Annotated in this window: 53 protein-coding genes (2 of these 53 cut by a window edge); 25 read left to right on the plus strand and 28 right to left on the minus strand. The window is 66.2% G+C overall.

What is annotated here, in order from left to right; translation table 11 throughout:
- The 4 genes from pstS to PDM29_RS14155 form a co-directional block, all read right to left on the minus strand.
- Positions 1-820: the 5' portion of a phosphate ABC transporter substrate-binding protein PstS gene (pstS, locus tag PDM29_RS14140; RefSeq protein WP_311190734.1), read on the minus strand. The gene continues 200 nt to the left of window position 1, outside the view; 820 of the gene's 1,020 nt are visible here — the first part of the coding sequence; its start codon is at positions 818-820; the stop codon falls past the left edge of the window.
- Between the two features lie 337 nt (positions 821-1,157).
- Positions 1,158-2,369, minus strand: coding sequence for an OprO/OprP family phosphate-selective porin (locus tag PDM29_RS14145; RefSeq protein ID WP_311190735.1), 1,212 nt, complete (start codon positions 2,367-2,369; stop codon positions 1,158-1,160).
- A gap of 182 nt (positions 2,370-2,551) precedes the next feature.
- Complete coding sequence (gene nth, locus PDM29_RS14150) at positions 2,552-3,226, minus strand: endonuclease III (RefSeq protein WP_311190736.1); 675 nt, start codon at positions 3,224-3,226, stop codon at positions 2,552-2,554.
- Positions 3,226-3,582, minus strand: coding sequence for a hypothetical protein (locus PDM29_RS14155; RefSeq protein WP_311190737.1), 357 nt, complete (start codon positions 3,580-3,582; stop codon positions 3,226-3,228). Before PDM29_RS14155 ends, nth begins: the two co-directional genes overlap by 1 nt.
- A 167-nt stretch (positions 3,583-3,749) precedes the next feature.
- On the opposite strand from PDM29_RS14155, the gene PDM29_RS14160 reads away from it, so the two are divergent.
- The 3 genes from PDM29_RS14160 (at position 3,750) to PDM29_RS14170 (ending at position 6,643) form a co-directional block, all read left to right on the plus strand.
- Entirely contained in the window at positions 3,750-4,451 is a 702-nt protein-coding gene (locus tag PDM29_RS14160; RefSeq protein ID WP_311190738.1) for an FKBP-type peptidyl-prolyl cis-trans isomerase N-terminal domain-containing protein, read from the plus strand.
- 492 nt (positions 4,452-4,943) lie between these two features.
- Positions 4,944-5,747, plus strand: coding sequence for a CoA pyrophosphatase (locus PDM29_RS14165; RefSeq protein WP_311190739.1), 804 nt, complete (start codon positions 4,944-4,946; stop codon positions 5,745-5,747).
- On the plus strand, positions 5,744-6,643 hold the full coding sequence (locus PDM29_RS14170; RefSeq protein WP_311190740.1) for a sulfurtransferase: 900 nt from the start codon (positions 5,744-5,746) through the stop codon (positions 6,641-6,643). Before PDM29_RS14165 ends, PDM29_RS14170 begins: the two co-directional genes overlap by 4 nt.
- A 66-nt stretch (positions 6,644-6,709) precedes the next feature.
- On the opposite strand, the gene PDM29_RS14175 is transcribed toward PDM29_RS14170, so the two are convergent.
- The gene (locus PDM29_RS14175; RefSeq protein ID WP_311190741.1) at positions 6,710-7,279 is read right to left on the minus strand and encodes an N-acetylmuramoyl-L-alanine amidase; all 570 of its coding nucleotides are present in this window, start codon (positions 7,277-7,279) and stop codon (positions 6,710-6,712) included.
- Between the two features lie 70 nt (positions 7,280-7,349).
- On the opposite strand from PDM29_RS14175, the gene PDM29_RS14180 reads away from it, so the two are divergent.
- A complete protein-coding gene (locus PDM29_RS14180; RefSeq protein ID WP_311190742.1) occupies positions 7,350-7,877 on the plus strand; it encodes a hypothetical protein in 528 nt (175 codons plus the stop codon).
- A 157-nt stretch (positions 7,878-8,034) separates the two neighbouring features.
- The gene (gene rlmKL / locus PDM29_RS14185) at positions 8,035-10,179 is read left to right on the plus strand and encodes a bifunctional 23S rRNA (guanine(2069)-N(7))-methyltransferase RlmK/23S rRNA (guanine(2445)-N(2))-methyltransferase RlmL (RefSeq protein ID WP_311190743.1); all 2,145 of its coding nucleotides are present in this window, start codon (positions 8,035-8,037) and stop codon (positions 10,177-10,179) included.
- A 133-nt stretch (positions 10,180-10,312) separates the two neighbouring features.
- Here rlmKL and PDM29_RS14190 read toward each other — a convergent pair whose 3' ends face one another.
- From PDM29_RS14190 to PDM29_RS14200, 3 genes are read right to left on the minus strand one after another with little or no spacing between them, the layout of a single operon-like run.
- A complete protein-coding gene (locus PDM29_RS14190; protein ID WP_311190744.1) occupies positions 10,313-10,642 on the minus strand; it encodes a DUF3325 domain-containing protein in 330 nt (109 codons plus the stop codon).
- On the minus strand, positions 10,639-12,285 hold the full coding sequence (locus tag PDM29_RS14195; RefSeq protein WP_311190745.1) for a PepSY-associated TM helix domain-containing protein: 1,647 nt from the start codon (positions 12,283-12,285) through the stop codon (positions 10,639-10,641). The genes PDM29_RS14190 and PDM29_RS14195 overlap by 4 nt, the downstream gene beginning before the upstream one ends.
- Positions 12,282-12,617: a DUF3649 domain-containing protein gene (locus PDM29_RS14200; protein ID WP_311190746.1), complete on the minus strand. Its 336-nt coding sequence runs from the start codon at positions 12,615-12,617 to the stop codon at positions 12,282-12,284. The genes PDM29_RS14195 and PDM29_RS14200 overlap by 4 nt, the downstream gene beginning before the upstream one ends.
- Positions 12,618-12,972: 355 nt before the next feature.
- Between PDM29_RS14200 and PDM29_RS14205 the strand changes: the two genes are divergently transcribed.
- Positions 12,973-15,309: a TonB-dependent receptor plug domain-containing protein gene (locus PDM29_RS14205; RefSeq protein ID WP_311193793.1), complete on the plus strand. Its 2,337-nt coding sequence runs from the start codon at positions 12,973-12,975 to the stop codon at positions 15,307-15,309.
- Complete coding sequence (locus PDM29_RS14210) at positions 15,309-16,601, plus strand: aminotransferase class V-fold PLP-dependent enzyme (RefSeq protein WP_311190747.1); 1,293 nt, start codon at positions 15,309-15,311, stop codon at positions 16,599-16,601. Before PDM29_RS14205 ends, PDM29_RS14210 begins: the two co-directional genes overlap by 1 nt.
- A 5-nt stretch (positions 16,602-16,606) precedes the next feature.
- Here PDM29_RS14210 and PDM29_RS14215 read toward each other — a convergent pair whose 3' ends face one another.
- The 4 genes from PDM29_RS14215 to aptA all read right to left on the minus strand — a co-directional run bounded on the left by PDM29_RS14215 (position 16,607) and on the right by aptA (position 20,816).
- On the minus strand, positions 16,607-17,005 hold the full coding sequence (locus tag PDM29_RS14215) for a DUF4124 domain-containing protein (RefSeq protein ID WP_311190748.1): 399 nt from the start codon (positions 17,003-17,005) through the stop codon (positions 16,607-16,609).
- A 175-nt stretch (positions 17,006-17,180) separates the two neighbouring features.
- Entirely contained in the window at positions 17,181-18,473 is a 1,293-nt protein-coding gene (locus PDM29_RS14220; RefSeq protein WP_311190749.1) for a DUF445 domain-containing protein, read from the minus strand.
- Positions 18,474-18,550: 77 nt separating this feature from the next.
- A complete protein-coding gene (locus PDM29_RS14225) occupies positions 18,551-19,420 on the minus strand; it encodes a ParB N-terminal domain-containing protein (RefSeq protein WP_311190750.1) in 870 nt (289 codons plus the stop codon).
- A gap of 43 nt (positions 19,421-19,463) precedes the next feature.
- Complete coding sequence (gene aptA / locus PDM29_RS14230; protein ID WP_311190751.1) at positions 19,464-20,816, minus strand: omega-aminotransferase AptA; 1,353 nt, start codon at positions 20,814-20,816, stop codon at positions 19,464-19,466.
- Between the two features lie 108 nt (positions 20,817-20,924).
- Here aptA and PDM29_RS14235 point away from each other — a divergent pair, with 108 nt between their 5' ends.
- Positions 20,925-22,442 (plus strand): aldehyde dehydrogenase, encoded by a 1,518-nt coding sequence (locus PDM29_RS14235; RefSeq protein ID WP_311190752.1) that lies wholly within the window; start codon positions 20,925-20,927, stop codon positions 22,440-22,442.
- 88 nt (positions 22,443-22,530) lie between these two features.
- Positions 22,531-23,826 carry an MFS transporter gene (locus PDM29_RS14240; RefSeq protein WP_311190753.1) on the plus strand — a complete coding sequence of 432 codons (1,296 nt, stop codon included), beginning with the start codon at positions 22,531-22,533 and terminating at the stop codon, positions 23,824-23,826.
- Here PDM29_RS14240 and PDM29_RS14245 read toward each other — a convergent pair.
- From PDM29_RS14245 to PDM29_RS14265, 5 genes are all read right to left on the minus strand, one after another.
- The gene (locus PDM29_RS14245; protein ID WP_125359441.1) at positions 23,807-24,268 is read right to left on the minus strand and encodes a bacteriohemerythrin; all 462 of its coding nucleotides are present in this window, start codon (positions 24,266-24,268) and stop codon (positions 23,807-23,809) included. The two genes, PDM29_RS14240 and PDM29_RS14245, sit on opposite strands and share 20 nt — an antisense overlap.
- A 71-nt stretch (positions 24,269-24,339) precedes the next feature.
- Positions 24,340-25,680, minus strand: coding sequence for a diguanylate cyclase (locus PDM29_RS14250; protein ID WP_311190754.1), 1,341 nt, complete (start codon positions 25,678-25,680; stop codon positions 24,340-24,342).
- A gap of 109 nt (positions 25,681-25,789) precedes the next feature.
- Positions 25,790-26,092: a hypothetical protein gene (locus PDM29_RS14255; protein WP_311190755.1), complete on the minus strand. Its 303-nt coding sequence runs from the start codon at positions 26,090-26,092 to the stop codon at positions 25,790-25,792.
- Positions 26,093-26,169: 77 nt separating this feature from the next.
- Positions 26,170-27,729, minus strand: coding sequence for an MASE1 domain-containing protein (locus PDM29_RS14260; protein WP_311190756.1), 1,560 nt, complete (start codon positions 27,727-27,729; stop codon positions 26,170-26,172).
- A 27-nt stretch (positions 27,730-27,756) separates the two neighbouring features.
- Positions 27,757-29,052, minus strand: coding sequence for an NAD(P)/FAD-dependent oxidoreductase (locus tag PDM29_RS14265; RefSeq protein WP_311190757.1), 1,296 nt, complete (start codon positions 29,050-29,052; stop codon positions 27,757-27,759).
- Between the two features lie 114 nt (positions 29,053-29,166).
- On the opposite strand from PDM29_RS14265, the gene PDM29_RS14270 reads away from it, so the two are divergent.
- From PDM29_RS14270 to PDM29_RS14295, 6 genes are all read left to right on the plus strand, one after another.
- Positions 29,167-30,585: a glutamine synthetase family protein gene (locus PDM29_RS14270; protein WP_311190758.1), complete on the plus strand. Its 1,419-nt coding sequence runs from the start codon at positions 29,167-29,169 to the stop codon at positions 30,583-30,585.
- Between the two features lie 106 nt (positions 30,586-30,691).
- On the plus strand, positions 30,692-31,798 hold the full coding sequence (locus tag PDM29_RS14275; RefSeq protein ID WP_311190759.1) for a polyamine ABC transporter substrate-binding protein: 1,107 nt from the start codon (positions 30,692-30,694) through the stop codon (positions 31,796-31,798).
- 463 nt (positions 31,799-32,261) lie between these two features.
- Entirely contained in the window at positions 32,262-33,395 is a 1,134-nt protein-coding gene (locus PDM29_RS14280) for an ABC transporter ATP-binding protein (RefSeq protein ID WP_311190760.1), read from the plus strand.
- Complete coding sequence (locus PDM29_RS14285) at positions 33,392-34,303, plus strand: ABC transporter permease subunit (protein ID WP_311190761.1); 912 nt, start codon at positions 33,392-33,394, stop codon at positions 34,301-34,303. Before PDM29_RS14280 ends, PDM29_RS14285 begins: the two co-directional genes overlap by 4 nt.
- Entirely contained in the window at positions 34,300-35,139 is an 840-nt protein-coding gene (locus tag PDM29_RS14290) for an ABC transporter permease subunit (RefSeq protein WP_311190762.1), read from the plus strand. Before PDM29_RS14285 ends, PDM29_RS14290 begins: the two co-directional genes overlap by 4 nt.
- Positions 35,140-35,408: 269 nt before the next feature.
- Positions 35,409-36,773 carry an NAD-dependent succinate-semialdehyde dehydrogenase gene (locus PDM29_RS14295; protein ID WP_311190763.1) on the plus strand — a complete coding sequence of 455 codons (1,365 nt, stop codon included), beginning with the start codon at positions 35,409-35,411 and terminating at the stop codon, positions 36,771-36,773.
- 94 nt (positions 36,774-36,867) lie between these two features.
- Here the strand turns inward: PDM29_RS14295 and PDM29_RS14300 are convergent, their stop codons facing one another.
- The 6 genes from PDM29_RS14300 to PDM29_RS14325 form a co-directional block, all read right to left on the minus strand.
- Positions 36,868-37,863, minus strand: a complete 996-nt coding sequence (locus PDM29_RS14300; protein WP_311190764.1) for a magnesium and cobalt transport protein CorA — start codon at positions 37,861-37,863, stop codon at positions 36,868-36,870.
- Between the two features lie 15 nt (positions 37,864-37,878).
- Entirely contained in the window at positions 37,879-39,123 is a 1,245-nt protein-coding gene (locus tag PDM29_RS14305) for a lipoprotein N-acyltransferase Lnb domain-containing protein (RefSeq protein ID WP_311193794.1), read from the minus strand.
- Between the two features lie 23 nt (positions 39,124-39,146).
- Positions 39,147-40,028 carry a CorC family transporter gene (locus PDM29_RS14310; RefSeq protein ID WP_311190765.1) on the minus strand — a complete coding sequence of 294 codons (882 nt, stop codon included), beginning with the start codon at positions 40,026-40,028 and terminating at the stop codon, positions 39,147-39,149.
- A gap of 64 nt (positions 40,029-40,092) precedes the next feature.
- Positions 40,093-40,698 (minus strand): hypothetical protein, encoded by a 606-nt coding sequence (locus PDM29_RS14315; protein WP_311190766.1) that lies wholly within the window; start codon positions 40,696-40,698, stop codon positions 40,093-40,095.
- Between the two features lie 19 nt (positions 40,699-40,717).
- Positions 40,718-41,203: an rRNA maturation RNase YbeY gene (gene ybeY, locus PDM29_RS14320; protein WP_311190767.1), complete on the minus strand. Its 486-nt coding sequence runs from the start codon at positions 41,201-41,203 to the stop codon at positions 40,718-40,720.
- A 240-nt stretch (positions 41,204-41,443) separates the two neighbouring features.
- Positions 41,444-42,424, minus strand: a complete 981-nt coding sequence (locus tag PDM29_RS14325) for a PhoH family protein (RefSeq protein ID WP_311190768.1) — start codon at positions 42,422-42,424, stop codon at positions 41,444-41,446.
- Positions 42,425-42,830: 406 nt separating this feature from the next.
- On the opposite strand from PDM29_RS14325, the gene PDM29_RS14330 reads away from it, so the two are divergent.
- Genes PDM29_RS14330 through PDM29_RS14340 form a run of 3 tightly spaced genes read left to right on the plus strand, consistent with a single transcriptional unit; the run spans position 42,831 to position 45,801 of the window.
- Complete coding sequence (locus PDM29_RS14330; protein WP_311190769.1) at positions 42,831-43,748, plus strand: HlyD family secretion protein; 918 nt, start codon at positions 42,831-42,833, stop codon at positions 43,746-43,748.
- Between the two features lie 11 nt (positions 43,749-43,759).
- Positions 43,760-44,689 (plus strand): ABC transporter ATP-binding protein, encoded by a 930-nt coding sequence (locus PDM29_RS14335; protein ID WP_311193795.1) that lies wholly within the window; start codon positions 43,760-43,762, stop codon positions 44,687-44,689.
- Entirely contained in the window at positions 44,686-45,801 is a 1,116-nt protein-coding gene (locus PDM29_RS14340; protein ID WP_311190770.1) for an ABC transporter permease, read from the plus strand. The genes PDM29_RS14335 and PDM29_RS14340 overlap by 4 nt, the downstream gene beginning before the upstream one ends.
- Before the next feature lie 46 nt (positions 45,802-45,847).
- Here the strand turns inward: PDM29_RS14340 and miaB are convergent, their stop codons facing one another.
- Positions 45,848-47,266: a tRNA (N6-isopentenyl adenosine(37)-C2)-methylthiotransferase MiaB gene (gene miaB / locus PDM29_RS14345; RefSeq protein ID WP_311190771.1), complete on the minus strand. Its 1,419-nt coding sequence runs from the start codon at positions 47,264-47,266 to the stop codon at positions 45,848-45,850.
- A gap of 89 nt (positions 47,267-47,355) precedes the next feature.
- Between miaB and PDM29_RS14350 the strand changes: the two genes are divergently transcribed.
- The 6 genes from PDM29_RS14350 to PDM29_RS14375 all read left to right on the plus strand — a co-directional run bounded on the left by PDM29_RS14350 (position 47,356) and on the right by PDM29_RS14375 (position 52,369).
- Entirely contained in the window at positions 47,356-48,312 is a 957-nt protein-coding gene (locus PDM29_RS14350) for a lytic transglycosylase domain-containing protein (protein ID WP_311190772.1), read from the plus strand.
- Positions 48,313-48,448: 136 nt separating this feature from the next.
- Positions 48,449-49,069: a ubiquinol-cytochrome c reductase iron-sulfur subunit gene (gene petA / locus PDM29_RS14355; RefSeq protein ID WP_311190773.1), complete on the plus strand. Its 621-nt coding sequence runs from the start codon at positions 48,449-48,451 to the stop codon at positions 49,067-49,069.
- Between the two features lie 2 nt (positions 49,070-49,071).
- A complete protein-coding gene (locus tag PDM29_RS14360) occupies positions 49,072-50,334 on the plus strand; it encodes a cytochrome b (protein WP_311190774.1) in 1,263 nt (420 codons plus the stop codon).
- On the plus strand, positions 50,327-51,073 hold the full coding sequence (locus PDM29_RS14365) for a cytochrome c1 (RefSeq protein WP_311190775.1): 747 nt from the start codon (positions 50,327-50,329) through the stop codon (positions 51,071-51,073). The genes PDM29_RS14360 and PDM29_RS14365 overlap by 8 nt, the downstream gene beginning before the upstream one ends.
- A 136-nt stretch (positions 51,074-51,209) precedes the next feature.
- On the plus strand, positions 51,210-51,845 hold the full coding sequence (locus PDM29_RS14370; protein WP_282297768.1) for a glutathione S-transferase N-terminal domain-containing protein: 636 nt from the start codon (positions 51,210-51,212) through the stop codon (positions 51,843-51,845).
- Positions 51,846-51,922: 77 nt separating this feature from the next.
- On the plus strand, positions 51,923-52,369 hold the full coding sequence (locus PDM29_RS14375) for a ClpXP protease specificity-enhancing factor (RefSeq protein ID WP_311190776.1): 447 nt from the start codon (positions 51,923-51,925) through the stop codon (positions 52,367-52,369).
- A 66-nt stretch (positions 52,370-52,435) separates the two neighbouring features.
- On the opposite strand, the gene PDM29_RS14380 is transcribed toward PDM29_RS14375, so the two are convergent.
- The 4 genes from PDM29_RS14380 to PDM29_RS14395 form a co-directional block, all read right to left on the minus strand.
- On the minus strand, positions 52,436-52,792 hold the full coding sequence (locus PDM29_RS14380; RefSeq protein WP_311190777.1) for a DUF3301 domain-containing protein: 357 nt from the start codon (positions 52,790-52,792) through the stop codon (positions 52,436-52,438).
- 65 nt (positions 52,793-52,857) lie between these two features.
- Complete coding sequence (locus tag PDM29_RS14385; RefSeq protein WP_311190778.1) at positions 52,858-53,925, minus strand: DUF2272 domain-containing protein; 1,068 nt, start codon at positions 53,923-53,925, stop codon at positions 52,858-52,860.
- A gap of 142 nt (positions 53,926-54,067) precedes the next feature.
- The gene (gene nadC / locus PDM29_RS14390; RefSeq protein ID WP_311190779.1) at positions 54,068-54,925 is read right to left on the minus strand and encodes a carboxylating nicotinate-nucleotide diphosphorylase; all 858 of its coding nucleotides are present in this window, start codon (positions 54,923-54,925) and stop codon (positions 54,068-54,070) included.
- Positions 54,922-55,191, minus strand: a complete 270-nt coding sequence (locus tag PDM29_RS14395; protein ID WP_311190780.1) for a Trm112 family protein — start codon at positions 55,189-55,191, stop codon at positions 54,922-54,924. The genes nadC and PDM29_RS14395 overlap by 4 nt, the downstream gene beginning before the upstream one ends.
- 59 nt (positions 55,192-55,250) lie before the next feature.
- Between PDM29_RS14395 and purE the strand changes: the two genes are divergently transcribed.
- On the plus strand, positions 55,251-55,513 hold the 5' portion of the coding sequence (gene purE, locus PDM29_RS14400; protein WP_311190781.1) for a 5-(carboxyamino)imidazole ribonucleotide mutase. Its footprint extends 241 nt past the window's final position; the window shows 263 of its 504 coding nt (coding positions 1-263); it begins with the start codon at positions 55,251-55,253; its stop codon lies off the right edge, out of view.

The raw sequence follows: 55,513 nt of genomic DNA on the forward strand, positions 1-55,513 counted from the left end.
CTTCAGCACCCGGGGCGTTGGTCATCACCAGGTAGAAGTCCTTGGCGTTGGCCCAGTCGGCGCTGGCAGCGGCGGCCGAGAACGAGGCGTCGCTCGGCTGCACGATCTTGCCGGCGGCGTTCTTCATGGCGGTGTAGGACAGCTTGTTCTGCAGGGCGTAGGACAGTTCGACGTAGCCGATGCCGCCCTTGATCTGCTTCACGTAAGCGGCGACGCCTTCGTTGCCCTTGCCGCCGATGCCGGCCGGCCACTGCACCGAGGTGCCTTCACCGACCTTGCTCTTCCACTCCGGGCTGACCTTGGACAGGTAGTTGACGAAGTTGAAGGTGGTGCCCGAACCGTCGGAGCGGTGCACGACGGTGATCTTCTGGTTCGGCAGGGTGACGCCCGGGTTCAGCGCGGCAATGGCCGGGTCGTTCCAGGTCTTGACCTTGCCCTGGAAGATGTTGGCCAGGGTGGGGCCGTCCAGCTTCAGCGCGCCCGGGGCGACGCCTGCCACGTTGACCACCGGCACCACGCCGCCGATCACCGACGGGAACTGGGCCAGGCCGGCAGCGGCGAGTTCTTCCGGCTTCAGCGGGGCATCGGACGAACCGAAGTCCACGGTCTTGGCCTTGATCTGGGCAATACCACCGCCGGAACCGATGGACTGGTAGTTGACCTTCTTGCCGGTGGCGGCGTTGTAGTCGGCCGACCACTTCGACATGACCGGATAGATGAACGATGCGCCTGCGCCGGTGACATCGGCGGCATTGGCGGCAAACACGGACGACGCGGCGATGACGGCAACGGCAAGGCGCGACTTGAAGGCGTGGATCACGGGGTGGCTCCTGGGATGGATGACGGTGCGGGGTGTCCCGCCCGGCGCTCATTCCATAACGGTTCCGTGACAGCGCAGCGACTGTCATATGAAAGACCTATGACAGCGCGCTGCGCTGTCCACGCATGTCACCTTATCCCCCCGCCTTCGGCGCGCCCCCTTCAACAAGAAGGGGGCTCTTCCCCAGATGGCACAAGGGCTTGTGGAGGGGTAGCGTCGGTCGCAAGACGACGGCCGTGAACGGCTCAACGCCCGGTGACGCATGACCCCAAATCGGAAACGCAAAAAGGGCGCAGCCCAAGCTGCGCCCTTTTCTATTACAACCAACTACCCGTTCTTACCAGAAGAACTGCAGACGCGCTTCCAGAATGTTCGGATCGTCATTGACGAACGTACGCGCGGTCGAGCTGTACTTCTTGCTGTCCACCATCACGTAGTTCAGCATGAACTTGGTGTTGGAGCGCCAGTAGTAGTTCACGCCCACGGTCCAGATGTCCATCTTGCCACCCAGCACGCCGTCCACGATCGGCGGGCGACCGGCGACCGGGTTGGCGGTCAGGTTGCCATCGTCCAGGTTCATCGAGTCGTAACGCGCGCCCAGCTGCCACATGCCGCGGCCCGGTTCGTCCGGCAGGCCGGTGCTCGGCACGCCGCTCTTGTAGCCCCAGGTTTCGCCGGTGATGTTCCACACGCCGCTGACGTAGAAGCCGTCGCTGGTGTAGTTGTCGCGCGTCATGCGCTTGGCCTTGCTGGTGTAGTACTCGGCCTGGGCCTTGAACGGACCGCCGATGTACATCGCTTCAGCACCCAGGGTGCTGACCTTGTCGGTGTCGGTCATGTTGCCGCTGTCGACCAGACGCGCGGTGGCAAGGTCGGCATTCGGACGGGCACGCACGCGCAGGGTGTCGGCGTCGGTGTCGTAGTCGACATAGCTCAGGCCGAAGTGCAGGACCTGGCCCTTTTCATTGATCGGAGCCCAGGTGCCACGCGCACCGTAGCCGCTGCCGTGGGCCAGGTTGCGGGTCAGTTCGCGGCCGAAGGCGGAGGCGGTGATCGACCAGTTGTTGTCACCGTAGCTGTAGGCACCACCCAGACGACGGGCGACCGCATAGGTGTTGGTGACCGCTGCCTTGGAAATGAAGTCGTTGTTCTTGGTGCTGGACAGTTCTTCCAGGCTGTTCGGCTGCTTGAACTGGCCGGCCTGGATGAAGTGGTTGGAGTTGCCGCCCAGCTTGTACTTGACGTTGGTGTCGAGGAACTTGTCCGCCTTGGCGTCGTAACCGACGACCCATTCCACGTTGCCCGGGCCCTTGCCCTTGAGCACCAGTTCGGCGCGGCGCAGTTCGAATTCGCTGTCCTTGCCGTTAGCTGCGTCGCCGCCGTTGAGGTCGGTCACATCGTTGTCGAACCAGTTGCCGTCGGCCTGGACCAGGCCTTCAAACGTGATCTCCGAACCACCGATCACGTCGATGGCCACTTCGGCGTGAGCGGCCGGCACGTACAGCGCGGCGACCACGGCCGCAGTGAGGAGTTGGCGATGCAGTTTCATGGAGAGGAGCCTTGCAGGCAGGTGGGAAGATGCTGCGCAGGCTAGATCGTGAAGATTGCGTAAATGTGACAGTTCCAGACAATACGGCACCGGCACGGAGCCACGCGCCGTCAAGGGCTGCCATTGATGCCAGAGCCAGATGACTGCGCGATTGCGCGCAGATGGCAGTCACGCCGCCGCGTTCAGGCGGCGGTTTTCTGCTTGAAGCGGCACAGGTCGCGGATCACGCACTGCGGGCAGTCCGGCTTGCGCGCCTTGCACACATAGCGGCCGTGCAGGATCAGCCAGTGGTGGGCGTCGAGCAGGAACTCGGCCGGAATCACCTTGACCAGCAGGTCTTCGACCGTGCGCACGTCCTTGCCCGGGGCCAGGCCGGTGCGATTGGCTACGCGGAAGATGTGGGTGTCCACGGCCATCACCGGCTCGCCGAAGGCGGTGTTGAGCACCACGTTGGCGGTCTTGCGACCCACGCCGGGCAGTGCTTCCAGCGCGGCCCGGTCGCGCGGCACTTCACCGCCGTGCTGTTCGATCAGCAGGCGGCAGGTGGCGATCACGTTTTTCGCTTTGGCGTTGAACAGGCCGATGGTGGCGATGTATTTCTTCAGGCCATCTTCGCCCAGTGCCAGGATCGCCTGAGGCGTGTTGGCCACGGGGAACAGCTTGCGGGTGGCCTTGTTCACGCCGACGTCGGTGGCCTGCGCGGACAGCGCAACGGCGACCAGCAGTTCGAACGGCGTGGTGTACTCCAACTCGGTTTTCGGATGCGGATTGAGCTCACGCAGGCGGGTGAACATCTCCACCACGTCGGCTTTGGGCATGCGCGCGCTGCGCGGCGCTGCCTTGGTTGCAGGGGGCATCAGGACGGCTTTCCGGCGGCCTTGGCCTTCGCCCGCGCCAGAATGGCGGCGGCAGCGGCGGGCAGGGCGGGTTTGAGGTCGGGGGTGGGGGCCGGTGGGGCGCGCCGGGCGTCGCGTTCAGCGGCGCGCCGGCCCAGCCGCACCGCACGCTGGCGGTAGCGCTCGCGGGCGTCCCAGGCACGGCGCAGTTGCTGCTGCGCCGCCAACAGCCGGGCGGGCAGGTCGGGGTGATCCGGCATCAGGCGCTCATCGCCGGCAGCAGGCACATAATCCATCAGCCCGGCCTCCAGCGCGGCGTCGAGGTTATCGGCCAACACCTGCTGCAGCAGCTGAACGGGCAGGGGAAGGTGAACCACGAAAACCACCCGGAAAACGTTAAAAAAAAGTGATATTGAACTCTTGAAACCCAGACGGGTCAGAGCCTGCGTCGTTAGTGGCGATTCAACGTTGCGGCGGCTATCCTAACCCGTCGCCTCAGGGCGACCAAATTCGTCCTGAGTTACCACCCCTGGAGAAATGTTTGATGAAGTTGCGTGCTATCGCGGTCGCCGTCGCGGCCCTGGCCCTGACGGGCAATGCCTTCGCCCAGGACACCTCGTCCGAAAAGGGCAAGCTGAGCTATTACTTCGGTTACGACTACGGCAACAACCTGGCCGAGCTGACCGCGCGTGGTGAACAGCTGGATATCAACTCGGTGGTGAAGGGTCTGCAGGACGCCTACGCCAAGAAGCAGCCGGCGATCACCGCCGAGCAGCTGAAGCCGGCGGTTGAAGCCTTCCAGAAGCGCGAGCAGGGTCGTGCGCAGGCCGCCAAGGCCGAGTACGACAAGGCCGCTGCTGACAACAAGACCAAGAGCACCCAGTTCCTGACCGCCAACAAGGCCAAGGCCGGTGTGCAGGCGCTGCCGAGCGGCGTGCAGTACCGCGTGATCGAAGCCGGCAAGGGTGCCAAGCCGACCCAGGCCAGCACCGTGCAGCTGGAAGTGGCCGGTCCGTTCCCGTACGGCAACCGTCCGCAGGAAGCCCGCCCGGCCCAGCAGATTCCGTCGATCAAGGTCAGCGAAGTCGAAATGAAGGCCATGCGCGAAACCCTGCTGCAGATGCCGGCCGGCTCGAAGTGGGAAGTCACCCTGCCGCCGGAACAGGCGTACGGTGCCGACCCGCGCACCCCGTTCCCGCCGAACGTCGCCGTCCAGTTCGAAATCAAGCTGGTCAGCGTCAAGTAATCAGCTACGGAAACACCCAACGCGCCGATGGAAACATCGGCGCGTTTTTGTTTGCTTTGCGTAGAGCCGGGCTTGCCCGGCTGCTGTTGGTTTCAGGCGAAAAGCCGGTGTTCACGGGTTCCCTGGTTTGGCGGGTCGGGGCGGGCGTTCCGGCGGACGCTGCAAGTACGTCCCTGTAAGCTCGATCGCCGCATCCATGCGGCTCACGCCCCCTCCAGCCCACCCCAACCCACCTTCGAGAGAAGGTCGGTGGCCACAGGAAATCAAATGCGACGCGCTTTCCGGTTGCAACATGCCCAAATGGGGAAGAGCCCCCTTCTTGTTGAAGGGGGCGCGCCGAAGGCGGGGGGATAAGGTGTAATGCGCGGGTATCGCGAACCGCAGTTTCGGGATACCCCGGAGCGAGGGCGTCCGGCCCCCTCCCTACACGGAACAACTGAAACGCTGCAGTTCGCGACCAACCAATGCGCTACTGTTACAGACTGCACGACCATGGAAGACCCCTCTCATGCCATACCCACTCCCTGCATCGGCATCTGCGCGCTGGATCGCGCCGGGCTGTGTACGGGCTGCCTGCGCACGATGGACGAGATTGCAGGGTGGCGTGACATGAGTCGCGAACAACAGCACCACGCCATGCAGCACACGCTGCGGCTGCGCGAGCAGTTGCGGCAATCGCTGCACGGTTCGCTGGCCGACCACGAGCGCCTGTTGCGTGCATTGCATCCGCTGGATGCGCCGCCGTCCGGCGATGGCTGGAACCGCAGTGAGCTGATCGACCTGTTGCCGCCCGGGCCACCGGTGGAAGCGGCGGTGCTGGCCGGCATCGTGCCGCGCGCCAGTGGTGCCCAGGTCATTCTGACCCGGCGCACCGAGACCCTGCGCCAGCACGGAGGCCAGGTCGGCTTTCCGGGCGGGCGTACCGAACCCGATGATCGCGATGCGGTGGCCGCCGCCCTGCGCGAAAGCAACGAGGAAATCGCGCTGCCCTTCGATCGCGTGCAGCCACTCGGCTATCTCGACCCCTTCGTCACCATCACCGGGTATCGCGTGATGCCGGTGGTGGCGGTGATTGATCCGGACTTCGTCGCGGTGCCGCAACCGGCCGAAGTGGCCGAGGTCTTTGAAGTACCGTTGGATTATCTGCTCGACCCCGCCAATCTGCATCAGGTGGAAATCGAACACCGCGGACGCATCCGCCACGTGCTGGAGTACGGCTGGCCCGGCCAGCGCATCTGGGGAGCCACCGCCGCCATGCTGTACAACCTGCGACGCCGACTGGAGCAGCTTGCATGACCCTCTCTGCCAACTTCACCCCACTGATCGATGCTGCGACGCTGGCAGCGATGCTCGGCCAGGACAAACCGCGCCTGCTCGATGCGCGTGCCACCGCCAGCGCGCCGCGGGTGCTGGATGCCCGCTTCTCGCTCGCCGACCCGCAGTCCGGGGCGGCCGCGTACGCGCAAGGGCATATCGAAGGCGCCGTCCACGCCGACCTCAATCGTGATCTGGCCGACCTGGATAAAGTCGGCGAGGGCCGCCATCCATTGCCCGACAGTGATGCGTTTGCCGCCCAGCTCGGCCGCTGGGGCATCCGCCCGGACACCCCGGTGGTGGTCTATGACGCCGGTGACGGCAGCATGGCCGCCGCGCGCGCCTGGTGGATGCTGCGCCTGATTGGCCACACCCGTGCCGCCGTGCTGGATGGCGGTCTGGCGGCCTGGCAGGCCGCCGGCTACCCGCTGACCACGGAAGTACCCGCGTTACTCGAAGAGCAACCCTATCCCGGCCGCTTCGACCGCGACCAGATCGCCTCGGTGGAAGAAATTTCCGCCCGCCTCAAGCATGCTCCGGGCTGGCTGCTGGATGCTCGCGCCGGCGAGCGCTTCCGTGGCGAAGTGGAACCGCTGGATCCGGTGGCCGGGCACGTGCCCGGTGCGGTCAACCGCCCGTTCGCCCTGAACGTCCACGAGGGTCGCCTGCGCCCGGCCGCCGACCTGCGCGCGGCGCTGCAACCGCTGATCGGCACGCACGATCCACAACAGGTGGTGCTGATGTGCGGTTCCGGCGTCACCGCCTGCCATCTGCTGCTGGCGATGGAAGTGGCCGGGCTGACCGGCGCGCGTGTCTACCCTGGCTCGTGGAGCGGCTGGGTCAGCGATTCCAGCCGCCCGGTCGCCACCGGCCCGTAATGCCGGGCTTGCCCGGCAACCCGCAATGACGCACCCAATGTAGTGCCGGGCTTGCCCGGCAACGGGTCAGCCGGTCAACGTCTGCAACCGCACCGCCGCCAGCACCCGCGGCCACGGGAACAACGGACCGGGGTCGCGCTTGCGCGGCACCTGGCGCTCGGCATCGTCGCTGGCTTCAACCTGCCGCGTGTCCAATGCTTCATGGCCGGCAATGAACTGCAGCCCGGGCAGGGTGTCGCACAGGTGCTGCAGCAGGTCGATCAACGCGGCGATCTGCTTATCGGGATAAGGCTCATCCATCGCCTGGTGGCGCGAGTCCAGCCAGTGCGGGTAACGCCCGGTGTTGACCAGTTCGATCCCGATCGAGCGCGGATTGAATCCACTCACGTGGTGGGCCATCCGCTCCACCGGGACGTACTCCACGATGCTGCCATCGCGGTCGATGTAATAGTGCCCACTGTTGCCGCTGCCGCTGTCATACAGCACGCGCTCACCGTACTCGCGGGCCATCGCCAGATCCGGCAGCTCCGTGCAGTGGATTACCACCAGGTCGATGTCCTCGCGCGGCCGGTGGGACAGCTTTGCCACATAGGGCAGCGGCTGAAGGTCGATGGAGGGCAGGGCACGGTGGGACATGCGGCGATGCTAGCATTCAGGCCATGAGCGCAACCAACACTGCCCCTGTTTTTCCCCGCGTGGTCCCGGCATGAGCCGCGGTCACTGCATTCTGTCGCACGGCTTTGAGAGCGGCCCCGATGCGACCAAGGTGACCGCCTTGGCCGAGGTCGCCGAACGCCTGGGCTTCACCCATGAGCGGCCGGATTACACCGACCTGGATGCCCGCCGTGAGGTGAGCAACGTCGGCGATGTGCCGGCCCGCCTGCAGCGGCTGGTCGGCCTGGCCGCTGCCGCTGCCGCCCGCGGTCCGGTGGTGCTGGCCGGCTCCAGCCTGGGTGCCTACATTTCAGGCATTGCCTCGCTGCAGGTGCCGACCCAGGCCCTGTTCCTGATGGTGCCGCCGACCCGGATGGGACCCATGCCGGCGTTGGACGCCGCGCCGGTACCGACCAGCGTGGTGCATGCCTGGCAGGACGAGCTGATTCCTGCGGCGGATGTGATTGCCTGGGCCCAGGCCCGCTCGGCGCGGCTGCTGCTGGTGCAGGACGGCCACCGCCTGGAACGCCATGTGGAGGCCTCCGCCCGCGCCTTCGAGGAACTGCTGGCGGGGCTGTAACGCCGGGCCATGGCTGGCCAACGTAGAGCCGGGCTTGCCCGGCTGGGACGTACCGGTAAGGCTTCAGCGGGGCAAGCCCCGCTCTACGGAGCGTTGCCGGGCGCTTGCCGCCGGGTCACGTACAATGCGCGGTCCGCTGACCTGTGTACCCGCCCCCGTGAAATTCTTTGTTTCCTGCGCCAAAGGCCTGGAGTATCTGCTCGCCGACGAACTGCTGGCGCTCGGCCTGCCCAAGGCCACCGCCACCATTTCCGGCGTGAACGCCGAGGGCGAGCTGGCGCAGGCGCAGCGGGTGGTGCTGTGGTCGCGACTGGCCAGCCGCGTGCTGTGGCCCATCGCCGAGTTCGACTGCCCCGACGAAGCCTCCCTGTACCAGGGCGTCAGTGCCATGCCCTGGGAGCAGCACATCGCCCCGGAACTGACCCTGGCCGTGGACGCCCACGTCTCCGGCACCGAGATCACCCACGCGCGCTTCGCCGCCCAGCGGGTCAAGGACGGCGTGGTCGACAGCCTGCGTGCGCAGGGCCTGGAGCGGCCGTCGGTGAACGTGGAGTTCCCGGACGTGCGCCTGAACCTGTCGCTGCGCAAGGGCCGCGCCACGATCTCCATCGACCTCGGCGGCGGCCCCATGCACCGCCGCGGCTGGCGCATGGCGCAGAACGATGCGCCCTTGAAGGAAAACCTGGCCGCTGCCGTGTTGCTGCGTGCCAACTGGCCGAAGATCCACGCGCAGGGCGGCGGTCTGCTGGACCCGATGTGCGGCAGCGGCACGCTGCTGATCGAAGGCGCGCTGATGGCTGCCGACGTGGCCCCGGGGCTGCAGCGCCACGGCAGCATTCCGCCCAGCCGCTGGCTCGGCTTTGACCGTGACAGCTGGAAGGCACTGCTGACCGAAGCGCGCGAACGCGAGCAGGTCGGGCGCGCCGCGCTCAAGCAGGTGATCCACGGCAGCGACATCGATCCGCTGGCGATCCGCGCGGCCAAGGAAAATGCCGAAGTGGCCGGTGTGTCCGACGCCATCTGGTTCGGCGTGCGCGACGTCGCCGATGTGCAGGTGCCGCCGCAGGAAACCGGCTGCGTGGTCTGCAATCCGCCTTACGACGAGCGCTTGGCCGCTGACGCGGTGCTGTACCGCCGCATTGGCGATGCGCTCAAGCGCGCGGTGCCGCAGTGGCGCGCCAGTCTGCTGTGCGGCAGTGCCGACCTCGCCTTCGCCACCGGCCTGCGCGCCAGCAAGAAGTACCAGCTGTTCAACGGTGCCATCGAATGCGCGCTGATCGTGTGCGACCCGATTGCGGTGCCGCAGCGCGAGAACAGCGGTGAGCCGCGCGAGCTCAGCGAAGGCGCGCAGATGGTGGCCAACCGCCTGCGCAAGAACATCCGCAAGTACAAGACCTGGCGCAGCAAGGCCCAGGTCACCTGCTACCGCGTCTACGACGCCGACCTGCCTGAGTATGCCGCCGCCATCGACGTATATGAGGAGGACGGCGGTGCCGGTCGCACGTTCCTGCATGTGCAGGAATACGCCGCACCGGCCACTATTCCCGACGTGGATGTGCGCCGTCGCCGCAACGAGCTGCTGTCGGCTGCGCGCGAGGTGTTCCAGGTGCCGGCTGAGCAGGTCGCATTGAAGTCGCGCGAGCGCGGCAAGGGTGGCAGCAAATACGGACGCTTCGAGCAGCGTGGCGAGTTCATCATGGTCCGCGAGAACGATGCACTGTTGCGCGTGAACCTGTTCGACTACCTCGACACCGGCCTCTTCCTCGACCATCGCCCGCTGCGTTGGCACATGGGCCAGGTGGCCGAGGGCCAGCGTTTCCTCAATCTGTTCTGCTACACCGGCGTGGCCAGCGTGCAGGCCGCCGTGGCCGGTGCCGCGTCAACCACCAGCGTGGATCTGTCCGGCACCTATCTGCAGTGGTGTGCCGACAACCTGGCCTTGAATGGCAAGGGCGGCAGCCAGCACACCTTGGTGCAGGCCGATGCGCTGGCCTGGCTGGAAGCCGAACGTCACCGTTTCGATGTGATCTTCTGCGACCCGCCGACGTTCTCGAACTCGGCCCGTGCCGAAGACTTCGATGTGCAGCGCGAACATGTGCGGCTGCTGCGGGCGGCGGTCAACCGGCTGACTCCGGAAGGCGTGCTCTACTTCTCCAACAACTTCCGTCGTTTCAAGCTGGACGAGGAAGCGGTAAAGGAGTTCGCGCAGTGCAAGGAGATCACCGCCGATACCATCGACGAGGATTTCCAGCGCAATCCGCGCATCCACCGCGCGTGGGAGCTGCGCCGCTACGGCGCGTGATGTCCGTGCGCCACGACCAACGGTCGTGGCCTACCGCTGAACCGCAATATGTCGATTCGCCACGACCAACGGTCGTGGCCTACCGCGGAATCACAATGCCTGGGTAGGGCACGACCGTTGGTCGTGCCGCCGGTTACAGCACCGCGGCCACCAGCCCCAACACCGGCAACCCACACGCCAGCGGCTTCAACCACCGCTGCCGCCACGGATACAACCCGAACGCGATCGGCAGTCCGGCAATGGTCAACGTGCCCAGCCACAACACAGGGCCCGCAGCCCAGCCGTGGTCCACCACAGTCAGCGCGAACGATACACACAGCAGCGCCCAACCCAGCACGCGCCACCGCGTACGCACGCTGGCACTCGCCGCGGCTTTGCCGTGAAGTTCCAGCTGATGCTTTTCCATCGCCAGCGACAGCGCGGTGAACGCGGCGAAACTCAAGGTCACGGCCAGCAGCATCATGCGCTGGCCTCCGCCGGCACCGGCGGTTTCGCCGCCGCCGCCGCAGCAGCAGCGGCCTGACGCTTCTTCTTCTCGGCCGCGCTCAGCGCCGGCTGCCAGCGCTGCATGCGCAGGCCGCAGTAGGCCAGCATCGCGCCGAACGCCAGCATCATCAGATCAAAGCCGGCCAGTACCCAGTCGCCGGCCAGCAGGGTGACGCCCAGATGCGCATGCGTGGTCAGCGCGTTCACCACCGGAATCAGCGCGAACAACGCGGCACCCACGTACAGCTGCGCCGCCCACATCAGCCGCTTGGGCCACAGGAAGGCCGCCAGCAGGGCCGCGCCCCAGGCATAGAAGAACACATTGGCCTCAGCAGCCGGGCGCTCGGCCAGCTCAAGTGGCAACAAACGATTGCCCCAGAAATAGGCCGCAAACGCGATCGGCAGGCCGGCCACCGCACCGATATTGAGCGCGTCGACCAGGCGCAGGCCAAAGCCGGTCCTGCCCGATTTGGCATGCTTGGGCCGTTCCTTCACCGCCCACAGCACCACGCCGCTGGCCACCATCAGGCAGCCGACCAGGCCGGACAGGAAGAACAGCGCACGCAGCCCCCAGTCGGCAAAGTGGGCCAGGTGCAGGCCGTACATCACGCCGCGGGTCTGGGTGGCACCGCCCGGTACCGGGCTGGCCTGCACCAGCTCGCCGGTGACCGCATTGAAGCGCAATGAAGGCGCATCGCTGGACAGGCGACGGACATCACGCTGGTACACATCGACCACCGCATTGGCGGCACCGGGGCGGGATACCACGAAGCTCCCCACATCCGCGCCCTTCCATTCGCGCCGCGCGCTGTCGAGCAGCTGCTGGATCGGCACCGGTGTGGCGCTGCCTTCGCCAGGCCCTTCCACGTCGGCCATGCGTGCAAAGGCTTCGCTGTAGAACGCCGCTTCGTCGTTCGGGTACGCCTTGTTCATGCCCCACGGCAGGTACATGAACATCAGGGTGACGATGCCGGTGTAGGTGATCATCGCGTGGTAGGGCAGGGCCATCACCGCGCTGACGTTGTGGAAGTCCAGCCACGAACGCAGACCCTTGTCCGGGCGGAAGGTGAAGAAGTCCTTGAAGATCTTCTTGTGGGTGATCACCCCGGTGATGATCGCCACCAGCATGAACATGGCGCAGAAGCCGACCAGGTAGCGCGCCCACAGCACCGGAATGTAGTGCAGGTCGAAATGCAGGCGGTAGAAGAAATCGCCGCCACGGGTCTCACGTGCGCTCACTTCGTTGCCGGTGTTCGGATCCACCGTGGCGTCGCCGAAGCGACCGCCACCGCGACGGCGCTTCTCGCCTTCGGCCGGCGGTTTCACCATCGACTCGGGGTTGCGCCAGAACATGCGCATGGCCGGGTTGCGCGGGCTGGGCAGGGTGATGTTCCAGCTTTCAGCCTGCGGAGCCTTGTGCTGCAGGAAGGTGAGCGCGCGCTGCGCGGCCACGTCGCTGCTGACCGTGCTGCGCGGCAGCTCCGGACGCATCCAGCGGCTGATCTCGTCGCGGTAGTAGCTGGCGGTGCCCGCCATAAAGATCAGCAGCAACAGCCAGCCGACCAGCAGGCCGGTCCAGGTGTGCAGCCAGGCCATCGACTGGCGGAAGCCGTTCTTCATGCGCGGCTCTCCAGCAACAGCGTGCCCAGCCAGAACAGCGCGGTCGGCAGCGCGATGCCGATCCAGGCGCGCAGCGCGGTGCGGGTGGCAAACGCCCACAGCGCAGCACAGGCGCACAGCACGATGCCGACCAGCATGCCGGTCAGCACGGCCTGCGAGCGCGCGCCGGGCTGGGCCACGGCGAAGAACATCGAGCAGGTCGCGGCCAGCGCATAGCCGCCGAAGATTGCCGCCAGACTGCGTGAGAGCACGCCCAGCCAGGGGCGGGCGAAGAAGCGGCCCACAGGGGCGAGCCAATGTGCGTCAGGCGTGCTGTCCACAAGGTCCTGCAAAGTCGAAGTTCCAACGGCAATCGCCCACTGCGGGGCGCAGCAGGCAGCAAGAGAGGCCATCCTTGGCCCAGCCACTGTTTGGCGCAGCGGTATCCCTGGAGCTCGTCCCGTCATGTCGTATTCGACACGTCGGATCGCGGCGAATGATAGTCATTATCATTTCGTTCTTCAAGTCATCAGGGTGCCTGTCATCTGATGCGGTGCACAGCGTCATCTTCACGACATCCCAGCTGAACAGACTGCGCCCCGCGCGCTGGAGCGGAGGGTCCACGCGTCCCCCTTTCGAGTTGACCTGGAGTTGCTGGTGAAGCGTTGTGCGTTGGCGGTTGCCGTTGTGTCCGTTGTTTCTCTCGTCATGGCTGCCGAAGGGCATGCCCAGACCGCTCCGGCAGGGACTGCCGCGGCCCCCACCACTCTGGACACGATGGTCGTCACCGGTACACGCGGCAGCAACCGCACCCAGTTCGACACCCTGGCTCCGGTCGACGTGTTCTCGCAGGAAGAGATCCAGGCCATCGAGTCGAGTGATCTCAACGACGTGCTGGCGCAGCTGGTGCCGTCGTTCGTGGTGCAGCGCATGCCGATGAACGACGGCCTGGTGTTCGTGCGTCCGGCCACGTTGCGCGGCCTGTCGCCCGACCAGACCCTGGTGCTGGTCAACGGCCGCCGTTTCCACCGTTCGGCACTGCTCGGCGCGCGCGGCGCGCAGGGCCCGGACCTGGCACAGATTCCGGTGCACGCCATCCAGCGCATCGAAGTCCTCCGTGACGGTGCCTCGGCGCAGTACGGCTCCGACGCCATTGCCGGCGTGATCAACATCATCCTGGACGATCGCGTCGGGGGTGAAGTGTCGCTCGGGCTGTCCGAGTACAGCGAAGGCGACGGTCGCGGCCGCAAGGTCGGTGCCCGCCACGGTTTCGCGCTGGGGGATTCCGGCAGCCTGTCGCTGTTCGCCGACTGGGACAAGTCCGATGCCACCTCGCGCAGCCGTCAGCGTGCCGATGCGATCGCCTTCCAGAACGCACATCCGGAACTGGATGTGCCCGATCCCGTGCAGCGCTGGGGCCAGCCGGACCTCGAAAACCGTCATGCGGGTTTCAATCTCAACCTGGCGCTTCATGACAGCCTCGACCTGTATGGCTTCGGTCTGTTTGGTCACAGCGAGGGCATGAGCGACTTCAACTGGCGTAATCCGGACGGCACCGCCTCGGTCTACAACCCGAGCAGCGTGTTCCCGGGCTGGGATGCACGTTCGCTGTATCCCACGGGCTTCAGTCCGCAGTACGGCAACGAGCAGGACGACCTGCAGACCGTGCTCGGCCTGCGCGGCTACATCGGCGAGCGCTGGCGCTGGGACGTGAGTGCTTCATACGGGCGCAACGAAATCGACTACACCATCGACAACGCGATCAATGCCTCGCTGGGTCCGGACAGCCCGACCTCGTTCTACTTGGGGCGCTTGTCGCAGACCGAGAAGAACGTCAATGCCGATGTGGTCTATTCGCTGCCCGTGTCCGCGCTGGAAGGTCCGATCAACATCGCCTTCGGTGCCGAGGCGCGCGAGGAAACCTATGCAGTGAAGGCTGGCGACCCAGCCTCCTACGCGATCGGCCCGGGTGCAGCGACCGGTCTGGCCGGCGGTGCCAACGGCGCGCCGGGTTTCAGCGACACCAACGCCGGCAGCTGGAGCCAGCGCAGCCGCGCCGCCTACATCGACGTGGAAGCGCCGATCACCGCGCGCTGGACGGTGGGTGCGGCGACCCGCTACGAGCACTTCTCGGCGTTCGGCGAGAGCATCGACGGCAAGCTGTCCACGCGCTTCGCGTTCACTCCGGATATCGCGATCCGCGGTTCGGTGTCGACCGGCTTCCGCGCACCGACGCCGGGCCAGCTGTACACCCAGAGCACCCAGCAGGGTTTGGATACGGTGACCCTGCAGGTGTTCACCACCGGCCGCCTGTCGCCCAGCGATCCCCTGGCCGTGCAGCTGGGTGCACAACCGCTCAAGCCCGAACAATCGCGTACCGCTTCGCTCGGCCTGACCTGGAAGACCGATGCCGGTTTCTCCGGCTCGGTGGACGTGTATGACATCAAGGTTACCGACCGCTTCAGCCAGTCGGCCGCCTACGCCGTGCCGGCCGGCACGCCGAACCCGCTGCGCTTCACTTCGGTGAGCTTCTATACCAATGACTTCGACACCACCACGCGGGGTGTGGATGTGGTGGGCAGCTATGTCACCGGCCTCGGCGCAGGGCGGTTGAACACCACGCTGGGCTACAACTACAACCAGACCACCGTCGACAGTGGCCGCACCGGCGTGGCGACCAACGACAGCCAGCGCCGCATCTTTGAAGAGCGCCTGCCCGAGCACAAGGCCACGCTGAGCAGCCAGTATGAGATCGGGCGCTGGAGTGTGCTCGGCAAGCTGCGATACTACGGGGCATGGACCGACTCTTCCGGCAATGCCACCGGCGACATCTTCCAGCGCTTCGGTGCGATGAGCTTCTTCGACCTGGCGCTCAGCTACAAGGTCACCGATCAGCAGACCCTGCGCATCGGCGCGGACAACCTGTTCGACCGCTATCCCGACGAAGCCACGTTCCAGGCCAGCCGCGGCCTGATCTACTCGCGGAACGCGCCGTATGACACCGATGGCCGCAACGTTTACGCCGAATACCGGATCCGTTACTGATGGACCGGCAACGACGTCACCTGCTGCGCGGGGCGCTGGCCCTGCCGCTGGCGGCCGGCCTGGCGGGCAACGCCATGTCGGCTGAGCCGGCGGTGCTGCCCACGCTTGACGGTCGAACCCCGGCGCAGCTGGCCGGGGACGAGGGCTGGTGGGGCCAGGTGCGCGCGCTGTACGACCTCACCGACGAGGTCGTCATGCTCGACAACGGCTACTGGGGGGCGATGGCGCGCCCCGTGCTGCAGTCCTATCAGCAGGCCACCGCCACGGTGAACGCCGGCAATGCCTGGTTCGGACGGCGGGCGTTCCCGTCGCTGTTCGAGCAGGCGCGCCTGCGGCTGGTCGAGGTGCTGGCGGTGGATGCAGACGAACTGGTGCTGACCCGCGGTGCCACCGAGGCCATGCAGGTGCTGATCGGGGGCTACCGCCGGCTGCAGCCCGGCGACACCGTGCTGTACGCCGATACCGACTACGACAGCATGATCGACGCCATGCAATGGCTGCAGGCGCGGCGTGGCGTGATCCCGGTACGCATCGCTTTGCCTGAGCCGTTCGACCACGACGGCATCGTGGAAACCTACCGGCAGGCACTGGCGCAGCATCCGCGTACGCGTCTGCTGCTGCTCACCCAGGTCAACCACCGCAATGGCATGCTGCTGCCGGTGGCGCAGATCAGTGCCATGGCCCGCGCCGCTGGCGTGGATGTGGTGCTGGATGCGGCGCATGGGATCGGCCAGGTCGATACGCCGCTGCGCGATCTCGGCGCGGACTTTGTCGGCATCAACCTGCACAAGTGGATCGGTGCACCGGTAGGGCTGGGGGCCGTGTACGTAAAGCGGGGCAGGGTGCGTGATCTGGACCCGTACATGGGCGAAGCGGACGGCGACGACCTGCGCACCCGCGTACACACCGGTACGGTCAATTTCGCTGCGGTGATGGCATTGCCGGTGGCATTGGACCTGCACCAGCGCATTGGCGTGGCCAACAAGCGCGCGCGCTTGTTGCACCTGCGAAACCGCTGGGTGGATGCCGTGCGTGACGACGAACGGATCCAGCTGCTGGCCTCGCCGGACGAGCGCCTTGCCAGCGCCATCGCCGGCTTCCGTCTGCGCGGCCAGACCGGCATGGCGGCGAACGCCGCCACCGCCGAGCGCATGGTCAAGCAGTCCGGCGTGTTCGTCGTCCCGCGCGACGGCCTGGCCTCCGGTGCCTGCCTGCGCGCTACCCCGGGCATCTTCAGCACGCCTGCGCAGATGGACGCGCTGGTGGCCGCGATCCGCGCGGTTGCGGGGTAGCGGCGTCAGCGCTTTGCACAAGCCTTGGCCATGTCTGCCTGGACGCTGTCCGGCGTCTTGCGGCCGAAGATCTCGGCGATTTCCGAGCGGGTCTTGAGGTCTTCGCACTTTTCCGGATCCATCGAACCGTCAATGACGGTACCGCGTACCGGTTCCTGGTAGCGGCCGGCGGCGACCTGCTGCTGACGGCGGGCATCGTAGAGGTTGCGTTCGGCGCGGGTGCGGTCTTCCCAGGTCAGATTCGGATCGCGGGTGATCGGCCGGGTGACGCCGGTGTCCTGCTCGGGCGGGCAGGGCACGGTCTGGTAGATGGTCTGGCCCTTGTCCGCGCATTTGTACACGCGCTGGGCGTGGGCGCTGCCGGCCAGCGCGCATAGCGCCAGCATCATGATGATCCGTTTCATGGCGGCCCCCTGTGAGCCTGTGTGTTCCTGAATGGGCGGCAGAATACGCGAACCCCATCACAAAAACACCCGGGCAAAGTGTCAACCGAGGGTCAACGCGGCACGACCAACGGTCGTGCCCTACCGATCGAACATTTCACGGCCCGGTAGCTCACGACCGTTGGTCGTGAGCCGTTTACCAGTGCAGCCACACGGTCAACGCATGCAGGGCCAGTCCGATCAGACCGCCCACCAGGGTGCCGTTGAAGCGGATGAACTGCAGGTCGCGGCCCACGCTGAGTTCCAGCTGCTCCACGAGATGGCGCTCGTCCCACCCCTTCACGGTCTGCGCGATGTGCGTGGTGACCCCCTCGCGCAGCCGGCTGGTCAGGCGTTCGGCCCCGTCCATCAGGTGCTGGTTCAGTGCTTCCCGCAGTGCAGGGTCGTTCTGCAGCGCTTCGCCTACCCCACTCAGGCTGCGCCGCAGGTGGCCAGCCAGCGCGGAGTCCTCGCTGGACAGGTCTGCCCGCAGCGCGGCGTGGATGCGCGCCCACAGGCCCTGCACATAGTCCTGCACGGCCGGGTGCTCGATCACGCGCCGCTTGATCTGCTCGATCTGCGCGGCCAGTGCGGGATCCTCGCGCAGACGGCGGATGTAGTCGGCCAGCCAGGTTTCGTAGTCGCGCCGCAGCGGGTGTTCGGGTTCGGCCAGGATCTGCTGCAGCTCGCCCAGGATCGCGTGGGCGAGGCGTTCGGCCAGGCTGTCGCCGATCTCGTCGATGGGTTTCACCCAGTTCACCGTACTGGCCAGCTTTGGCCATTCGCGCTGGATGTAGCGCACGATCAACTCGGACGCACGTTCTTTCACCGCAGGCTTGTCCAGCCATTCGCTGACCCGGGTCAGCCCTTCGTCCAGCACGCGCTGGTGGCGGTTGTCGGCGGTAAGCAGGCCCAGCAGTTCGCCTGCAGTGGCCGCCGCATTCCATTGCCGCAACTGCTGGATCACGAAGCTCTGGATGCTGCGGCGGACAGCGGCTTCATCCAGGAAATCCAGCGCCTGCAGCGCCCAGCCGCGTGCCATGTCGGCCAGCATCCGCGAACGCACCGGGTCGGCCAGCCAGCAGCCCAGCCGGCTGGCCGGATCGAACACCTGCAGCCGGGCCAGCAATGCCTGCGGTTCCAGGAACTGGTCGCGCACGAACACCGCCAGGCTGTCGGCGATGCGGTCCTTGCTGTGCGGAATGATCGCGGTATGCGGAATCGGCAGGCCCAGTGGCCGGCGGAACAGCGCCACCACCGCGAACCAGTCGGCCAGCGCGCCGACCGCGGCGGCTTCGCAGAAGGCCGAGACCCAGGCCCAGATGCCGCGCTCGCCGTTGAGGTGGCTGATGACGAAACCGGCCAGCATGGCCAGCAGCATCAGCAGCGCGATGGCTTTGAGGCGGCGCAGCTGGGCGCGGCGCGGGTCGGGTTGGGAGCTTGAGGTCATGTCCGCAGTCTATCGGGCGTTCGATGATTGCGGCCTGCACGCAATCCGGTAGTGCCGGCCGCTGGCCGGCACCCCGATCAGCCGTTCGCCGCGCGCAATTCGGCCAACTGCTTGCGCAACGCGTCGTTCTCCAGCGTCAGCGCAATCACCCGCTGGCGCAGTTCGGCCGGACCTTCGCCCAGCGCCTCCAACGCTTCGGCAATTTCCGCTTCACGGCTGGGGTCGGCTTCGAAATCGGCTTCGGCCGTGGCCAGCACCTCCTGCACTGGCTTGCGCGGCTTGCGCTTGGCCTCGCGCACGCGCTTGGCCGCCTGCTTCAGCTCGTCCTTGCCACCCACGGCGGCGGCGCGCTGTTCCTCTTCCGGCAGGTCGGCCACCGCAGCGGCGGCGCTGATCGAGATCACGCCGGTCTTCACCGCTTCCACCAGCTCCGGCGCGGCCTGCTTGTGGATGCGCTCGATCATGCCGACCTGGCTGCTGCTCAGGCGGGCCTCGCGGGCCATGTCAGCGCGGCTGACCTTGGGCGCGGGTGCCCACGGCGGGCTGTCTTCGTCGCCCGCACTGGGGGCTTCGGCGATCTCACCGTCGCTTTCCTGCTGCAACAGCGCCTGTTCGGCGCGATGGCGCTCGGCCAGGATGTCGCGCTTGCGCAGCGCCAGCACGCCGCGCTGGAAGTCGGACACGCTGCGCCGGCCCAGGTGCTGCTCGATCATCCACAGGTGCACGTCGTCCATCGACTGGAAACGGGTGTTCTGCACGGTCTGGAACGGCAGGCCGTGCTTCTGGCAGATGCCGAAGCGGTTGTGGCCGTCCACCAGCACGTCGTTCCACAGCACCAGCGCATCGCGGCAGCCTTCGGCGAGGATGCTGCGTTCGAGCGCCTCGTGCTCGTCCGCGGTCAGCGGGTCGATATAGGCCTTGAGTTCTTCTTTGACGACGATTTCCATGCAATCCGGTACGCGGGCGGGACGTGACCGACCATTGTACCGGTCACCCGGTGGCCCGGATCATCTCGCCCAGCACGTCCACGATCCGGTCGATCTGGTCGGTATCGATGATCAGCGGCGGCGACAGCGCGATTACATCGCCGGTACAGCGCACCAGCAACTGGCCGTCGCGGAAGCAGCGCTCGAACACCTCATAGCCGCGGCTGCCGGGGGCGTCCTTGCGCGCGGCCAGCTCGATCGCGCCGATCAGCCCGAAGTTGCGGATGTCGATTACGTTGGGCAGCCCGCGCAGGCTGTGCAGCCGGGTCTGCCAGTACTCGCCCAGCTCGATGGCACGATCGAACAAGCCCTCCGCGGCGTAGGTGTCCAGCGCCGCCAGCGCCGCCGCACAGGCCAGTGGATGCGCCGAATAGGTATAGCCATGGAACAGTTCGATGGCTCCGGGCGGCCCCTGCATGTAGGCACTGTGGATGGCGTCGGAGACCAGGACCGCCCCCATCGGCACCGCCCCGTTGGTCAGGCCCTTGGCCATCGTCAGCAGGTCCGGGGTGACCCCGAAACGCTGCGCGGCGAAGGCGTTGCCGACCCGGCCGAAACCCGTGATCACCTCGTCGAACACCAGCAGGATGCCGTGCTGGTCGCATATCTCGCGCAGCCGTTGCAGGTAGCCCGGGGCGGGCAGGATCACGCCGGCCGAGCCGGCGATGGGTTCGACGAAAACCGCGGCAATGGTCGAGGCGTCGTGCAGCGCGATCAGTCGTTCCAGGTCCTCGGCCAGCTCGGCACCGTGGCGGGGCAGGCCGGGGCTGAACGCATTGCGTGACAGATCCAGGGTGTGGCGGAGGAAGTCGCTGCCCGCCAGCAGGGGGCCAAACGCCTTGCGGTTGTTGGGCAGGCCGCCGATCGACAGGCCGCCGAAACCGACCCCGTGATACGCCTTCTCGCGGCCGATGAAGCGGGTGCGCTGGCCTTCGCCGCGCAGGCGGTGGTAGCCCAGCGCGATCTTCATCGCGCTATCCACCGCTTCGGAGCCGGAATTGGTGAAGAACACATGGTTGAGCGAGGCCGGTGCCAGCGCCGCCAGCCGCTGCGCCAGCACGAAGGGCAGCGGCGTGCCCATCTGGAACGGCGGGGCGAAATCCAGCTGCGCGGCCTGCTCCTGGATCGCCTGCACGATGCGCGGGCGGGCATGGCCGGCGTTGCAGCACCACAGCCCGGCCGCGCCATCCAGGATTGGGCGGTCGTCGACGTCGTGGTAGTACATCCCCTCGGCACGGACCAGCAGACGCGGCGCGGCCTTGAACTGGCGGTTGGCGGTGAACGGCATCCAGAACGCCTCCAGTGAATCGGGGCGCTGCCGGGACAGCGTGGACAGCGGGGTCTGCACGGACGCCATCGGTCACTCCGGTCTTGAACGGGGTGCTCACGACTCTATCGCAGCTGCATCACGGCGTACCGTGACGGAACCGGTATAACGGGGCCAGATTGTCCAGGTGGAGGGCCGATGAGCATTCTGCATGAACGGGCCGTGCGCAGCCGCGCCGAATGGCAGCAGCAGGCCGACGCGCTGCGCCCGCAGGGTCAGGCGTTTATCGACGGGCGCTATGTGGACGCCGCCGACGGCGCGCGTTTCGACTGCATCAGCCCGGTCGACGGGCGGCTGCTGGCCCAGGTGGCCGATTGCAGTGTGGCCGATGTGGATCGCGCCGTGGTCGCGGCGCGACGCAGCTTCGAGGCGGGTCACTGGTCGCGGGCATCGCCCGTACAACGCAAGCGGGTGCTGCTGCGGCTGGCCGATCTGGTCGAGCAGCACGCGGACGAACTGGCGCTGCTGGAAACCCTGGACATGGGCAAGCCGGTGCGTGACGCGCGCAATGACGATCTGCCAGGGGCCGTGCGCTGTCTGCGCTGGACCGCCGAAGCGGTCGACAAGGTGTATGGCGAGATCGCACCGACCGGCGTCGACACGCTGGGCCTGATCAGCCGCGAGCCGGTCGGCGTGGTGGCGGCGATCGTGCCGTGGAATTTTCCACTGTTGATGGCGGCCTGGAAGATTGCTCCCGCGCTGGCGGCGGGCAACTCGGTCATTCTGAAGCCGTCGGAGCGGTCGCCGCTGAGCGCGGTGCGCCTGGCCGCATTGGCGGCCGAAGCGGGCATTCCGGATGGGGTGTTCAATGTGCTGCCGGGGCACGGGCAGCGCACGGGCGAGCCGTTGGCCCTGCATATGGACGTGGACGCACTGGCGTTCACCGGCTCCACCGCCGTCGGCCGCACCCTGCTGCAATGCGCAGGGCGTTCCAACCTCAAGCGGGTGTGGCTGGAGTGTGGGGGCAAAAGTCCCAACCTGGTCTTCGCCGATGCGCCCGATCTGGACGCCGCCGCGAAGGCCGCTGCTGCCGGCATTTTCTACAACCAGGGTGAAGTCTGCACGGCCGCGTCCCGACTGCTGGTGCAGCGATCGGTGCAGGCCGAGTTCGTGCACCGGGTGCTGGCTCATGCCGAGCACATACAGCCGGGCCATCCGCTGGACCCGCAGGCATCGATGGGGGCGCTGGTGGACGGCGCGCATGCGGGACGCGTGCTGGATTACATCGCCCGCGGCCAGGCCGAGGGCGGGCGGCTGCTGCTGGGCGGCAAGCGTGTCGAGGTGGTGGCCGGCGGCAACTACGTGCAGCCGACGGTGTTCGATGAAGTGGATGCCCGCCATACCCTGGCGCGCGAGGAGGTGTTCGGGCCGGTGCTGGCGGTGCAGGGTTTCGACCGCGAAGAGGAAGCGCTCCGGCTGGCCAATGATTCGGTGTACGGGCTGGCTGCGGGCGTCTGGACGCGCGACCTGAGCCGTGCGCACCGCGTGGCACGGCAGCTGCGCGCCGGCAGTGTGTGGGTCAATCAGTGGGATGGCGGCGACATGACTGCGCCGTTTGGGGGCTATAAACAGTCCGGCATCGGGCGCGACAAGTCATTACATGCGTTCGACAAGTACACCGAGTTGAAGGCGACCTGGATTCATCTGGGCACCTGAACATCCAATCGATTGCGCGTGCAACTATCCCCCCGCGCACTGCAACCCGCGTGGCAGAATCCGGCAGCTGCCTTTCTTAGTGTGCCCGATGTCGACCACCGCCGCCGCAACGCCCGTCAATTCGCCCCGCCGTGTGCTGGCTGCCAGCCTGATCGGCACCACCATCGAGTTCTTCGACTTCTACATCTACGCCACCGCGGCGGTGCTGGTGTTCCCCCACCTGTTCTTCCCGCAGAGCAGTGAGGGGGCCGCCCTGTTGCAGTCGCTGGCGACGTTCGCGGTGGCTTTCATCGCGCGCCCGGTTGGCTCGGCGGTGTTCGGCCACTACGGCGATCGCATCGGCCGCAAGGCCACCCTGGTCGCCGCACTGCTGACCATGGGTGTATCCACCGTGGCCATTGGTCTGCTGCCCACCCACGCCAGCATAGGCCTGGCCGCTCCCGCGCTGCTGGCGCTGTGCCGGTTCGGTCAAGGCCTGGGGCTGGGCGGAGAGTGGGGCGGGGCGGTGCTGCTGGCCACCGAGAACGCACCACCTGGCAAGCGCGCCTGGTACGGCATGTTCCCGCAGTTGGGGGCACCGCTGGGTTTCCTGCTCTCAGCCGGTATCTTCCTGCTGCTGGGCCGGCTGATGAGCGATGCCGATTTCCTGCAGTGGGGCTGGCGCGTGCCGTTCCTGGCCAGTTCGCTGCTGGTCGCGGTGGGGCTGTGGGTACGCCTGAACATCCACGAGACGCCGCAATTCCAGGCCGCATTGGACCGCAACGAGCGCGTGCGGCTGCCGATGTGGACAGTGCTGCGCCATCACCCGCTGACCCTGCTGCTGGGCACGCTGGGCGCGTTTGCGACGTTTGTGCTGTTCTACCTGATGACCGTGTTCACCCTGGGATACGGCACCACCGTGCTGCACTACAGCCGTGAGCAGTTCCTGCTGATGCAGATGGTTGGCATCCTGTTCTTCGCCGCCGGCATTCCGCTGTCGGCAATGTACGGTGACCGCTGGGGCACGCGCCGCACCATGATCGTGGCCAGTGGGTTGATTCTGGGTTTCGGTGTGGTGTTCGCGCCGCTGTTCCAGGCTGGCAGCCCGTGGATGGTGATCGGCTTCCTGTCGCTGGGGCTGTTCCTGATGGGGCTCACCTATGGCCCCTGCGGCACGTTCCTGGCGGAAATCTACCCGGTGCAGGTGCGCTACACCGGGGCGTCACTGTCGTTCAACATCGCCGGCATTCTGGGTGCCGCGCCGGCCCCGTATGTGGCCACCTGGCTGGCCGAACGCTTCGGCCTGCTGGCGGTGGGCTTCTACCTGTGCCTGACCGCGCTGGTCACCCTGTTGGCGCTGCTGGCCATGAGCCGGCGCGCCGCCCTCAGCCGAACAGGCGCTTGACCGTCCGGCTGAGCCAGCCGCCCTGTTCGTGTTCGCGTGCGAACTTGTTCAGATGCGCTTTCACCGCCGGCGCATAGGCCTGGTCGTCGCCGCGGATGTGGTTGAACAGCCAGCGTGACAGCATGTTGCGCAGTTCATCGGTGACATCTTCGCCGGCCTGGAAGCGCATCCGGTACTCGAGCACGCGCTTGCCGAATATCTCGTGCACGCGCTTGTGCGCCGCGCAGAACGGATAACCGGCTTCCTCCATCAGCTCTTCTTCGAACGCGAAGTGCGACATGGTGTAGTCGATCAGCTCGTCGATGACTTCGGCTACCGCCAGTCGATGCATGCTGGTCTGCGCCGCGTGCAGATGGTTGAGCATCTCCACGATCCGCATATGCTGGTGATCGATGACGTCGATCCCCGTGTTGAGATCGTCCTGCCAGACCAGAACTGCCATGTCGCGCTCCCTGTGCGATTGCCTTTGGGAGCCACTCTAGGCAGGGGGCAGCGCCCCCGCGTTGATCTGGATCAAGGCACTGCTTCGGCAACCCGGGCGGGGGTGGCGCTGTTGCTGCTGCTCACCCGGTTGCGGCCGCCGGCCTTGGCCAGATAGAGCTGGCGGTCGGCTTCGGAGATCAGCAGGTGCAGCGAATCGCGCTGTGGCGTCAGGCAGCACACGCCGATGCTGACCGTCATGCGCAGGATGGTCGGGCCCAGATGCACCTGCAGCGAGGCGATGCGCTGGCGCAGGAGTTCGAAGTAACCCAGCGCTTCGTCTTCCTCCAGCCCCGGCACCAGCAGGCAGAATTCCTCGCCACCGAAGCGGGCGGTCAGGTCCTGGTCGCGCGCATGGTCGGCCACGGTGGCGGCCACCGCGCGCAGCGCGTCGTCGCCCGCTTCGTGGCCGTAGGTGTCGTTGATGTGCTTGAAGTGGTCGATGTCGATCATCGCCACGGCCACCTTCTCGCCGCTGTGCTGCAGTGCCGGCAGCTGGCGCTGGCTCTGCTCCAGGAAGGAGCGGCGGTTGGGCAGGCCGGTCAGGAAGTCGCGCGTGGCCAGGTCCTGCAGGGTGCCGATCAGTTCCAGCTGGTCGACGTTCTGCGATACACGGCAGAAGAACTCCTCGCGCGAGAACGGCTTGCGCAGGAAGTCATTCGCGCCGTTCTTCAGGAAGCGCGGAATCAGGGTCTGGTCGGTGTTGCCGGAAATGCCGATTACCGCCACCTTGTCGCGCGAGCGCAGGGTGCGCAGGCGGCGGGTGAACTCCACGCCCTCCATGCCCGGCATCTCCTGGTCCACCACGGCCAGACGAATGGCCGGATGCGCCTCGATGGCCTTCAGGCCTTCGGCTCCGTCGGCAGCTTCGTAGACGTCGTGGCCGTACATGCGCAGCAGCGAGGCCGCGTACATGCGTGCGGACATCGAGTCGTCCACCACCAGCGCAGCGATGCGACGGTTGCGTTCCAGACGCTGCACCAGCCACACCAGGTAGTCGACGCTGCCGGGGGTGTTCTTCAGCACGTAGTCGATGATCTGCTGCTGCAGCACGCGCTTGCGCAGGTCTTCGTCGTACACGCCGCTGACCACCACGGTGCGCAGTCCGCGCGACAGGAAGTACTCCACGACCTGGTCGCGGTCGCCGTCAGCCAGGACCAGGCCGGTGAGGACCAGGAACCAGCCATCTTCCTCATCCAGCAGGCGTCCGGCCTCGGCCAGACTGGTGGCCACCGATACTGGCAGCTCCAGCCGCTGCTCGATGGCTTCCTTCAACATGGTGGTGAACGTGCGCGAGTTTTCCACCAGCAGAATGCGCTGGGGAAGTGCATCACCGGGGCTGCTGTCAAAAGCGCCCTGCAACAGTGCCGGCATGTTTGGTTCGCTCGATTCCGGGTGGTTCAGGTTTGGTAGCGGCCAGCCGGCGGGGGACTTTAGGGGCAAATTCTGAATCTGCGCAGGCTTTCACATTTCTCACTGAAGCTCACGGAATGTATCGTGTCGAATCGAAATCCGGCTGCTCGACCGACCAAACGGGCACCTTGCCGTCGTCGTACAGCACCAGCGAGAAGCGCGGATTGCGATAGACAACAATCGGCACCGCGTCCGGCGAAGTCTTCAATCGCCATGACGGCAGCGAGGTGCGCGCAGAAACCGCGCCCGCCGGAATAGCCCAGAACAGATGGCCCGCGTTGGCGAAATACACAATCACCCGGCCGGTTGCGTCCTTGACCTGGTAGTACGCGATTTCATCGCTCTGGAACCCGCACACACGTAAGTCGTCCACCGTCACGCCGGCTGCCTCCACGGGGCCTCTGAATGTCCGCGCGGCACGGATGCCGTGCTCGTCGCGTGAAATAAAGGCTAATCCCGCGTGTGGCTGACGGCTTTGAAACGATTCTGATATTCGTGCGAGGACATCGCGGGGACCCGCACGGGCTCCTGCAGCACCACCCGGATGCAGCGCCCCCTGCACTCGATCCGACCACCACAGGCCCGGATGCGAGCGCTGAGCCGCTCGATCGCCAGCACGGTGGTTGCCGTGCTGATGGTCTGCGCCGGATCAAGCAGGCGCAGCGTCATCACCAGTCCCTGCATCTGCCGCTGTTGCCCGCACCGCACGCGCACCCGCAGCTGGCCCGGCTCGTGCTCCAGCAGCAGCGACACTGCATCGGTCAGGGTGCGGTAGGCGGCCAGCTGCAGGTCCACGCTCAGCCGACACGGGTCACCGCCGAAGCGCGGCGGCAGTACGCGGTAGCTGCGTTCCCATTCCTGGCCGATGCCGCTGGTCTGCAGCGCCAGGTACAGGCCGATCTGCTCCAGCGCGGCGGGGTACACCATGCTGGTCTGCGCACGGAACTGCCTTGAACAGACTTCAGCGGTGTGCAGCAGGCTGTCCGCCAGTCGCGAATGGCCATGTGCCCGCAGCCACTGCACCATCTGCGCGTGCGAGAGATCGATGCCTTCGCCGACCCGTCGCATCTGCTGCGCACGGTGGCGCAACGCCACTTCGCTTGCATGCAGTGCCGCGCGTGACTGCGCCAGCACCTGCTGTTCGCTTCGTGTGCGCGTCCGGTATTGCCGGTGGTAGTAGCTGAGGCTGGCACCCAGGCTGAGCAGGGCCACGCCGTACAGCGACAGGTGCTGCTGCCAGGCGTAGGTACTGGCGTCGAAGGAACCCGGCAGGCCGGTGCTGTGCATGCTGAGGGCGGTGACGATGCTCCAGAACGGCACCGCGATGGCCGCGCCACGCCAACCATGCAGCACGGTCAGGGCAATCGCGGGCAGGGCCATGAGCAGCAGCAGGCCCCCGCGCAACTGGGCAAGATTGGCCGGCAGCAACGCGGCGGCCAGGCCCATCCCCAACAGGATGCAGGCGGCTGCGGCGCTGCGCGGGGCGATCCGTCGCGACCGCGCCGTGCCTGTGCGCCGCATCCACAACAGCGCGAGCGGGGCCAGAGTCAGAATCGCGGTGAAATCGCCGATCAGGTACACGGTGGCCTGATGCAGCACCGGCGTGTCCGGGGGCGTCGGCCATAGCAGGTGAATGGACAACAGCTTCAGCACACAGGTGACCGCCGATGCCAGTGCCGCCACCGAAGGCAACCACAGTTCGTTGCGGGTCGCGATCATGCGGCGGTGCAGGTGCACAACTGCCATCACCGCCGGCATCAGCACCGCTGATCCCGCCACGGCCCAGGCCAGTCCATGGGTGTCCACCATTGGCCCGCGCAGGCGTGCGAAGTAGGCGTACTCACCCAGCAGCAGATAAGGCCACAGGCGCGGTGGCACCACGATCAGCGCCGCCACCCGCAGCCCGGCGGGAAGGAAGAACTGGTCCACCGACAGGTGCCACAGCCCCCAACAGGCCATGGCGTACACCCCGGCCAGTAACAGTCCCTGCTTCACGTTGCCTGACTTCATGTCGCGTCCTGTCATCCCATTCCAAAGTCACCACAACACATCACGCAGTTTGTACCAGGACATTGCCGCAACCAGCAGCGGCGTGCGCAGCAGTGGTCCCCCCGGGAAGCGACGGTGCGGGATACGCGCGAAGGCATCCAGACGCTCATTCTGCCCGGCTATCGCTGCGGCGATCACCTCGCCGGCCAGGCCCGTGGCGGCCACGCCATGTCCGGAGAAACCCTGGGCGAAGTACACGTTCGGGGTCAACCGGCCCCAATGCGGGGCGCGGTTGCGGGTGATGTCGACGAAGCCGCCCCAGACCTGTTCCAAGCCCACGTCTCTCAGCTGCGGGAACACATGATGCATGCGTCGGGTCATCACCCCGCGCAGGCCGGGCGGGGGCAGGGCGGAATAGCTGGCGCGTCCGCCAAACAGCAACCGGTGGTCGGCACTCAACTTGAAATAGTCCAGCGCCCAGCTGACATCGGCCACGGCCATGTCATTGCGGATCAGCCGACGTGCGCGTTCCTCGCCCAGCACCGGCGTCGCGCCGATGTAGGTCCCCACCGGCATGATCCGCGATTCCAGCTCCGGTGCGATGCCAGCCAGCAGTGCATTGCCGGCAATCACCACGTGGTCGGCACGGACGCTGCCGTCGGCGGTGCGCAGTTGCGGGCGGGGTTCGCGCAGCAGTTGCTGTACGGGACTGGCTTCGTGAATGACGACGCCGAGACTCTCCGCCGCCCGCGCCAGGCCTTGGGCGTAGGCGAGCGGATGCAGATGACCGCTGGCCACATCGAACATCGCCCCGCGATAGCGCGGGCTGTCCAGTTGCCCGCGCAGCTGCGTCCGGTCCCACCATTGCAGCGGGTAGTCGTAGTGCTCCACCAACCGCTGCATGCCGCGTCGCAGTTCGCGCTCCTGGCGGCCATTGATCGGTACGCTGGCATGCCCATCGCGCCAGTCGCAGGCGATCTGGTAGTGCTGCAGGCGTCGGCGCAGCAGGGCCATGCCCTCGCGCGAATAGTCGAACAAGGCGCGCGCGTTGAACTTGCCGACCAGCCGTTCCAGCGTGTCCACTTCACAGCCGAACCCCACGATGGCCTGGCCGCCATTGCGCCCGGAGGCTCCCCAGCCCACCCGCTGCGCCTCCAGCACGGTGACCCGGTAGCCGCGCTCGGCCAGCGACAGCGCTGCGGAAAGCCCGGTGTAGCCGGCTCCCAGCACGCACACATCGGCCTGGGTGTCGCCGCGCAGGGCAGGGCGCAAAGACACCTCCGGCACGCTGGCGGCGTACCAGCTGGGCGCATGTGGCTGCCCGGCGGGACGTGCCAGGGTCATGCAGCGGGGGCAGGGGGGCGGCTCATGCCGACAGCATGCCAGCAACAGACGCGAAGAGGAGGTCAGCGCGGCGATGCTTGCCTGGCTCGCCCGGGCGGGGTTACCGTGCCGGACATGACCACCCGACCGCGCCCGCGAAAACCCGCCACTACCGCGCGCAGGACCGCCGCCGCATCGCCGGCACCGGAAGAGAGCGCGCTGCTGCGCTGGCTCAAGGAGCGGCGGATCACCGAGGTGGAGTGCCTGGTACCGGATATCACCGGCAATGCTCGTGGCAAGATCATTCCGGCCGACAAGTTCTCGCACGATTACGGCACGCGGCTGCCGGAGGGTATTTTCGCCACCACCGTCACCGGTGAATTCCCGGACGATTATTACGAGCTGACCTCGCCGTCGGACTCGGACATGATCCTGCGCCCGGACCCGGATACGGTGCGCATGGTGCCGTGGGCTGCAGACCCGACCGCGCAGGTCATCCATGACTGCTACACCAAGCACGGCGAGCCGCACGAGCTGGCCCCGCGCAACGTGCTGCGGCGGGTATTGGATGCCTACGCCGAACTGGGCCTGCGCCCGGTGGTCGCGCCGGAGCTGGAGTTCTTCCTGGTGCAGAAGAACACCGACCCGGATTTCCCGTTGCTGCCGCCGGCCGGGCGCTCGGGCCGCCCGGAAACCGCACGACAGTCGTACTCCATCGATGCGGTCAACGAGTTCGACCCGATCCTCGACCTGATGTACGACTACTGCGACGCAATGAAGCTGGACGTGGACACGCTGATCCACGAATCCGGCGCGGCGCAGCTGGAAGTCAATTTCACTCACGCCAATGCGATGGACCTGGCCGACCAGGTATTCCTGTTCAAGCGCACCATGCGTGAGGCTGCGATGCGCCACGGCGTGTACGCCACCTTCCTGGCCAAGCCGATGGAAACCGAGCCGGGCAGCGCCATGCACATCCACCAGAGCCTGCTGCGGATCAGCGATGGGCACAATGTGTTCAGTGGCGATGCGGGCGGCGAGGAGTTCAGTCCGATCTTCGGCCACTATCTGGCCGGCCTGCAGAAGTATGTACCGATGGCGATGGCGTTCTTCGCGCCGAATGTGAATTCCTACCGTCGCCTGGTGTTCGGTGAAGTGTCCCCCAGCAACGTGCACTGGGGCTTCGACAACCGCACCTGCGGCCTGCGTGTGCCGATGGACACGCAGGAAAACATGCGCGTGGAAAGCCGCTTCGCCGGTTCCGACGCCAACCCGTACCTGGCCATGGCCGCCACGCTGGCCGCAGGCCTGCTCGGCATTCGCGAGCAGGGCGCGCCGACGGCACCGGTCAGCGGTAGCGCCAAGGAGCTGGGCTACGACCTGCCGCGCTCGCTGGGCGAGGCGCTGGACGGGCTGGAAGGCTGTCCTGCCCTGCGGCAGATGCTGGGCGAACGCTTCTGCCGCGCCTACGTGTCGGTCAAGCGCAAGGAATACGAGACCTTCTTCCGGGTGATCAGCTCCTGGGAGCGCGAGTTTCTGCTGCTGAATGTGTAGCCGCCGGCCCTCCGGGCTGGGAAAATGCGTACTTGGCCGTTAGGCTGACCCCGTTCCTGCCGGTCCACCCGGTTCCCCCACTTTGCTTCGACCCGTGGAGACCCCGATGAAGCTGCGAATCCTGACCCTCGGCATTGCCGTTTCCCTGCTCAGCGCCTGCGGTGGCGGTGCCAAACAGGAAGACAGCAAGGTGCTCAATGTCTACAACTACAGCGATTACATCGCCGAAGACACCATTCCGAACTTCGAGAAGGCCACCGGCATCAAGGTGACCTACGACGTGTTCGACAGCGACGAGATGGTGGAAACCAAGCTGCTGGCCGGTGACAGCGGCTACGACGTGGTCGTGCCGACGCTGAACTTCTTCGGTCGCCAGATCCAGGCCGGCGTGTTCCTGCCGCTGGACAAGAGCAAAATCCCGAACCTGGCCAATCTTGATCCGGACATGATGAAGCGCATCGCGCAGCAGGATCCGGACAACAAGTACGGCGTGCCGTACATGATCGGCACCACCGGCATCGGTTACAACGTGGACATGCTGAAGGAGCGTTTCGGTGGCAGCACCGAGATCGCCAACAGCTGGGATCTGATCTTCAAGCCTGAAAACATCGCCAAGATGAAGGACTGCGGGATCACCATCCTCGACACGCCGGCGGACATGATTCCGGTCGCGCTGCATTACCTGGGCGAAGATCCGCACAGCCACGACCCGGCAGTGATCCAGAAGGCGGCTGACCTGCTCAAGAGCATCCGTCCGTACGTACAGCAGTTCCACTCCTCGCAGTACGTGGGCTCGCTGGCCAACGGTGGTACCTGCCTGGTGGTGGGCTGGTCGGGCGACATCATCCAGGCGCGTGACCGTGCCGAGGAGGCCGACAACGGTGTGACCGTGGCCTATTCGATTCCGAAGGAAGGCGCACCGCAGTGGTTCGACATGCTGGCCATTCCGAAGGATGCCAAGCACCCGGAAGCGGCCTACGCGTTCATCAACTACCTGCTCGATCCGAAGGTCGCCGCGGCCAACACCAATTTCATTCACTATGCCAACCCGGTGAGCGCGGCCACGCCGCTGGTGGACGAGGCGATCCGCAACGACCCCACCATCTACCCGCCGGCCGACGTGGCCGCGAAGATGTTCACCTATTCGGTCAATCCGCCGGACGTGGACAAGCTGTACACCCGTCTGTGGAACGACGTGAAGACCGGGCGTTGAGGCTGAGGGGCCCATGGAGCGCTGTTCCATGGGCCTTTGCGTTGAACGCGAATCTGCGATCTTCGGTGATCGTTTGCGGCACTACGTTGGCCGCCAATCCTTCGACAGATGGCGTTGACTGGCATCCGTTCGCGGAACTACTCGCGGGTAGGGTCGGTCGACAGACGACCGCCATGAAACGATCAAGGCCCGGTAACGCATGACCATTGAATGGAACGCCGCCTTCGTTCCGAGTTCATGCCCCAAAGCAGTACCGACCGACATCGGCGGTCGACTGTCGTGCGACCCTACCGGCATCCCGGGCATCCCGCCATTTCGGGCATCCCGGGCATCCGGGGACGTGGCCAGACCGCAGGTCGGCTCAACCGCCCGCCCAACCAGCCGGTTCCGTCATCCCCCCGGCCGCCCGGGGCCGCTAGAATGGGCTGCCCACGTCCCGTAGCCGCGCCTGGAGCTGCTGCCCATGTCCTTTGAAGCCAAGCCGGAAGGCGAGGTCATCCCGGTCCTGGAGCCGGGTTATCTGTCCATTCGCGCGCTGCGCAAGGAATTCGACGGCTTCCTGGCCCTCGACGACGTCAACCTGGACGTCCGCAAGGGCGAGATCTTCGCCCTGCTGGGCGGCTCGGGCAGCGGCAAATCGACCCTGCTGCGCTGCCTGGGCGGTTTTGAAACCCCTACCGCCGGCAGTATCGACCTCGACGGGCAGCGCATCAACGCGTTGCCGCCGTACCAGCGGCCGATCAACATGATGTTCCAGTCGTACGCCTTGTTCCCGCACATGACGGTGGAGCAGAACATCGCCTTCGGTCTGAAGCAGGACGGCCTGGCCCGTGACGCCATCCGCAAGCGGGTTGGCGAGATGCTGGACCTGGTGCAGCTGGGCAAGCTGGCCAAGCGCAAGCCGCACCAGCTGTCCGGCGGCCAGCAGCAACGCGTGGCGCTGGCCCGTTCGCTGGCCAAGGGGCCGAAGCTGCTGTTGCTGGACGAGCCGATGGGTGCGCTGGACAAGAAGCTCCGCTCGCAGATGCAGTTGGAGCTTGTCTCGATCATTGAAAATTCGGGCGTGACCTGCGTGATGGTCACCCACGACCAGGAAGAGGCCATGACCATGGCCACCCGCATCGCGGTGATGGACGCCGGCTGGATCCAGCAGGTCGGCAAGCCCGATGAAATCTACGAGCAGCCGGCGAATCGTTTCGTCGCCGGCTTCATCGGCTCGGTGAATCTGTTCGAGGGCGTGATCGACGAGGATCTTCCCGAGTATGTCACCGTGCGCACGCCGCTGTTCCCGGCTCCGATCTACGTGGCCCACGGCATCACCTGCTACGAAGGCCAGGAAGTGGCGTTCGCGCTGCGCCCGGAGAAGGTGATGATCGGCAAGGACGAACCGGAAGGCGCGACCAACAAGGCCCAGGGCGTGATTGAGGACATCGCCTATTTCGGCAGCCACTCGGTCTACCACGTGCGCCTGCCCAGCGGAGCCAAAGTGCTGTCCAACTTCGCCAACTCGCAGCGCTGGGCCAGCGATGGCCTGACCTGGGGCGACGCGGTGTGGGTGCACTGGCGCGACAACGACGGCGTGGTGCTGACCGCATGAACGCCACCGGGCTCAAGCGCTGGCTGCCAGGCACCCGCAGTGCGGTGATCGCCGCGCCCTACCTGTGGCTGCTGCTGTTCTTCGCGGTGCCGTTCGCGATCATCCTGATGATTTCCTTCGCCCGCACCCAGGTCGGCTCGCCGCCGTACACCTGGCTGCTGGAGTACGTGGACGGGGCATTCTCGCTCAAGCTCAATCTGGGCAGCTATGTTGCGCTGGTGAAGGACAGCCAGTACGTGGTGGCCTATCTGAGCTCGATCAAGATCGCGGTGATCGCCACGCTGCTGACGCTGCTGATCGGCTATCCCATGGCCTATGTGATTTCGCGGATGTCACCGGCCGCGCGCAATGTGGCGATGATGCTGGTGGTGCTGCCGTCGTGGACCTCGTTCCTGATCCGGGTGTATGCCTGGATCGGCATCCTCGACCGCAACGGTCTGCTGGACCAGCTGCTGCAGAAGATCGGCATCACCGATGCGCCGCTGAATCTGCTGTACACCCCCACCGCCGCCTACATCGGCATCGTGTACTGCTATCTGCCGTTCATGGTGCTGCCGCTGTACGCCAATCTGGTCAAGCTGGATCATCGTCTGCTGGAGGCCGCGTATGACCTGGGTGCAAAACCCTGGCAGGCGTTCCTGAAGATCACGCTGCCGCTGTCACGGGGTGGCATCATTGCCGGCTGCATGCTCGTGATGATTCCAGCGGTCGGCGAATTCGTGATTCCGGAAATGCTGGGCGGGCCGGATACGCTGATGATCGGCCGGGTGCTGTGGGGCGAGTTCTTCAACAACCGCGACTGGCCCACCGCTTCAGCGGTTGCGGTGGTGATGTTGTTGCTGCTGATGGTGCCGATCCTGCTGTTCAACCGGGTGCAGCAGCGCGAGCTGGAAGGGAAGCTGTCATGAGCATGGTGCGCAGCAACCGCTGGCTGGGGTGGTCGGTGCTGGTCCTGGGCTTCGGCTTCCTGTACCTGCCGATCCTGCTGTTGATGATCTATTCCTTCAATTCCTCCAAGCTGGCCACGGTGTGGGCGGGCTTTTCCACGCGCTGGTACGGTGAGCTGTTCAACAACCGGCAGATTCTGGATGCGCTGTGGGTCAGCTTGAAGGTGGCGTTCTGGACCGCCACCGCCGCCACCGTGCTGGGGACGATGGCGGCGATGGTGATGACCCGCTTCCAGCGCTTCCCTGGCAAGACCGTGTTCGGTGCCCTGATCACCGCGCCGCTGGTAATGCCGGAAGTGATCCTGGGCTTTTCGTTGATGACCCTGCTGGTGGCGATGGGTGGCATTCCCGGCTTCCCGAGCCGAGGCGTGGCCAGCATCTGGATTGCGCACGTGACCTTCACCCTGTCTTTCGTCACTGTGGTCGTGTCCTCGCGGCTGCGGGAACTGGACCGGTCGCTGGAAGAGGCGGCGATGGACCTGGGCGCGAGCCGGCTGAAGGTGTTCTTCCAGATCACCCTGCCGATCATCGCCCCGGCGCTGGTGGCCGGCTGGCTGCTGGCATTCACCTTGTCGCTGGACGACGTGGTGATAGCCAGCTTTGTCGCCGGACCGAATTCGACCACGCTGCCGATGAAGGTGTTCGCTTCGGTGCGCATGGGCATCAAGCCGGAGATCAATGCCTTGGCCACGCTGATGGTGCTGGCGGTGTCGATTGCGGCGGTGGTGGGCTGGTTCATCACCGCACGCAGCGAGAAGCGCCGCCAGAGGGACATGCAGCTGGCGCAGAAGGGGTAAAGCCTGCGCTCCATCCGCGGCACGTTCTGCCCGGCCGCGTATGACGTGGACCCGTGGGAAGGTGCTACCCGGCCGCCAATCACTTGGACCCGTAGAGCCGGGCTTGCCCGGCTGCTGTTGGCGCGCAGAAGGCAGCCGGGCAAGCCCGGCTCTACGTGTTTCACCGCCAGACCAGACCGGGCGGGCATCGAGCGTTCACCGCCGGCACCGGCCACATCCGACTCACGGAGAGCGGCGCACAATGACCGCCTGCCTTCCGGAGTTCCCCAATGACCGTCGAGATCGTCAACCCCGCCACCGGCCTGGTCGTCTACCGCCACGAGCTGCTTCCCGCCGACGAAGTGGAACAGCGCCTGGCCGCAGCCGCTACCGCCTTCCCACTGTGGGCGGCAAGCTCGCTGCAGGAGCGCGGCAGTGTGCTGCGCGCCATCGCCGCACAGCTGCGCACACGCAAGGATGACCTCCAGCGGGCGATGACCTCCGAAATGGGCAAGCTCAAGGTCGAGGCGCTGGCCGAAGTGGAAAAATGCGCGCAGGCCTGCGATTACTACGCCGACCATGCCGCCGACTACCTGAAGCCGCAGCTGATCGACACCGAAGCCCAGCGCAGCTATGTGCGCTACGAACCGATCGGCTGCGTGTTCGCGGTGATGCCGTGGAATTTTCCGATCTGGCAGGTGTTCCGCTTCCTGGCACCGGCGTTCATGGCCGGCAACGTGGCCGTGCTCAAGCACGCCAGCAACGTGCCGCAGTGCGCCGATCTGATCCTGGCCGTGTGCCGTGATGGTGGGCTTCCGGAGGGCGTGTTCGATGTGCTGCACATCAACAACGAGCAGGCTGCCGAGGTGCTGCGCGACAAACGGGTGAAGGCGGTCACGCTCACCGGCAGCGAGCGGGCAGGGCGCTCGATCGCGGCCAATGCCGGCGACCAGCTGAAGAAGTGCGTGATGGAGCTGGGCGGCAGTGATGCCTTCGTGGTGCTGGATGACGCGGACCTCGAAAAAGCCGTTGCAGCCGCAGTGAAGTCGCGTTTCGACAACAGCGGCCAGACCTGCATCGCGGCCAAGCGTTTCATCGTGGTGGACGCCATTGCTGATGCGTTTGTCGAGAAATTCGTGGCTGCCGCTGCGCAGCGTGTGTATGGCGACCCGCAGGACGAGAAGACCACGCTGGCTCCGATGGCGCGGGCCGACCTGCGCGAGGAGCTGCACAAGCAGGTGCAGTCCAGCATCGCCAAGGGGGCGAAGCTGTTGCTGGGCGGCGAGCCGGTGGCGGGGACGCACGCCGGCTACCCGGCCACGATCCTCGACCTCGTGGTGCCGGGCATGCCGGCGTACGAGGAAGAACTGTTCGGGCCGGTGGCGGCGATCCTGCGTGTGCGCGATGAGGACGAGGCACTGCGGGTGGCCAATGACACCACGTTTGGATTGGGCGGCAGCGTATGGTCAGGCGACCCGGTGCGCGGCGAAGCGATGGCCAAGCGGCTGGAATGCGGCGCGGCGTTCGTCAATGCGATCGTCAAAAGCGATGTGCGGTTGCCGTTCGGGGGCAGCAAGCGCTCCGGGTTCGGGCGCGAGCTGGCCGACCACGGTATTCATGAGTTCATGAACATCAAGACGGTGTACGTGGCCTGACGGATGTCACGACCAACGGTCGTGACCTACCGGGGTAGGTACCGACCGTTGGTCGGTACGCGCGGGTAGGTACCGCCGTTGGTCGGTACGCCGGTCACAACCACCGCGCGCGCTTGAACAACCGGTACAACCCGACACACACCGCGCCCACGCCCACAATCATCGCTGGATATGCCCATGGCTTGTCCAGCTCGGGCATGTGCGCGAAGTTCATCCCGTACCAGCTGGTGATCAGGGTCGGTGCCGCCAGCAGTGCCGCCCAGGCACCCAGCCGCTTCACCGTTTCGCCCTGTGCCAGGGTGACCAGCGACAGGTTCACGCTCAACGCGGTGCCCAGCATCTCGCGCAGGGTATCGATCACATCGCTGATCCGCACCGCATGGTCATGCACATCGCGGATGTACAGCTTGACCTCGTCGGGAATCAGGTCGCCGGGGTAGCGGCGCAGCTGGGCCAGGACATCCTGCAGCGGGGCCACGGCCATGCGCATCTTGTTGAGCTGGCGCTTCAGTTCATACAGGCGCATCACCGTGGTGCGCTTGTAGTTCTCGGCGAAGATGTCTTTTTCCAGTGCATCCAGCGTGTCGCGGTAGCCGATGGTGATGGGCAGGTAGTTGTCGACCACGAAGTCCATCACCGCATACAGGCAGTACGACGGTCCCATTTTCAGCAGCTGCGGCTCGCGCTCCACCCGCGCACGCACGGGCGCGTACGACAGCGAGGCCCCATGCCGCACCGTGACCAGGAAGCGCGGCCCGAGGAAGGCATGGGTTTCGCCATACTCGATGCGGTCCTGCACGCTCTGCGCGGTGGTCACCACCACGAAAAGCGAGTTGCCGTACGCCTCCACCTTGGGGCGCTGGTGGGCATTACGGGCGTCGTCGATGGCCAGGTCATGCAGGCCGAATTCCTCCTGCAGCTTCAGCAGCACCGCGTCGGCCGGGTCGTACAGACCGACCCAGACGAAGCCGTTGCCGCTGGCGATCACATCACTGATCGCGTCCAGCGCGATGTCATGGCGCTTACCCTGGTCGTCGTAATGAACGCAGTTGATGACGCAGGCAGGGTTGCTCGAATCTTTATGTTCCATGGCCGTCATGGTGCGTCAGCCGGCCGTGACGGACGGGTCACGGCGGCCCAGCACCCAGGCCAGCGCAACGTGCACCGGCAGCAGCAGTACGATCCACTGCAGGTTGATCTGCGGCTGCAGGGTCAACCAATGCAGCACCAGGCCCAGGCCGGACAGCACCGCGACGCTCCACAGCAGCACACGGAACCATGCGCGCGGCGTGTGCCCGCGCAGCAGGGTGATCGCACCCGGCAGCAGCAGCAGGCACAGCGGCGACAGCTGCAGCAGGTTGCGGTTGGCCCAGGCGGCGTGGTGCGCGCTGAAGCCCCACAGGAAGGTCAGCAGCCCGCCGGCGATGCCGCACAGCAGCCACAACGGCAGGGCAAGCCCGCCGAGCACGCGCCGGCGATGGCGCAGCGCGATCACGCCGCCCGCCAGCACCAGCCCGCACAGCAGCCACGGCCACCAGCGCCGGGCAAACTCGGCCGGCTCCGGGGCAATCCGGTGCGGCAGCAGTTCCTGTTCGGCCTGCACCAGCGGACGTCCTTCGCTGTTTTTCACCTGGCGCAGGGCGTCGGCCAGGCGCATCGGCACGAAGGCTTCCTGCCAGCGCGAAAGCGGCTGGTCGGCATACGGCCCCAGGCCGACGTCGAAGCCCAGCCACATCCACGGGGCCGGCGAGGCCAGCCGCACCGACTCGCTGCGATAGGTGTTCCCACGCGAGCGCCCGGACAACTGAGCATGCAGTCCGCCGCCCAGTGCCTCGTCGATCGTGTCGCGCACCATGGTGGCGCAGTTGGCGGTGTAGTAGTCGTAGCGGTAGCGCGCATTTTCCGGCTTGGCCCGCTCGGCCAGCGAAGCGGCCAGGGTGCGGGCCTGCTCCGGGCTCAGGTCGAGCCATTGCAGGTTGGCCCCGCGGCCGGTTTCCGCGTAGTACGACAGGTCCTGTTCCAGCGGCAGCGCCACCAGGTAATACATCATGTCGCCGCGGATGAAGCGGCCGATGAAGTCCTGCTCGGACGGATCGAAGTAGCCGAAGTTGTACGAGATCGCCCGTCCGCTGACCGGATCCTCGACCACGATGGCGTCATGCCCGAAGCGCTCGAAGAAAATCGAGCCTGGCTGCATGGTGACAATGCCGATGCGCGGAGCAGGGGGCTCGACGGCGGGCGCTTCGGCGGCAGGTGCAGGAGCCGATTCCTGCGCCAGCGCTGCCATCGGCAGGCTGGACAGGGTGCCCAGCATCAACAGGAACAACAGGCGGCACAGCGGCCACCGCATCAGCAGAGGCCGCATGGCGTGGTTCAACCGTCGTCGGTGCTGTCAGGTGGCAGCACGGTTACATGGAATGCCTGCACGCGGCGGGCATCGGCGCGTGCGACCCGGAACACGAAACGGTCCAGGGTCAATTCGTCGCCTGTTTCGGGCAGGTGGCCGATAGCCTCCGTAACCAGGCCACCGATGGTGTCGTAGTCGTCGTCGGCGAAGCTGGCCCCGAAGCGTTCGTTGAAATCGCCGATCGGCGTCAGCGCGTCCACCACGTACTGGCCGTCGGCCTGGATGGCGATCTGCGCGGTGTGGTCTTCGGCTTCATCGTGCTCGTCGTCGATCTCACCAACGATCTGTTCCAGCACGTCCTCGATGGTGACCAGGCCGGCGACACCGCCGTACTCGTCAACCACGATGGCCATGTGGTTGCGCGACAGGCGGAATTCCTTCAGCAGCACATTGAGCTTCTTGGCCTCGGGGATCAGCACCGCCGGGCGCAGCAGTTCGCGCACATTGGCCGGCCCGTTGTCGGCCACCACGCCACGCAGCAGGTCCTTAGCCAGCAGGATGCCGAGGATCTCGTCCTTGTTGTCGCCGTGCACCGGGAAGCGCGAATGGCCGGATTCGACCACCTGCTTCATCAGTTCCAGGAAGGGGGCCTGCACCGGCAGCGACACCATCTGCGAGCGCGAGATCATCACGTCGCCCACGGTGAGTTCGGCGACCGAAATGGCCCCTTCCATCATGCGCAGGGTGTCGGCGGCGATCAGGCCGTCTTCGTTCGCGGTGTGCAACACCGCCACCAGTTCGTCACGGGTGTGGGGTTCGCCGGAGAAGGCAGAGGTCAGGCGTTCCAGCCAGCTGCGCTTCTTCTCGTTCTGCTCCGTCTGGGAGCCACTACTGTCGTCTTCTGACATCTCTGGAAAAAAGGCACCCGGCGAACCGGGCGTTGGGGCCAGTCTAGCAGGATGTGAGGCGCTGTCAGCGGCCGCCGTCTGGCGTATTCACGGACGGGGGCAGGGGCGCGTCGGCGGCGGGTTCCTCCTCCTCCTCCTCCTCCTCGGCCGGCAGGTCCAGGCTGTAGGTGCAGCCGGCCAGGGTCTTGCCCGGGTGGCTCTGGACCGTGGATACGCTGAGGATGATCGACTCGATCATCGGCTCGCCGGTGCGCGGGTCGGTGACGTCGCGGGCCACCACCTCGCGGCCGGCCATGAACTTGTCGGGGTTGTCCACGCCGTCTTCCAGCTTCAGGCCTTTGGCCAGCGGGCGCGGGTCGGCCACGTCCAGGATGGCCATGATGCTGGCCCCGGACACGGTGATGTACTCGGCGCGCTGGCCGAACACGGTGATCGGGCTGGCCAGGCGGTACTCGGCCATGAACTGGTTGCGCTGTTCCAGCGGCTGAAGGCCGTTGGCCACGGCCTTGAGCGGGTCGGCCACCACCGCGGTAACGGCGTCGTAGTCGGCCACGCGCTGGCGGCATTCGATCAGCGCCGGCAGGTCCAACTTGGCAGGCGCGGGGGCGGCCATGCTGGTCAGGGGCAGCAGGGCAGCAAGGGTGAGGCAGGCAACGCGGAGCAGGGTCATCGGGAAGGTCCGTTCGGGCTCAGCGTTCGCCGGCATAAGGGTCGGAAATGCCCAGGTCGGCCAGGATCTCGCGTTCCAGCTGCTCCATGGCCTCGGCTTCCTTGTCGTCCTCATGGTCCCAGCCCAGCAGGTGCAGCACGCCATGCACGGTCAGGTGCGCGTAGTGGGCATTGAGGGCTTTGGACTGTTCGTCGGCTTCGCGGGCCACCACCGGGGCACAGATCACCAGATCGCCCAGCAGCGGGAATTTCACCCCCTTCGGCAGGCCTTCAGGCACCTCGGCCGGGAAGCTGAGCACGTTGGTGGCGTAGTCCTTGCCCCGGTAGTGCCGGTTCAGTGACTGACCTTCCTTGGCGTCCACCACGCGGATGGCCAGGTCGGCCTCGCGGATGCGGCCTTTCAGCGCCGCCGCCACCCATTTGCGGAAGCTCACCGCCGCCGGCAGGCCGGTGCGGGGCAGGGCATAGCTGACGGCGACATCGAGGCGGACGGGGCCCTTGGTCATGACAATTCCGGTAAATCTGCAATAAGGGAAACAGTATCGCGCTAACCGCGCCGCGCCGCGAGGCCCCGTTGACGCGCATGGCGCGTCACTACAGGTCGCCCGACCAAACAGGTCGCCCGACCAAGGGTCGTAGTGACACGCCATGCGTGTCAACGCAACGATCCTGCGTTCGCGGACACGCCATGCGTGTCAACGCCATCATCCTGCGCACGTAATGTCGCGTGCGCCCCGCCGCCGCCATCACGCGTCGGGTTTGACCTGCTGCAGGTCACGGCGGTCGTACGCACTGACGATCCGTGCCACCAGCGGGTGGCGGACCACGTCGCGGGCCTCGAAGAAGGTGAAGCTCACCCCTTCCACGTCACGCAGTACTTCAATGGCGTCGCGCAGGCCGGACTTGACGTGTTTGGGCAGGTCGGTCTGGGTCAGGTCACCGGTGACCACGGCAGTGGAGCCGAAGCCGAGGCGGGTCAGGAACATCTTCATCTGTTCGATGGTGGTGTTCTGCGCCTCGTCCAGGATCACGTAGGCATCGTTGAGCGTGCGGCCGCGCATGTAGGCCAGTGGCGCGATCTCGATGACGTTTTTTTCCAGCAGCTTGACCACCTTTTCCACGCCCAGCATTTCATACAGGGCGTCGTACAGCGGGCGCAGATAAGGGTCGACCTTCTGGGTAAGGTCGCCGGGCAGGAAGCCCAGTTTCTCGCCGGCTTCCACCGCCGGGCGCACCAGGATCAGGCGCTGCACGCGCGACTCGTTGAGCGCCTCGACCGCGCTGGCCACGGCCAGGAAGGTCTTGCCGGTACCGGCCGGGCCGATGCCGAAATTGATGTCGTGGGTCGTTATCTGGTGCAGGTAGCGGGCCTGGTTGGCACCGCGCCCACGCACCGTGCCGCGCTTGACCTTGATGCTGACCTCCTGCGCCTCGTACGCGCGCTCGGCCACGTGCTCCACATTGGCCTGGTTCAGGCGCAGGTGGATGGCGTGGCTGTCGAACACGGTGTCGCCCGCTTCTTCGTACAGCGCTTCAATCAGCTTCTGTGCTTCGGCGACCACCGCCTTGGGTCCGCTGATGCGGAACACGTGGCCGCGATTGGCGATTTCGACGCCGAGCTTGAGTTCGATCTGGCGCAGGTGTTCATCGAAGGGGCCAGCCAGGTTGGCCAGGCGTTCGTTGTCTTCCGGGGCCAGGGTGAAGTCGCGGTGTGCCAGTGCGGTCATTGCATGCGGCGGCACGCAGTGACGGTGCCGCAGGATCAGGAAAGGAGTGACAGGGTAGCGCGTTTCCCGGCAGCCGCGTGTTCTCCACAGCCGTTGTGCAAGGGCGGTGCAGCAACCTGTGGATAGCTGGCTGCAGCCCTAGTGCCGCAAGGTAGATGAAGGCGTGGTCAAAAAAGCGTCAAGCTGGAGTGGGTTTTCCACATGCACTGTGAGCGGCTGCGGGAGAAACATGTGGATAACCGCGTGCACGCCAGTTGCCGCAATGCCTGCGGGTGGGTGATCATTTCATGACCAGCGCGCAGTGCCGCGCGTTCTGCCTGACGGAGTCGTGCCGATGTCCGCAGTGTGCAGTCGAATTGGGATCATCCTCAGGCCGGGGCAAACCCTCCTGCTTGTGGCGCTCGTGATGTTGGCAGGCTGCAGCCGCGACCCGGAGGCGGCACTGGGTACCCTGGAGTGGGATCGCATTACCGTGCCGGCCCCGGCCGCTGAAGCCATTGCCTCGATCCAGGTCCGAGAAGGCCAGCAGGTCGCGGCGGGGGCGCCGTTGATGCAACTGGAGACAACGCGCACCGCCGCCCAGCTGGCAGCGTTGCAGGCGCAGACGTCCCAGGCCGGGCAGGCGCTGCTGGAGCTCGAGCACGGTCCTCGCCGCGAAGACATCGAGCAGGCGCGGGCCACGCTGGCGGCGGCGCGGGCGCAGGCCGCCGATGCCACCGCCTATCTTGCACGTCTGCAGCCGCTGGGCCGACAGCAACTGGTGGCCGCTGCCGACGTTGACCGTGCCCGTGCGGCGGCTGGCAATGCGCAGGGAACCGTACGCGCGGCCGAACAGGCGCTGCTGGCGCTGGAACATGGCACCCGGATTGAACAGGTCGGCCAAGGGCAGGCTGCGCTGCAGGCCGCCCAGGCACAGGTGGCCGCGCAGGTGGTCACGCTGGACAAACTGGGGCTGGTGGCCCCGCGCGCTGGCCGCATCGACGCGTTGCCGTACCGGCAGGGCGACCAGGCGCCGGTGGGAGCACCGCTGGTGGTCATGCTGGTCGGCGATCATCCCTACGCGCGTGTCTATCTGCCGGAGCCGCTGCGACTGAAGGTCAGGGTCGGTCAATCCGCCCAGGTCACGCTGCAGGGGCGCGAAGGTGCACTCCGCGCGCGGGTGCGCAGCATCCGCAGCGACCCGGGCTTCAATCCTTACTACGCGCTAAGCGGCGACGACGCTTCGCGCTTGAGCTGGCTGGCCGAAATCGAGCTGGAGCCGGCGGGTGACGCGGCCGCGTTGGCGGATCTTCCGGCCGGTGTCCCGGTGCGGGTTACGTTTTGAACGATCTGGCCATCCAGGCGCGCGGGCTGACCAAGCGCTTTGGCGCATTGGCGGCCGTGGACCACGTCGATCTGCAGGTGCCGCGGGCCAATGTGTACGGCTTTCTGGGTCCGAACGGGTCGGGCAAATCCACCACCATCCGCATGCTGTGCGGGCTGCTAACCCCCACCGAAGGGGAGATCGAGGTGCTGGGCCTGCGCATTCCCGAGCAGGCCGAGGCGCTGCGCCAGCGCATCGGTTACATGACCCAGCGGTTCTCGTTGTTCGAGGACCTCAGCGTGCGCGAGAACCTGGAGTTCCTGGCGGCGGTGCAGAACCTGCCGCGGGCCCAGGCGCGTAAGCGCATTGATGAGCTGATCGAGCATTACCACTTCCAGGACCGCCAGAAGCAGTTGGCCGGCACCATGAGCGGCGGGCAGAAACAGCGTCTGGCCCTGGCCGGCGCGGTGATTCACCAGCCGGAACTGCTGTTTCTCGACGAGCCCACCAGTGCGGTCGACCCCGAATCGCGGCGCGATTTCTGGGAGAAGCTGTTCGATCTGGCGGATGCCGGCACCACGTTGCTGGTGTCCACCCACTACATGGATGAAGCCGAGCGTTGCCATCGCCTTGCCATTCTGGACCAGGGCGCGCTGGTCGCCGATGGGACGCCCGCCGAGCTCACCGGCGCACTGCGCGGACGCACACTGGAAGTGCAGGCCGATCAGCCGCGACAGGCACAGCGGGCACTGGCCCATGTGGCGGGCGTGCTGAGCGTGGCGCAGATCGGCAACAGCCTGCGCGTGCTTCTGGACACGGGCAGCGAGGGGGAGGCGGCCGTGCAGCAGGCGCTGTACAGCGCCGGGTTGCAAGCGGAGGTGGTCGCCAGCACGCCCAATCTGGAGGACGTGTTCGTGTCTGCTACGCGTGGTCGAGAGCCTGCCGGCGAGGAGACCGCATGAACCTGCGCCGGTTATGGGCAGTGGTGATCAAGGAGCTGCGGCAGATGCGCCGCGATCGGGTCACCCTGGCCATGATCGTGGGTATTCCGGTGATGCAGCTGGTGTTGTTCGGTTACGCCATCAACCTCAACCTGCGCAACCTGGACGCGGGCATTGCCGACCAGGCGCGGACCAGCGCCTCGCGCGCGCTGGTGATGGACATGGTCGCAACCGGCGTGATCCGTCCGGTCCTGCAGGTGGACACGCCCGAGGAGCTGATGCAGGCGTTGAGGCAAGGCAGGATCAGTGTCGGCGTGGTGGTGCCGGCGGATTTTGAGCGCCGCCGTTTTGAAGGTCGCGAAGCGGTCCAGGTGCTGGTGGATGGCAGCGATACGGTGGTGCAGAGCGCGGCGGTGCAGCTCGCGCAGGTGCCGCTGGACGGCGTGCCGGTGCGCAACGACCGCCCGCTGCGTGCAGGCAGCACCGCGGCAGCGGGGCAGGTGAGCGTGGTGGCGTTCTACAACCCGCAGCGACGTTCGGCTGTGAACATCGTGCCCGGCCTGATCGGCATCATCCTGACGATGACCATGGTGATGTTCACTGCAGTGGCCATCGTGCGTGAACGTGAGCGCGGCAACATGGAGCTGTTGATTGCCACGCCGTTGAGCAGCAGCGAACTGATGATCGGCAAGGTGCTGCCGTACGCAGTGATTGGTCTGATACAGACCAGCCTGGTGCTGGTGCTGGGTTTGTGGCTGTTCCAGGTGCCGGTGCGTGGCAGCGTGCTGGACGTCTACCTGGTGGCGATGCTGCTGATTCTCGCCAACCTGGCCTTGGGGTTGTTGATTTCGACCAAGGCCCGGTCGCAGTTCCAGGCCATGCAGATGACGATGTTCGTGTTCCTGCCGTCGATCCTGCTGTCGGGCTTCATGTTCCCGTTCGCCGGCATGCCGCGGGTGGTGCAGTGGCTGGCCGAGATCCTGCCGTTGACGCATTTCCTGCGGCTCGTGCGCGGCATCATGCTGCGCGGCGCTCGCTGGTGGGAGCTGTGGCCGGAGGTGCTGGCGCTGCTGGCCTTCATCGTGGTGATGATGGTGGTGGCGATCACGCGGTTCCGGAAGCGATTGGATTGACGGCGTGCCGACCAACGGTCGGCACCTACCGGCACCTGCCGGGTGGTCAGGCGACCACCAACCGCCCACGCAGCGAATTGCTGTACGCCTCGGTGATCTCAACATCCACCAGCTGCCCCACCAGGCGCATCTTCCCGGCGAAATTCACCGAACGCATGTTCTCGGTCTTGCCGGTCAGCTCGTTCGGATCCTTGCGCGACGGCCCTTCCACCAGCACGGTCTGCACGGTGCCGACCATGGCCTGCGAAATCGCCGCCGCCTGCTCGTTGATCCGGGCCTGCAGGCGCGACAGCCGCGCGTGCTTTTCCGCATCGCTGATCGTGTCTTCCAGGTCCGCGGCCGGGGTGCCGGGGCGACGCGAATAGATGAACGAGAAGCTCTGGTCGAAGCCCACGTCTTCGATCAGCTTCATGGTCTTCTCGAAATCGGCCTCGGTTTCGCCGGGGAAGCCGACAATGAAGTCCGAGCTGATCGAAATGTCCGGGCGAACCGCGCGCAGCTTGCGGATCTTGGCCTTGAACTCCAGCGCGGTGTAGCCGCGCTTCATCGCCGACAGCACGCGGTCGCTGCCCGCCTGCACCGGCAGATGCAGGAAGTTGGCCAGCTGCGGCACGTCGCGGTAAGCGTCCACCAGCGAGTCGCTGAACTCCAGCGGGTGCGAGGTGGTGAAGCGGATGCGGTCCACGCCGTCAATCTCCGCGATCGTGCGGATCAGCAGGCCGAGGTCGGCGAATTCGCCGTCGCCATACGGACCGCGGTAGGCGTTGACGTTCTGGCCGAGCAGGTTGATCTCGCGCACGCCCTGGCTGGCCAGCTGTGCTACTTCCACCACCACGTCCTCGAACGGACGGCTGACTTCCGTGCCGCGGGTGTAGGGCACCACGCAGAACGAGCAGTACTTGGAGCAGCCTTCCATGATCGAGACAAAGGCGGAGCCGCCTTCGGCGCGCGGCTCGGGCAGGCGGTCGAACTTTTCGATTTCCGGGAAGCTGATGTCGACCTGCGACTTGCCCGATTCACGCCGCTGGCGGATCAGCTCCGGCAGGCGATGCAGGGTCTGCGGTCCAAACACCAGGTCCACGTGCGGGGCGCGCTTGATGATCGCCTCGCCTTCCTGCGAGGCCACGCAGCCGCCCACGCCGATGATCACGCCGCGGCCGTTGTTCTTCAGCGCCTTCCAGTAGCCGAGCTGGCTGAACACCTTCTCCTGCGCCTTTTCGCGGATGGAACAGGTGTTCATCAGCAGCACGTCGGCTTCGGCCGGGTCGTCGGTAAGTTCCAGGCCCTCCTCGGCGGCGAGCACGTCGGCCATCTTGGTCGAGTCGTACTCGTTCATCTGACAGCCGTGGGTCTTGATGTACAGCTTGCCGCGCACCGGGCCATTCACCTGCGGGCGGGAGCCGGGCAGGGGGATCAGATCGGGGCGGGCAACGGGTTCGGAGGGTGACGCTGGCGTCCCGGTCATGGCGCTTATTCCAGTCGGGTGGGCGGGCAGGGGTAGTCTGCTAGTTTACCCCCTTGTTAACAGGGCGCGAAACGGGGACACTCCGCCCCATGAAGGGGATTGTGGGGACAATCGCTGCGCTGGCCTTGGCTGCGCTGACCGCTCTGCCGGCCAGTGCCGGCACCCTGTACAAGTGCGTCGGCGACGACGGCATCCCCAGCTACGTCAGCAAGCGCGTGCCAAAAGCGACCTGCAGCGTGGTCAGCAACTACCGCCCGGACCGCAGCGCGCCCAAGCGCTACATCCCGCCGCCGACTCCGGCCCCGGCTCCCGCTCCGACGGCAGTGGCGGCAACGCCGGCCCCGACCCCGGCCCAGGCCGACACCGCAGCCGCCAGCACGGCGGTCACCGCCAGCGCAGCGCCGACCCAGGCGGCGACCGTGCTGACCGCGCCCTCGGCCCCGAAAGCCAGCAGCAAGCCGGGCAAAGTGGTGTCCGGGCAGGTCTACTCCTATATGAAGGATGGCGTGCGCCACTACACCAGCGCCCGGCCGGCCCAGGTGGCCAGCTTGGGCCAGGTGCGCACCATCCGCTACAGCTACATCGAGCGCTGCTACGCCTGCGGGGCCAACCCGGGGGTGAACTTCGGTTCGGTGCGGCTCAACACCACCGCCTTCCAGGCCGAGATTGCCGCCGCCGCGCGCGAGTTCGGGGTCGAAGAGGCGATCGTGCGCGCCGTCATCCACGCCGAGTCGGCCTACAACCCCACGGCCGTCAGCCGTGCGGGCGCGCAGGGGCTGATGCAGCTGATGCCGCCCACCGCGCGTCGCTTCGGGGTCACCGATTCCTATGATGCGGCGCAAAACATCCGCGGTGGCGTGCAGTACCTGTCGTGGCTGCTCAAGCGCTTCAACGGCAACCTGACCCTGGCCGCAGCCGGCTACAACGCTGGCGAAGGCGCGGTTGACCGCCACGGTGGCGTGCCGCCGTACAGCGAGACGCAGTACTACGTGAAGCGCGTCGCACTCCTGGCCGACCGCTACCGCGGAGCTGCAACGCAGCAATAATCCGATCGGTGCCATCGGATTCTTTCCGTTGTGTCGCCGAGTCAGGTTCCGCTATAGTCGGTTCCGATTCACGTGGACTGGCCCCCACCGGTCTACTGGCAGCCTCAAGCTACCTAAATCAATATCGGAGTGCCGGATGGCCAACGATGGGGTAAACGATCCAGTCAACACTGGTCGTCGACGATTTCTTTCCGCAACCACTGCGGTGGTGGGTGCCGTCGGCGTCGGGTTTGCAGCAGTTCCGTTCATCAAGTCCTGGAATCCCAGCGCCCGCGCCCAATTGGCCGGTGCACCGGTGATCGCCGACATCAGCGCATTGCAGGAAGGCCAGCGGCTGGTTCTGGAGTGGCGCGGTCAGCCGATCTGGATCGTCAAGCGCTCCAAGGCCATCCTGGAGGCGCTGCCCGGTCTGGACGGTCGCCTGAAGGACCCCGAGTCCGGCGAGAAAGACCAGCAGCCGGACTACGTGCTGAAGGAAAATCCCGAATTCCGGTCGATCAAGTCCGATGTCTCGGTGCTGGTCGGGCTGTGCACCCATCTGGGCTGCTCACCGGAAATGGTCGCGGAAATCCGCCCCGAGCCTTACGACCCGGAATGGAAGGGCGGCTACTTCTGCCCCTGCCACAAGTCGCGCTTCGATATGTCCGGCCGCGTCTTCAAGGACGTGCCGGCCCCGATCAATCTGCTGGTGCCTCCGCACCACTACCAGGACGACAACACCATCGTCATTGGCGTTGACCCGCAGGGGGCGGCTTGAGCATGGCCAACATTCTTTCCCGCACCGCCACCGGCGTGGCCGACTGGGTCAATGAGCGCGCGCCCGGCCTGATGCCGATGTACCGCAAGCATGTCAGCGAGTACTACGCGCCGAAGAACTTCAACATCTGGTACTACTTCGGCTCGCTCGCGCTGCTGATCCTGGTCAACCAGATATTGACCGGCATCTTCCTCACCATGCACTACAAGACCAGCGCCGCCGAGGCCTTCACCTCGGTGGAACTGACGATCATGCGTGACGTCGACTGGGGCTGGCTGATCCGCTACATGCACTCCACCGGGGCCTCGCTGTTCTTCATCGTGGTCTACCTGCACATGTTCCGCGGGCTGCTGTACGGCAGCTACAAGAAGCCGCGCGAGCTGGTCTGGATCCTGGGCATGCTGATCTACCTGGTGCTGATGGCCGAAGCCTTCATGGGCTATGTGCTGCCCTGGGGCCAGATGTCGTTCTGGGGCGCGAAGGTGATCATTTCGCTGTTCGGGGCGATTCCGGTGATCGGCAATGGTCTGACCGAATGGATCATGGGCGACTACCTGCCCAGTGACGCCACCGTCAACCGCTTCTTCGCCCTTCATGTGATCGCGCTGCCGCTGGTGCTGCTGCTGCTGGTGGTGCTGCATATCGGCGCATTGCACGAGGTGGGGTCCAACAACCCCGACGGGGTGGAGATCAAGAAGGGGCCGAAGGGCAACCGCTGGTCCGCCACGGCACCGGCCGATGGCATTCCGTTCCATCCGTATTACACGCTCAAGGATGCAGTGGGGGCCGGTTTCCTGCTCGTCATTGCCGCCTTCATCATCTTCTTCGCGCCGGGCTTTGGTGGCCTGTTCCTGGAGCACGACAACTTCACCGAAGCCAATCGCCTGGTGACCCCGGAACACATCAAGCCGGTGTGGTACTACACGCCGTACTACGCGATGTTGCGGGTGGTGCCGAACAAGCTGGGCGGCGTGCTGGTGATGTTCTCGGCCATCGCGATCCTGTTCCTGGTGCCCTGGCTGGACAAGGCCAAGGTCAAGTCGGTGCGCTATCGCGGCTGGATCTCCAAGGTCATGCTGGGGGTGCTGGCGGTGTGCTTCATCTGGCTGGGCGTGATCGGTTCCGGCCCGGGTACCGATGTGCACGAGACCTACATCGGCCGCGTGCTGACCTTCCTCTATTTCGCCTTCTTCATCACCATGCCGATATGGACCAAGCTGGACAGGACCAAACCGGTACCGGACCGGGTGACCATGCATGACTGACCATTGGATTGTGCGGCTGGCCTGCGCGGCCATGCTGATGCTGGCCAGCACCGTGGCCGGTGCCGCCGAGGGCGGCAAGACGCTGCAGGCCGGCAATGACCTGGGCGACCGTGCGTCGCTGCAGCGCGGCGCGCAGTTGTACATGAACTACTGCTCCGGCTGCCACGCACTGAAATACCTGCGCTATTCGCGCATGGCCAAGGACCTGGGCCTGTCCGAGGAAGAGGTGATGAACAACCTCAACTTCACCGGCGCGGCCATCGGCGAAACCGTAGGGGTGACCCTGCCCAAGGCCGAGGCCGAGAAGTGGTTCGGCAAGATGCCGCCCGATCTCACCCTGATTTCGCGGGTGCGCGGCAGTGACTGGGTCTACACCTACCTCAAGTCGTTCTATCTGGATCCCGGCCGGCCGCTGGGCTGGAACAACGCGCTGTTCCCGAATGCGTCCATGCCCAACCCGCTGTGGGAAATGCAGGGCCTGCAGCACGCGGTGCACGGCAAGCCCGAGTCACCCGGGGCCGATCCGCCGGTGACCGGGCTGAACATTGTGCAGCCGGGCAATGTGGACGCTGGCCAGTATGACCAGGCGGTTCGGGACATCACCAATTTCCTCGAGTACGCCGGTGAACCGGCCGCGCTCAAGCGCCAGCAGCTGGGCGTCTGGGTGATTCTGTTCCTGGCCTTCCTGACCTTCCTGTTGTATCTGCTGAAGAAGGAATACTGGAAAGACGTGCACTGAGCTTCACGCGCCCATCAACCCTTTGACCTATTGGCTTTTGTGATGGGGGGTTGCACACTCGGGCACTGGGACGACTGTCGGCAATGGGCCGGCAGCGCCGATACGGCCGACGGATTCGGTCGTTGGAGAGCCTTTGATGGCGGCGAGCGTACGCATGCGGAATACCCTGACGCTGTTTTCCTCGAACGATGATGTCCTGTGCCACCGCGTGCGCCTGGTGCTGGCCGCCAAAGGGGTCACCTATGATTTCGTGCCGGTCGACCCGCAGAACCCGCCGGAAGACCTGATCGATCTCAATCCGTACCATTCGGTACCCACCCTGGTGGAGCGCGAGCTGGTGCTGTACGCGGCTTCGGTGGTCAGCGAGTATCTGGATGAGCGCTATCCGCACCCGCCCTTGATGCCGGTGGACCCGCTGTCCCGCGCCCGCATCCGTCTGGCCATGCTGCGCATCGAGCATGACTGGGTGCCGCAGGTACAGGCGATCCAGCTGGGCAACAAGACCCAGGCCGAAGCCGGCCGAAAGCGCCTCAAGGAGCTGCTGACCAGCTCGGTGCCGCTGTTCAAGGCCAGCAAGTTCTTCCTGAATCCTGAAATGAGCCTGGCCGATTGCGCCATGGCTCCGATCATCTGGCGTCTGCAGTCGCTCGACGTCGCGCTGCCCAAGGATGGCAAGGCCATCGAGGACTACGGCAACCGCATCTTCCGTCACCCCGGCTTCATCCGCAGCCTGACCGACCAGGAAAAGAAGCTGCGCGAGTTACCTGTGTGACCTCAGCCCGGCCGTGCGCGTACACTGGTCACCGGTATTCACGCTGATAATCAGCCGGGCATGGCCCGGCGCACCCCATGACTGAAGATACATTCCGCATGACCAGCCACCGCCCGTACCTGCTGCGGGCGCTGGTGCAATGGATCAACGACAACCAGCTCACCCCGCATATCCTGGTCGACGCCGGCATGCCGGGCGTGCAGGTGCCGCCCAGCGCGATCAAGGACGGCCGGGTAGTGCTGAACATCGCCGACCGTGCCGTGATGGGGCTGGAGATCGACAACACCTGGGTCAGCTTCGCAGCACGCTTTTCCGGCGTGAGCCACCCGGTGCAGGTGCCGATTTCGGCCGTACTGGCCGTCTATGCCCGCGAAACCGGCCAGGGCATGGCGCTGCCCGACGATATTCCGGGGCATGAGCCCAGCCTGGACGACGACGATACGCCGCCGGATGACACGCCCACCCCGGACGACACCCCGCCCAAGCCCAGTGGCGGCCGTCCGCATCTGCGCGTGGTGAAATGAAAAAAGCCGCCCCTGGGGCGGCTTTTTTTTTCGGTGGCGACCGACCGTTGGTCGGTCGATCTTGAATTACACGTCCTCCGCGCCCCGCGTATCCGGCGACTGCCGGATTTCGCTGATGCGTGCGGCCGAGGGCCCCACGAACGCCACCAGCTGGTCGCCGCGCAGCACCATGCGCCCGGTATGACGGTCTATGCCGTCATGCGAGTACTCGAACCGGTAAGTACGCTCCCAGCCCAGCCAGCCGTTGTCCTTGCGGCACACCCGGATACTGCTGGCATGCACGGCCTGGTCCAGCCACTGCACATCGGCAGCGCGGCAGGCATTGCGGCCCAGCTCGATGGCGCGCTCGGCCGCCGCCCGCGAGGAATTCCAGAAGGCGTAGGCAAACGCGCCGGCAATCATCAACAGGATCAAGCTGGGCATCGTCGGCTCGGTCGAAGCGGGTCAGGAACGACCAACATGGCGACGACACGGGCCCAGATCAAGCGTTACGGCGACGTACGCGGAGGCGGATTGGCAGGCGATTGTGGAGGCTGCTGCTGCGGCCGCGGCGGAACCACGCGCGGGAACGTCGGCTTCTGCGGCGTCGGGGTTGCCGGCGTGCCGGGCTGGGCGGGCAGGGGTGACGGCTGGGTAGCCGGGGTGGAAGCGGGCACCGGTGCCGGCGTGTAGCCCATGGGCGAGGAAGCCACCAGCTTCAGCAGCGCCGCCCAATCCTGGCGATTGAAATTGCACTCGTCCTCGCGGCCGGGTGTGCAGCCGATGTCATACGGACCGTAGGATCGGGCCGGAGGCAGCTGGATGCGGCCGCTACGATCCAGTGGCAGCTTGCGCATCGCCACCGTATTCATGACATTGCCGCCGATCAGGTACAGCGTGTGGTCGCCGCCCATGTTGGCCGCGACCACCACCTCGCAATGCGATTTCCAGTTCTCCACCTTGCCCCCGCTGAGCTGCTGCACCAGCCCGGCGTAGCTCAGCGTTTCGTCGCGGTCGCGCAGGTAGCACAGCAGGTCGCCCGGCGCGGGTTTTTCCAGCGCCGGGTCGGTCATCCGGTACGGCCCGCTGTTCTCGTACGCCGCACGGATGTAATCGATGTGGCGCGGGGAGCGGGTAAAGCCCGGCACGCCGGCGCGGCTCATCACCCAGGAGATGAAGGCCGCCGACCACGGGTTGTCGATGATGAAGGCGCGGCAGTCGCTGTCGGTGTAGCGCGTACCGAACGGTTGCATGCAGCTGGTCGCGCCGGGCTGGCTGCCCATCGGACCCAAGGTGCCGCTGTCGCGCCAGTAGGCGACCACGCGTTGCCACGCAGGCATGCCGTCGTCAGACAGGTACAGGCGCTCGGCCTCGCTGACGCCGAGATTGGCGGCCCGACCTTCGCCGTCAATGAACGGGCGGTACCACAGGCGGTGTTCGTTGCAGGCGGTGCGGACGATGCTGACGGCCAGCGGGCTCAGCCCATAGCGGGGCGGGATGTCGCAGACTTCAGCGGCTGCCGCGGTAATGGGGGCGGCGGCGAGCAGCAGGCAGGCGGGCAACAGCATCCGGCGCATGCGCGTTCTCCGGTGGGGGTAGGGAGAGCGTCGCAGACGCGGGTTGCGCATTTCGTGAAAGCCGCACGACCATCTGCGCGTCGCACGACCAACGGTCGTGCGCTACCCGGCCGGTAGGTGCCGACCGTTGGTCGGCACGACGTCAACGCTTGGGCGGATCGCCCAGCTTCAACGACAGATCAATCGCCTGCACATGCTTGGTCAAGCCCCCAATCGAGATGCAGTCCACGCCGTCCTCGGCAATCGCCCGCAATCCCGCCAGGTCCACACTGCCGGACACCTCCAGCGGAATCCGTCCGGCGGCGATCTTCACCGCCTCGCGGCGCAGATCCGCATCGAAGTCATCGATCAGAATCCGGTCGCAGCCCACCGCCAGCGCTTCGCGAAGCTGATCCAGGTCTTCCACTTCCACCACCAGCGGCAACTGCGTCCACTGCGCACGCGCGGCGTGCACCGCCGCGCTCAGCGAGCCGGCGGCGCGGATGTGGTTTTCCTTCAACATCACCGTGTCGAACAGACCCAGGCGATGGTTGTCACCGCCGCCGCAGCGCACGGCGTACTTCTGCGCGACGCGCAGGCCGGGCAGGGTCTTGCGGGTGTCCAGGATGCGCGTACCGGTGCCAGCCACGGCCGCCACGTAACGCGCGGTGGTGGTGGCGGTACCGGACAGGGTCTGCAGGAAATTGAGCGAGGTGCGCTCGGCGCTGACCAGACTGCGGTTGCGCCCCTGCAGGGTCGCCAGCACGGTGCCGGCCTTTACCGCATCACCTTCGGCCACCTGCCAGTCGATCTGCACATCGGGGTCCAGCGCCCGGTGGGTGGCGTCGAACCATGGCCGACCGGCGATCACGGCGTCCTGCTTGCACAGCAGGTAGGCGCGGTCAGGCCGGTCCGGCAGCAGGGCGGCGGTGACGTCGCCGCTGCCGATGTCCTCGGCCAGGGCGCGGGCCACGTCCGCCTCGACCTGTGCGGCCCCAGGCGGCAGCAGGGCAGGGCTCATTGCGCCGGGAAGTCGGCGATCTGGGCGGTGGCGATGGCTTCTTCGGCCAGCAGCACCGGAATGCCGTCGTCGACCCGGAATACCTGCTTGCCGTCGCGGGTCAGCAGGGCTTCGCGCAGAGGCTGGCTCTGCGGGCTGCCGTCGGCCTTGGTCACGGACCCGGCCGAAATGGCCTGGTTGAGGGCCTCCAGGCCCTTCGCGGTGAGCAGGGACAGGGGCTGGCGGGCGTCCGGCGACACCAGCAGGTCAAGCAGCTTGCGATCCATGGGTTCTTCGTCTTGCGTGGAAGACGGCTAGAATACGTCTTTAAGGTAGGTGACGGCCAATGACCCCCAACCCCGCAGTGCCGCTCGTCGGCATCATCATGGGCTCCCGCTCGGACTGGGAAACCATGCAGCACGCCGCGCAGAAGCTCGATGCCCTCGGTGTTCCCTATGAAGTGAAGGTGGTCTCGGCGCATCGTACGCCGGACGTGCTGTTCACCTACGCCGAACAGGCCGGCGCACGCGGTCTGCGCGCCATCATCGCCGGCGCTGGCGGTGCCGCGCACCTGCCGGGCATGGTCGCGGCCAAGACCGCGGTGCCGGT

Origin of the sequence: Stenotrophomonas oahuensis, from assembly GCF_031834595.1 — a bacterium.
Taxonomy (GTDB): Bacteria; Pseudomonadota; Gammaproteobacteria; order Xanthomonadales; family Xanthomonadaceae; genus Stenotrophomonas; species Stenotrophomonas oahuensis.

Excerpts from the sequence above, each read along its gene's own strand:
- PDM29_RS14365 (WP_311190775.1), top strand. The coding sequence starts at position 50,327 with ATGACTGACCATTGGATTGTGCGGCTGGCCTGCGCGGCCATGCTGATG.
- PDM29_RS14190 (WP_311190744.1), bottom strand. The coding sequence starts at position 10,642 with ATGATGCTGCTGGCCGTGACCTTGAGTTTCGCCGCGTTCACCGCGCTG.
- PDM29_RS14310 (WP_311190765.1), bottom strand. The coding sequence starts at position 40,028 with ATGTCAGAAGACGACAGTAGTGGCTCCCAGACGGAGCAGAACGAGAAG.
- PDM29_RS14245 (WP_125359441.1), bottom strand. The coding sequence starts at position 24,268 with ATGGCAGTTCTGGTCTGGCAGGACGATCTCAACACGGGGATCGACGTC.
- PDM29_RS14145 (WP_311190735.1), bottom strand. The coding sequence starts at position 2,369 with ATGAAACTGCATCGCCAACTCCTCACTGCGGCCGTGGTCGCCGCGCTG.
- PDM29_RS14270 (WP_311190758.1), top strand. The coding sequence starts at position 29,167 with ATGACCACCCGACCGCGCCCGCGAAAACCCGCCACTACCGCGCGCAGG.
- PDM29_RS14225 (WP_311190750.1), bottom strand. The coding sequence starts at position 19,420 with ATGGAAATCGTCGTCAAAGAAGAACTCAAGGCCTATATCGACCCGCTG.
- PDM29_RS14210 (WP_311190747.1), top strand. The coding sequence starts at position 15,309 with ATGGACCGGCAACGACGTCACCTGCTGCGCGGGGCGCTGGCCCTGCCG.
- PDM29_RS14300 (WP_311190764.1), bottom strand. The coding sequence starts at position 37,863 with ATGGAACATAAAGATTCGAGCAACCCTGCCTGCGTCATCAACTGCGTT.
- PDM29_RS14275 (WP_311190759.1), top strand. The coding sequence starts at position 30,692 with ATGAAGCTGCGAATCCTGACCCTCGGCATTGCCGTTTCCCTGCTCAGC.
- PDM29_RS14280 (WP_311190760.1), top strand. The coding sequence starts at position 32,262 with ATGTCCTTTGAAGCCAAGCCGGAAGGCGAGGTCATCCCGGTCCTGGAG.
- ybeY (WP_311190767.1), bottom strand. The coding sequence starts at position 41,203 with ATGACCAAGGGCCCCGTCCGCCTCGATGTCGCCGTCAGCTATGCCCTG.
- PDM29_RS14290 (WP_311190762.1), top strand. The coding sequence starts at position 34,300 with ATGAGCATGGTGCGCAGCAACCGCTGGCTGGGGTGGTCGGTGCTGGTC.
- nth (WP_311190736.1), bottom strand. The coding sequence starts at position 3,226 with ATGCCCCCTGCAACCAAGGCAGCGCCGCGCAGCGCGCGCATGCCCAAA.
- PDM29_RS14160 (WP_311190738.1), top strand. The coding sequence starts at position 3,750 with ATGAAGTTGCGTGCTATCGCGGTCGCCGTCGCGGCCCTGGCCCTGACG.
- PDM29_RS14220 (WP_311190749.1), bottom strand. The coding sequence starts at position 18,473 with ATGACCTCAAGCTCCCAACCCGACCCGCGCCGCGCCCAGCTGCGCCGC.
- PDM29_RS14295 (WP_311190763.1), top strand. The coding sequence starts at position 35,409 with ATGACCGTCGAGATCGTCAACCCCGCCACCGGCCTGGTCGTCTACCGC.
- nadC (WP_311190779.1), bottom strand. The coding sequence starts at position 54,925 with ATGAGCCCTGCCCTGCTGCCGCCTGGGGCCGCACAGGTCGAGGCGGAC.
- PDM29_RS14170 (WP_311190740.1), top strand. The coding sequence starts at position 5,744 with ATGACCCTCTCTGCCAACTTCACCCCACTGATCGATGCTGCGACGCTG.
- PDM29_RS14350 (WP_311190772.1), top strand. The coding sequence starts at position 47,356 with ATGAAGGGGATTGTGGGGACAATCGCTGCGCTGGCCTTGGCTGCGCTG.
- PDM29_RS14325 (WP_311190768.1), bottom strand. The coding sequence starts at position 42,424 with ATGACCGCACTGGCACACCGCGACTTCACCCTGGCCCCGGAAGACAAC.
- PDM29_RS14165 (WP_311190739.1), top strand. The coding sequence starts at position 4,944 with ATGGAAGACCCCTCTCATGCCATACCCACTCCCTGCATCGGCATCTGC.
- aptA (WP_311190751.1), bottom strand. The coding sequence starts at position 20,816 with ATGGCGTCCGTGCAGACCCCGCTGTCCACGCTGTCCCGGCAGCGCCCC.
- miaB (WP_311190771.1), bottom strand. The coding sequence starts at position 47,266 with ATGACCGGGACGCCAGCGTCACCCTCCGAACCCGTTGCCCGCCCCGAT.
- PDM29_RS14250 (WP_311190754.1), bottom strand. The coding sequence starts at position 25,680 with ATGCCGGCACTGTTGCAGGGCGCTTTTGACAGCAGCCCCGGTGATGCA.
- PDM29_RS14215 (WP_311190748.1), bottom strand. The coding sequence starts at position 17,005 with ATGAAACGGATCATCATGATGCTGGCGCTATGCGCGCTGGCCGGCAGC.
- PDM29_RS14265 (WP_311190757.1), bottom strand. The coding sequence starts at position 29,052 with ATGACCCTGGCACGTCCCGCCGGGCAGCCACATGCGCCCAGCTGGTAC.
- PDM29_RS14380 (WP_311190777.1), bottom strand. The coding sequence starts at position 52,792 with ATGCCCAGCTTGATCCTGTTGATGATTGCCGGCGCGTTTGCCTACGCC.
- PDM29_RS14180 (WP_311190742.1), top strand. The coding sequence starts at position 7,350 with ATGAGCCGCGGTCACTGCATTCTGTCGCACGGCTTTGAGAGCGGCCCC.
- PDM29_RS14195 (WP_311190745.1), bottom strand. The coding sequence starts at position 12,285 with ATGAAGAACGGCTTCCGCCAGTCGATGGCCTGGCTGCACACCTGGACC.
- PDM29_RS14370 (WP_282297768.1), top strand. The coding sequence starts at position 51,210 with ATGGCGGCGAGCGTACGCATGCGGAATACCCTGACGCTGTTTTCCTCG.
- PDM29_RS14285 (WP_311190761.1), top strand. The coding sequence starts at position 33,392 with ATGAACGCCACCGGGCTCAAGCGCTGGCTGCCAGGCACCCGCAGTGCG.
- petA (WP_311190773.1), top strand. The coding sequence starts at position 48,449 with ATGGCCAACGATGGGGTAAACGATCCAGTCAACACTGGTCGTCGACGA.
- PDM29_RS14205 (WP_311193793.1), top strand. The coding sequence starts at position 12,973 with ATGGCTGCCGAAGGGCATGCCCAGACCGCTCCGGCAGGGACTGCCGCG.
- PDM29_RS14340 (WP_311190770.1), top strand. The coding sequence starts at position 44,686 with ATGAACCTGCGCCGGTTATGGGCAGTGGTGATCAAGGAGCTGCGGCAG.
- PDM29_RS14240 (WP_311190753.1), top strand. The coding sequence starts at position 22,531 with ATGTCGACCACCGCCGCCGCAACGCCCGTCAATTCGCCCCGCCGTGTG.
- PDM29_RS14330 (WP_311190769.1), top strand. The coding sequence starts at position 42,831 with ATGTTGGCAGGCTGCAGCCGCGACCCGGAGGCGGCACTGGGTACCCTG.
- PDM29_RS14235 (WP_311190752.1), top strand. The coding sequence starts at position 20,925 with ATGAGCATTCTGCATGAACGGGCCGTGCGCAGCCGCGCCGAATGGCAG.
- PDM29_RS14175 (WP_311190741.1), bottom strand. The coding sequence starts at position 7,279 with ATGTCCCACCGTGCCCTGCCCTCCATCGACCTTCAGCCGCTGCCCTAT.
- PDM29_RS14260 (WP_311190756.1), bottom strand. The coding sequence starts at position 27,729 with ATGAAGTCAGGCAACGTGAAGCAGGGACTGTTACTGGCCGGGGTGTAC.
- PDM29_RS14360 (WP_311190774.1), top strand. The coding sequence starts at position 49,072 with ATGGCCAACATTCTTTCCCGCACCGCCACCGGCGTGGCCGACTGGGTC.
- PDM29_RS14395 (WP_311190780.1), bottom strand. The coding sequence starts at position 55,191 with ATGGATCGCAAGCTGCTTGACCTGCTGGTGTCGCCGGACGCCCGCCAG.
- PDM29_RS14375 (WP_311190776.1), top strand. The coding sequence starts at position 51,923 with ATGACTGAAGATACATTCCGCATGACCAGCCACCGCCCGTACCTGCTG.
- PDM29_RS14315 (WP_311190766.1), bottom strand. The coding sequence starts at position 40,698 with ATGACCCTGCTCCGCGTTGCCTGCCTCACCCTTGCTGCCCTGCTGCCC.
- PDM29_RS14385 (WP_311190778.1), bottom strand. The coding sequence starts at position 53,925 with ATGCGCCGGATGCTGTTGCCCGCCTGCCTGCTGCTCGCCGCCGCCCCC.
- PDM29_RS14305 (WP_311193794.1), bottom strand. The coding sequence starts at position 39,123 with ATGCGGTGGCCGCTGTGCCGCCTGTTGTTCCTGTTGATGCTGGGCACC.